This window comes from Butyricicoccus pullicaecorum DSM 23266, from assembly GCF_900167005.1.
Taxonomy (GTDB): Bacteria; Bacillota; Clostridia; order Oscillospirales; family Butyricicoccaceae; genus Butyricicoccus; species Butyricicoccus pullicaecorum.
This window is the reverse complement of the sequence record NZ_FUXW01000001.1, coordinates 687,584-745,254: the sequence shown is the minus strand read 5'-3', so window position 1 is coordinate 745,254 and position 57,671 is coordinate 687,584. Positions and strand designations below refer to the sequence as shown.

The 57,671-nt window shown below is 53.9% G+C and carries 56 protein-coding genes and 3 pseudogenes (2 of these 59 running past the window's edge); 19 read left to right on the top strand and 40 right to left on the bottom strand.

The genetic code is table 11. From position 1 onward, the window contains the following. From B5D52_RS03730 to B5D52_RS03685, 10 genes are all read left to right on the top strand, one after another. Window positions 1-370 carry the 3' end of an MATE family efflux transporter gene (locus B5D52_RS03730; protein WP_016147275.1) on the top strand. Its footprint begins 992 nt before the window's first position, so 370 of the gene's 1,362 nt are visible here — the last part of the coding sequence; its start codon lies beyond the left edge, outside the window; the stop codon is at window positions 368-370. A 182-nt stretch (window positions 371-552) separates the two neighbouring features. Next, window positions 553-936, top strand: a complete 384-nt coding sequence (locus tag B5D52_RS03725; RefSeq protein ID WP_016147276.1) for a GntR family transcriptional regulator — start codon at window positions 553-555, stop codon at window positions 934-936. After that, window positions 929-1,789, top strand: coding sequence for an ABC transporter ATP-binding protein (locus B5D52_RS03720; RefSeq protein ID WP_016147277.1), 861 nt, complete (start codon window positions 929-931; stop codon window positions 1,787-1,789). The genes B5D52_RS03725 and B5D52_RS03720 overlap by 8 nt, the downstream gene beginning before the upstream one ends. Beyond that, the gene (locus B5D52_RS03715; protein ID WP_016147278.1) at window positions 1,782-2,429 is read left to right on the top strand and encodes an ABC-2 transporter permease; all 648 of its coding nucleotides are present in this window, start codon (window positions 1,782-1,784) and stop codon (window positions 2,427-2,429) included. Before B5D52_RS03720 ends, B5D52_RS03715 begins: the two co-directional genes overlap by 8 nt. A gap of 10 nt (window positions 2,430-2,439) precedes the next feature. Continuing rightward, window positions 2,440-2,562, top strand: coding sequence for a hypothetical protein (locus tag B5D52_RS16675; protein ID WP_016147279.1), 123 nt, complete (start codon window positions 2,440-2,442; stop codon window positions 2,560-2,562). Next, a complete protein-coding gene (locus B5D52_RS03710; RefSeq protein WP_016147280.1) occupies window positions 2,559-2,756 on the top strand; it encodes a cysteine-rich KTR domain-containing protein in 198 nt (65 codons plus the stop codon). Before B5D52_RS16675 ends, B5D52_RS03710 begins: the two co-directional genes overlap by 4 nt. A 688-nt stretch (window positions 2,757-3,444) precedes the next feature. Then, the gene (locus B5D52_RS03705; protein WP_016147281.1) at window positions 3,445-3,858 is read left to right on the top strand and encodes a sigma-70 family RNA polymerase sigma factor; all 414 of its coding nucleotides are present in this window, start codon (window positions 3,445-3,447) and stop codon (window positions 3,856-3,858) included. 546 nt (window positions 3,859-4,404) lie between these two features. Further along, the gene (locus tag B5D52_RS03695; RefSeq protein WP_016147282.1) at window positions 4,405-4,590 is read left to right on the top strand and encodes a hypothetical protein; all 186 of its coding nucleotides are present in this window, start codon (window positions 4,405-4,407) and stop codon (window positions 4,588-4,590) included. A gap of 138 nt (window positions 4,591-4,728) precedes the next feature. Continuing rightward, complete coding sequence (locus tag B5D52_RS03690; RefSeq protein WP_016147283.1) at window positions 4,729-6,396, top strand: recombinase family protein; 1,668 nt, start codon at window positions 4,729-4,731, stop codon at window positions 6,394-6,396. Next, window positions 6,380-8,020: a recombinase family protein gene (locus tag B5D52_RS03685; protein ID WP_016147284.1), complete on the top strand. Its 1,641-nt coding sequence runs from the start codon at window positions 6,380-6,382 to the stop codon at window positions 8,018-8,020. The genes B5D52_RS03690 and B5D52_RS03685 overlap by 17 nt, the downstream gene beginning before the upstream one ends. Window positions 8,021-8,165: 145 nt before the next feature. Here B5D52_RS03685 and B5D52_RS16825 read toward each other — a convergent pair. The 17 genes and pseudogenes from B5D52_RS16825 to B5D52_RS03605 all read right to left on the bottom strand — a co-directional run. After that, window positions 8,166-8,573: pseudogene (locus B5D52_RS16825) on the bottom strand (recombinase family protein); the annotation flags it as partial. A gap of 60 nt (window positions 8,574-8,633) precedes the next feature. Further along, window positions 8,634-9,389 (bottom strand): annotated as a pseudogene (locus tag B5D52_RS16820) (type IV secretory system conjugative DNA transfer family protein); the annotation flags it as partial. Between the two features lie 85 nt (window positions 9,390-9,474). After that, entirely contained in the window at window positions 9,475-11,376 is a 1,902-nt protein-coding gene (locus B5D52_RS03675) for an AAA family ATPase (RefSeq protein WP_016147286.1), read from the bottom strand. Between the two features lie 15 nt (window positions 11,377-11,391). Next, window positions 11,392-12,900, bottom strand: coding sequence for a MobQ family relaxase (mobQ, locus tag B5D52_RS03670; RefSeq protein WP_040332744.1), 1,509 nt, complete (start codon window positions 12,898-12,900; stop codon window positions 11,392-11,394). Window positions 12,901-13,149: 249 nt separating this feature from the next. After that, window positions 13,150-13,446 (bottom strand): DUF3847 domain-containing protein, encoded by a 297-nt coding sequence (locus B5D52_RS03665; RefSeq protein ID WP_016147288.1) that lies wholly within the window; start codon window positions 13,444-13,446, stop codon window positions 13,150-13,152. A gap of 131 nt (window positions 13,447-13,577) precedes the next feature. Continuing rightward, window positions 13,578-14,411 carry a methyltransferase domain-containing protein gene (locus B5D52_RS03660; protein WP_016147289.1) on the bottom strand — a complete coding sequence of 278 codons (834 nt, stop codon included), beginning with the start codon at window positions 14,409-14,411 and terminating at the stop codon, window positions 13,578-13,580. A gap of 185 nt (window positions 14,412-14,596) precedes the next feature. Continuing rightward, entirely contained in the window at window positions 14,597-14,893 is a 297-nt protein-coding gene (locus B5D52_RS03655) for a hypothetical protein (RefSeq protein ID WP_016147290.1), read from the bottom strand. Window positions 14,894-15,027: 134 nt separating this feature from the next. Continuing rightward, window positions 15,028-15,243 carry a transposon-encoded TnpW family protein gene (locus B5D52_RS03650; protein ID WP_016147291.1) on the bottom strand — a complete coding sequence of 72 codons (216 nt, stop codon included), beginning with the start codon at window positions 15,241-15,243 and terminating at the stop codon, window positions 15,028-15,030. Window positions 15,244-15,323: 80 nt separating this feature from the next. Continuing rightward, complete coding sequence (locus B5D52_RS03645) at window positions 15,324-17,198, bottom strand: recombinase family protein (protein ID WP_016147292.1); 1,875 nt, start codon at window positions 17,196-17,198, stop codon at window positions 15,324-15,326. A 32-nt stretch (window positions 17,199-17,230) separates the two neighbouring features. Beyond that, window positions 17,231-17,533 (bottom strand): annotated as a pseudogene (locus B5D52_RS03640) (VirD4-like conjugal transfer protein, CD1115 family); the annotation flags it as partial. Next, window positions 17,530-18,030: a PcfB family protein gene (locus tag B5D52_RS03635; RefSeq protein WP_016147294.1), complete on the bottom strand. Its 501-nt coding sequence runs from the start codon at window positions 18,028-18,030 to the stop codon at window positions 17,530-17,532. The pseudogene B5D52_RS03640 and the gene B5D52_RS03635, both read right to left, overlap by 4 nt. A gap of 88 nt (window positions 18,031-18,118) precedes the next feature. Next, window positions 18,119-18,874: a BRO family protein gene (locus B5D52_RS03630; protein ID WP_016147295.1), complete on the bottom strand. Its 756-nt coding sequence runs from the start codon at window positions 18,872-18,874 to the stop codon at window positions 18,119-18,121. Window positions 18,875-18,908: 34 nt separating this feature from the next. Beyond that, window positions 18,909-19,787, bottom strand: a complete 879-nt coding sequence (locus tag B5D52_RS03625) for a DUF6017 domain-containing protein (protein WP_016147296.1) — start codon at window positions 19,785-19,787, stop codon at window positions 18,909-18,911. Window positions 19,788-19,856: 69 nt separating this feature from the next. Next, window positions 19,857-20,048 carry a hypothetical protein gene (locus B5D52_RS03620; RefSeq protein ID WP_016147297.1) on the bottom strand — a complete coding sequence of 64 codons (192 nt, stop codon included), beginning with the start codon at window positions 20,046-20,048 and terminating at the stop codon, window positions 19,857-19,859. Window positions 20,049-20,075: 27 nt separating this feature from the next. After that, window positions 20,076-20,351: a DUF5720 family protein gene (locus tag B5D52_RS03615; RefSeq protein ID WP_016147298.1), complete on the bottom strand. Its 276-nt coding sequence runs from the start codon at window positions 20,349-20,351 to the stop codon at window positions 20,076-20,078. Between the two features lie 12 nt (window positions 20,352-20,363). Then, a complete protein-coding gene (locus B5D52_RS03610; RefSeq protein WP_016147299.1) occupies window positions 20,364-21,299 on the bottom strand; it encodes a ParB/RepB/Spo0J family partition protein in 936 nt (311 codons plus the stop codon). Continuing rightward, entirely contained in the window at window positions 21,256-22,077 is an 822-nt protein-coding gene (locus tag B5D52_RS03605) for a ParA family protein (protein ID WP_016147300.1), read from the bottom strand. Before B5D52_RS03605 ends, B5D52_RS03610 begins: the two co-directional genes overlap by 44 nt. A gap of 213 nt (window positions 22,078-22,290) precedes the next feature. Here B5D52_RS03605 and B5D52_RS16320 point away from each other — a divergent pair, with 213 nt between their 5' ends. After that, window positions 22,291-22,497, top strand: a complete 207-nt coding sequence (locus B5D52_RS16320; RefSeq protein ID WP_207651142.1) for a hypothetical protein — start codon at window positions 22,291-22,293, stop codon at window positions 22,495-22,497. Window positions 22,498-22,530: 33 nt separating this feature from the next. On the opposite strand, the gene rpsI is transcribed toward B5D52_RS16320, so the two are convergent. Further along, window positions 22,531-22,938, bottom strand: coding sequence for a 30S ribosomal protein S9 (gene rpsI, locus B5D52_RS03595; RefSeq protein ID WP_016147301.1), 408 nt, complete (start codon window positions 22,936-22,938; stop codon window positions 22,531-22,533). 23 nt (window positions 22,939-22,961) lie between these two features. After that, the gene (gene rplM, locus B5D52_RS03590; RefSeq protein WP_016147302.1) at window positions 22,962-23,390 is read right to left on the bottom strand and encodes a 50S ribosomal protein L13; all 429 of its coding nucleotides are present in this window, start codon (window positions 23,388-23,390) and stop codon (window positions 22,962-22,964) included. A gap of 304 nt (window positions 23,391-23,694) precedes the next feature. Between rplM and B5D52_RS03585 the strand changes: the two genes are divergently transcribed. Then, complete coding sequence (locus B5D52_RS03585; RefSeq protein WP_016147303.1) at window positions 23,695-24,429, top strand: tRNA 2-thiocytidine(32) synthetase TtcA; 735 nt, start codon at window positions 23,695-23,697, stop codon at window positions 24,427-24,429. Between the two features lie 477 nt (window positions 24,430-24,906). Here B5D52_RS03585 and B5D52_RS03580 read toward each other — a convergent pair whose 3' ends face one another. The 17 genes from B5D52_RS03580 to B5D52_RS03505 form a co-directional block, all read right to left on the bottom strand. Next, the gene (locus B5D52_RS03580) at window positions 24,907-26,517 is read right to left on the bottom strand and encodes a C69 family dipeptidase (protein ID WP_016147304.1); all 1,611 of its coding nucleotides are present in this window, start codon (window positions 26,515-26,517) and stop codon (window positions 24,907-24,909) included. Window positions 26,518-26,662: 145 nt separating this feature from the next. After that, window positions 26,663-27,232: a manganese efflux pump MntP gene (locus B5D52_RS03575; protein ID WP_016147305.1), complete on the bottom strand. Its 570-nt coding sequence runs from the start codon at window positions 27,230-27,232 to the stop codon at window positions 26,663-26,665. A gap of 171 nt (window positions 27,233-27,403) precedes the next feature. Further along, window positions 27,404-28,435 carry a linear amide C-N hydrolase gene (locus B5D52_RS03570; RefSeq protein WP_016147306.1) on the bottom strand — a complete coding sequence of 344 codons (1,032 nt, stop codon included), beginning with the start codon at window positions 28,433-28,435 and terminating at the stop codon, window positions 27,404-27,406. Between the two features lie 120 nt (window positions 28,436-28,555). Continuing rightward, a complete protein-coding gene (gene licT / locus B5D52_RS03565; RefSeq protein ID WP_016147307.1) occupies window positions 28,556-29,389 on the bottom strand; it encodes a BglG family transcription antiterminator LicT in 834 nt (277 codons plus the stop codon). Window positions 29,390-29,430: 41 nt separating this feature from the next. After that, window positions 29,431-30,843, bottom strand: coding sequence for a glycoside hydrolase family 1 protein (locus B5D52_RS03560; protein ID WP_016147308.1), 1,413 nt, complete (start codon window positions 30,841-30,843; stop codon window positions 29,431-29,433). A gap of 16 nt (window positions 30,844-30,859) precedes the next feature. Further along, window positions 30,860-32,716: a beta-glucoside-specific PTS transporter subunit IIABC gene (locus B5D52_RS03555; protein ID WP_016147309.1), complete on the bottom strand. Its 1,857-nt coding sequence runs from the start codon at window positions 32,714-32,716 to the stop codon at window positions 30,860-30,862. Between the two features lie 262 nt (window positions 32,717-32,978). Then, the gene (locus B5D52_RS03550) at window positions 32,979-33,791 is read right to left on the bottom strand and encodes an anti-sigma-I factor RsgI family protein (RefSeq protein ID WP_016147310.1); all 813 of its coding nucleotides are present in this window, start codon (window positions 33,789-33,791) and stop codon (window positions 32,979-32,981) included. Beyond that, window positions 33,784-34,266, bottom strand: coding sequence for an RNA polymerase sigma factor (locus tag B5D52_RS03545; protein WP_016147311.1), 483 nt, complete (start codon window positions 34,264-34,266; stop codon window positions 33,784-33,786). Before B5D52_RS03545 ends, B5D52_RS03550 begins: the two co-directional genes overlap by 8 nt. A gap of 22 nt (window positions 34,267-34,288) precedes the next feature. After that, a complete protein-coding gene (locus B5D52_RS03540; protein ID WP_016147312.1) occupies window positions 34,289-34,666 on the bottom strand; it encodes a hypothetical protein in 378 nt (125 codons plus the stop codon). A gap of 249 nt (window positions 34,667-34,915) precedes the next feature. After that, on the bottom strand, window positions 34,916-36,391 hold the full coding sequence (locus B5D52_RS03535) for an L-fucose/L-arabinose isomerase family protein (protein WP_016147313.1): 1,476 nt from the start codon (window positions 36,389-36,391) through the stop codon (window positions 34,916-34,918). Between the two features lie 41 nt (window positions 36,392-36,432). Continuing rightward, on the bottom strand, window positions 36,433-37,071 hold the full coding sequence (locus tag B5D52_RS03530) for a DUF4867 family protein (RefSeq protein ID WP_016147314.1): 639 nt from the start codon (window positions 37,069-37,071) through the stop codon (window positions 36,433-36,435). 13 nt (window positions 37,072-37,084) lie between these two features. Then, entirely contained in the window at window positions 37,085-38,608 is a 1,524-nt protein-coding gene (xylB, locus tag B5D52_RS03525) for a xylulokinase (RefSeq protein WP_016147315.1), read from the bottom strand. A 23-nt stretch (window positions 38,609-38,631) separates the two neighbouring features. Next, the gene (gene mmsB / locus B5D52_RS03520) at window positions 38,632-39,807 is read right to left on the bottom strand and encodes a multiple monosaccharide ABC transporter permease (RefSeq protein ID WP_016147316.1); all 1,176 of its coding nucleotides are present in this window, start codon (window positions 39,805-39,807) and stop codon (window positions 38,632-38,634) included. Further along, window positions 39,800-41,350: a multiple monosaccharide ABC transporter ATP-binding protein gene (gene mmsA, locus B5D52_RS03515; protein ID WP_016147317.1), complete on the bottom strand. Its 1,551-nt coding sequence runs from the start codon at window positions 41,348-41,350 to the stop codon at window positions 39,800-39,802. The genes mmsB and mmsA overlap by 8 nt, the downstream gene beginning before the upstream one ends. A gap of 72 nt (window positions 41,351-41,422) precedes the next feature. Next, entirely contained in the window at window positions 41,423-42,538 is a 1,116-nt protein-coding gene (chvE, locus tag B5D52_RS03510; protein WP_016147318.1) for a multiple monosaccharide ABC transporter substrate-binding protein, read from the bottom strand. A 119-nt stretch (window positions 42,539-42,657) separates the two neighbouring features. Beyond that, window positions 42,658-42,813, bottom strand: coding sequence for a hypothetical protein (locus B5D52_RS16315; protein WP_207651141.1), 156 nt, complete (start codon window positions 42,811-42,813; stop codon window positions 42,658-42,660). A gap of 13 nt (window positions 42,814-42,826) precedes the next feature. After that, entirely contained in the window at window positions 42,827-43,960 is a 1,134-nt protein-coding gene (locus B5D52_RS03505; RefSeq protein WP_040332748.1) for an ROK family transcriptional regulator, read from the bottom strand. A gap of 201 nt (window positions 43,961-44,161) precedes the next feature. On the opposite strand from B5D52_RS03505, the gene B5D52_RS03500 reads away from it, so the two are divergent. Continuing rightward, complete coding sequence (locus tag B5D52_RS03500) at window positions 44,162-45,202, top strand: aldose epimerase family protein (protein ID WP_016147320.1); 1,041 nt, start codon at window positions 44,162-44,164, stop codon at window positions 45,200-45,202. A gap of 59 nt (window positions 45,203-45,261) precedes the next feature. Here B5D52_RS03500 and B5D52_RS03495 read toward each other — a convergent pair whose 3' ends face one another. From B5D52_RS03495 to B5D52_RS03480, 4 genes are all read right to left on the bottom strand, one after another. Further along, on the bottom strand, window positions 45,262-46,764 hold the full coding sequence (locus B5D52_RS03495; RefSeq protein ID WP_016147321.1) for a gluzincin family metallopeptidase: 1,503 nt from the start codon (window positions 46,762-46,764) through the stop codon (window positions 45,262-45,264). A gap of 13 nt (window positions 46,765-46,777) precedes the next feature. After that, entirely contained in the window at window positions 46,778-48,043 is a 1,266-nt protein-coding gene (locus B5D52_RS03490) for an amidohydrolase family protein (RefSeq protein ID WP_016147322.1), read from the bottom strand. 62 nt (window positions 48,044-48,105) lie between these two features. Further along, window positions 48,106-49,626, bottom strand: a complete 1,521-nt coding sequence (locus B5D52_RS03485; RefSeq protein ID WP_242951089.1) for an AbgT family transporter — start codon at window positions 49,624-49,626, stop codon at window positions 48,106-48,108. A gap of 251 nt (window positions 49,627-49,877) precedes the next feature. Beyond that, window positions 49,878-50,477, bottom strand: a complete 600-nt coding sequence (locus B5D52_RS03480; RefSeq protein ID WP_016147324.1) for a TetR/AcrR family transcriptional regulator — start codon at window positions 50,475-50,477, stop codon at window positions 49,878-49,880. Between the two features lie 348 nt (window positions 50,478-50,825). Between B5D52_RS03480 and B5D52_RS03475 the strand changes: the two genes are divergently transcribed. From B5D52_RS03475 to B5D52_RS03450, 6 genes are all read left to right on the top strand, one after another. After that, on the top strand, window positions 50,826-51,872 hold the full coding sequence (locus tag B5D52_RS03475; protein WP_016147325.1) for an ABC transporter permease: 1,047 nt from the start codon (window positions 50,826-50,828) through the stop codon (window positions 51,870-51,872). Continuing rightward, window positions 51,869-52,846 carry an iron chelate uptake ABC transporter family permease subunit gene (locus B5D52_RS03470; protein ID WP_016147326.1) on the top strand — a complete coding sequence of 326 codons (978 nt, stop codon included), beginning with the start codon at window positions 51,869-51,871 and terminating at the stop codon, window positions 52,844-52,846. The genes B5D52_RS03475 and B5D52_RS03470 overlap by 4 nt, the downstream gene beginning before the upstream one ends. A gap of 3 nt (window positions 52,847-52,849) precedes the next feature. Further along, entirely contained in the window at window positions 52,850-53,602 is a 753-nt protein-coding gene (locus tag B5D52_RS03465) for an iron ABC transporter ATP-binding protein (protein ID WP_016147327.1), read from the top strand. A gap of 48 nt (window positions 53,603-53,650) precedes the next feature. Further along, complete coding sequence (locus B5D52_RS03460; protein ID WP_016147328.1) at window positions 53,651-54,631, top strand: siderophore ABC transporter substrate-binding protein; 981 nt, start codon at window positions 53,651-53,653, stop codon at window positions 54,629-54,631. A 152-nt stretch (window positions 54,632-54,783) separates the two neighbouring features. Then, window positions 54,784-57,420 carry a magnesium-translocating P-type ATPase gene (mgtA, locus tag B5D52_RS03455; protein ID WP_016147329.1) on the top strand — a complete coding sequence of 879 codons (2,637 nt, stop codon included), beginning with the start codon at window positions 54,784-54,786 and terminating at the stop codon, window positions 57,418-57,420. Between the two features lie 18 nt (window positions 57,421-57,438). Beyond that, a protein-coding gene (locus B5D52_RS03450) for a winged helix-turn-helix domain-containing protein (RefSeq protein ID WP_016147330.1) crosses the window boundary here: on the top strand, window positions 57,439-57,671 show its 5' portion. 265 nt of this gene lie beyond the right edge of the window; 233 of the gene's 498 nt are visible here — the first part of the coding sequence; it begins with the start codon at window positions 57,439-57,441; its stop codon lies off the right edge, out of view.

Below are 57,671 nucleotides of genomic sequence, written 5' to 3'. Positions count from 1 at the left end.
AATAAGCGTACAGCTTTTTGCCGAACCATTGATTTTGCTTTTTGGTAGTACCAACCCGGAAGCAGTAAACGATGGAGTTTACTATCTGCGTGTCTGTTGCAGTATAAACAGTTTGATTTATGCCATTATGTATACTTTGGATTCCTTTGCTATTGGTGTCGGTGCGGCAAATGTCGCTATGATTAACGCTTTACTGGACGCAGTTATTGTGCGTTTGATTATGAGCTGGTTCTTGGCCTTTTCACTCAATATGGGATTTATAGGAATTTATTACGGCCAGGCACTTTCTCCGATCTTACCAGCTATTGTAGGCTTACTCTATTTTATAAATAGAAAATGGGAAAGGAAAACACTCCTTAAAAATAGATAAAATGGATTGTTTTGAATTGCCGCAGAATGATTGAGAGAATGGCTAATCGAAATGGCAAAATTATTCCGACCAGTTTTTGCTATTTGTAAATTTTCTTAAACTATATTGTCTTTTTACTCATCTCGTGTTATAGTGTTATATATAATAGCATAACAGTTAAAACAGCAAGAAGGTGAGATGGATTGAAACTAATTATTTCAAATGTATCAGGCGTACCCATCTATGAGCAAATTAAGCAGCAGGTCAAGGCGGCAATCCTATCTGGAGAACTGAAAGAGGACGAAGCCTTACCTTCCCTCAGAACGCTGGCAAAAGATTTGAAAATCAGCGTCCTAACCGTTACAAGGGCCTATACAGAATTAGAGCAAGAGGGATTTGTCAAAAATGTTCAGGGACGCGGCTGCTTTGTCATGGACCGTGGCTCTGAACTGATGAGAGAGCAGCTTATCTGCAAAGTGGAAAATGGGTTGACCGACGCAATCAAGGCGGCAAGAATCGCAAATCTTCCCAGCGAAGAACTGCACCGTCTTTTAGATATTTTATTGGAGGCGAATACAGATGACTAACTATTTAGAGGTGAAAAACCTCTCGAAATCCTTTGACAGTTTCCAGCTTCACAATATCAGCTTCACCTTGCCGAAGGGATATATTATGGGGCTGATCGGGCCAAACGGCTCCGGCAAGACAACCACCATCAAACTCATTCTGAATATGCTGGGGCGCAACGGCGGCGAAATCAAGATCATGGGGCTGGATAATATCGCTGACGAGCAGAAAGCAAAAGCGGAACTCGGTGTTGTATTTGATACCAACTATTTCAGCGATGATTGGCAGGTAACGCAGGTAGAGAAATCCATCTCCGTTTTCTATCCCAACTGGAAGTCGGAACGGTTTGCCGAGATGCTGCGGAAGTTCCACATCGCTCCCACCAAGAAAGTGAAAGAACTCTCAAAGGGTATGCAGATGAAGTTGATGCTGGCCTGTGCGTTCTCTTACGACGCAAAGCTGCTGATCCTGGACGAACCCACCAGCGGCCTCGATCCGGTTTCCAGAGATGAACTGCTGCAAATTCTCTCGGAGTATATTGAGGATGGAGAACACAGTGTACTGTTCTCTACCCATATCACCGGCGATCTGGAACGCGCTGCTGACTATATCACTTATATCAGCTATGGAGAATTGTTTTTCAGCGGCAGCAAGGATGAATTTGTCGATCTGTTCCGCATTGTCAAAGGAGGAACAGAAGAACTGTCTGCTGACCTGAAGGAAAAAGCGGTCGGTGTCCGCACATTCCCCACAGGCTTTGAGGCTCTGGTCAAGACCGAAGATACGGTCGCTTTTTCCTCTTTGAGTATTGAACCGGCGACCATTGATGAAATCGTTGTATTCACGAGCAAGAAAGGTGACGATTATGAGTAATACATTAAAAGCAACAAAATTGGACTTTTCGCTGGTAAAGCCCTATATCAAGGTGATCGGGTTTACCATGCTTCTTCCTATCGCTTTTGCAGCCATTAACCGTTCCATCCTGACCGGCGTTTCCTTTGCCATGTGCTTTATCGCCATGACCACAGGCTACACTTTCTCGGTAACGGAGAAAAACAGCATGGAGCGTTTGTATGGGATTTTACCCATCAAGAAAAGCGAAATGGTGACAGGCCGGTATCTCTTTGTTCTTGCGCTGGGCGCGATAGCTCTGGTGGTTTCTCTTATCACACAGCCGATTGTGCTGCGGGCAATGGGTGAACGTGTTGGAGCATTTGATATGATCAGCGCGGCCATCGGCGGCCTGTTCCTGTTCGCCCTTTATACCGTATTTCAAATTCCGGGCTATTACAAATATGGAGCCATTAAAGGCCGTGTGTTCATGTATATTCCTGTGGCCGGATTTTTGGCGACCTTGTTTTTCCTGCCCAAGATGCCCGCAGACAATCCCATTGTGACTACGGTTGTAAGTTCCCCGGTGCTGCTGATCGGTCTTGTGCTTGTACTCGTCGTTGTCATGTATGCTGTGTCGATCTGGTTCTCCATTCGGATCATGGAAAACAAAGAAATGTGAGGTGAGCAATATGGATTTCACAATTTTAGCGGTAGTTCTTCTGATTGGTGTCGGTATTCCCGTCCGCAACAAGCTGATCCGTAAGTATCGAGAGGAAAAGAAGCAAAAAGATAAGGATCGGGATGCAAAATGACCGATATGGAGAAAACCGAGTTCATCCGCTGTCCCATTTGTGGAAATAAAACACGGGACAAAATTCGGGAGGATACCATCCTAAAAAACTTTCCTCTCTTTTGTCCTAAATGCAAAAGCGAGTGTCTGATTGATATTGAACAATTTCATATAACTGTTATCAAAGCGCCAGACGCACAGCCGCAGAGCCGATAACTCACAAGGTCCGATTTCCTTGTGGTTATCGGCTTTTTTGAATGTTCTGTGCCATATACCTGACTATTTTGGCGCAACCATGTTCCTGCTCAAACGGGTTATTTTGCGGTCTGAAATGCAATAAATTTTGAATTGCTACAAAAGTGAAGCAATTCGGGCTGTTTTTCTGTCGAAAGAAGTGGGCGTTAGGACAATTCTGCAACAATTCAGTTTTAGAATAAAAAAATAATAGTATTTGGATCAACTGCCATGCGGCGGTAAAGAAAAAAAGCCGTTGCATAGCAGTTGTATTCATACGCCTATTTTACTTTGTGGCGGCTCTAATTTGAGCCGCCGCTTCTTTTTGCCCAAAGGGTAACGACGACCCTACACCTTGCAATCTTACACGGCGGCAATAGGAGGATGCCGCCATGCACTATAAAGTGTTTCAACACAAAACGACAAGACCCATCTTGTCAAAAAAAGCCTGAGTTTTGCCTGGATACATCATGCCCCTCCACCGGCATTATCATGGCAGTATTTTCGGCATTATCATAGTGTATTTTGCTGCGCCAATTTCCTTTTGCGGGAGACTGGCGCTTTTGTTTGCGCTTTTTTAGAAAAGCGGCCTGGACCTTACCATTGCCGTTCTCCACCTCATTTCGGCTCGCTCGTCAACTGGACCTGTGAACCGAAATGGAGGTACATAATGCAGAAAATCAATCTTCGGGATCTGTATCCCGATCTATATAAAACAGACGTTTTTTTGGAAGTGACCGATGAAGTACACGCTGTGTTTTTGGCAGACAAACGAGCTGACGCTGCCTATGAGCGCCAGATGTATCGCTATAAGGCATACTATTCTCTGGACCATGACAATGGCATTGAAAATACCGTAATAAATCGCCCACTGACCCCGGAGGAAATCTTGGAGGACAAACAACGGCGGGAACAGCTCTACGCTGCGGTGATGGCGCTGCCGGACAAGCAGGCCAAGCGGATCTATGCCCGGTTCTACCTGGGCATGACGCCAACTGAAATTGCTAAGGCTGAGGGAGTGGATGTCAGCCGTGTCCGAGATAGCATTCGCCGGGGGTTGAAACACCTTGCTAAACTTTTTTGATAAGTCCTTCTTACACGCGCCCGTTTTGCGGCTTTTTTGTCAGCGTAATTAGAAGGACAATTCTTCCCCTTCATTGGCACATTGACAACTGAATAGACGGCATTTCTGGTACATAACCCATGTATGAGCGAATCAGGCGCGCCGCCAAGAAGGACAAGCCAAGGAGGTGATGAATCGGCTGTCCTGAGCGATCAACGTAAGCTTGGAACCTGAAGGTGGCACTTCAGGGCGCGGTGACTGCATGGGGGCTTAAAGATACTTCCTCACGGCCTCCTAAAGACTTGGGAGGAACCCTGCGGCGCACGAGTAAAACGACGCTGCGGAGTTATGACAGCCGCGCCAGCGGAGACCAGAAGTGTCCCCATCGTCAGGGGTGCGTGGCAAATGTGGCGAGCAATAACCAAACTATCATACAGCAGCCGTACCGATTGACTGGTTAGCATATCCCCTCAACTTTATCGGTACGGCTGCTTTTTTATATGAATTGAGACAAAATGTTTCCTCATATCTTATGAAGAAGCAGTTTTTGACTGGAGGTGCGTCAGTATGGATCAGAAGAATCCCCCTACAACCTCCTACAAAGAGGTGAAAATTGGGAAAACCATTTACCGTGTGACCAGCTTTTTTTCGGGCGAAAAGGAGCTGGGAAAGACTTTGGAGCAGCTGGCTGTCCGGCGCGCCATGTCGGAGGTTTCCACATCTGTCGGCTGCTCCGCACACACGGCTACATAGTTACACTATCCTCCCGGCCTTGCCGCATCCTTGCGCGGCGATGGATTCTCCGCTACGATGTTCATACAGGGAGATTCCCTGTGGAGCCATCACGCCGCACGAGGTATGGAATCTGAATTGTCGGGAGGGAAAATAAAGATGACTACAAAAACATACAACGTCGGCATCTACTGCCGTTTAAGTAACGACGATGAACGCGACGGCGAATCCGTCAGTATTGAGAACCAGAAGCTGCTGCTTCAGAACTATGTACGGCAGCGGGGCTGGAATGAAATTGATACCTATATCGACGATGGCTATTCAGGTACGAATTTTGACCGTCCTGGGGTCAAGCGTTTGATTGAGGACGCCAAGGCCAAGCGGATCAATGTGATCCTGGTCAAAGACCTGTCCCGTTTTGGCCGTAACTACATCGAATTTGGACAGTACACAGACTACCTGTTTCCGTCCCTGGGCTGTCGGTTTATCGCTCTGAACAACGGCATTGACACGGAAAGCGCCAATGGCAGCACCGATGTCATGTGCTTTTTGAATTTATTTAACGAATTTTATAGCCGCGACACAAGCAAGAAGGTCAAGGCGGTCAAAAAAGCCTGTGCTGAAAGCGGCAAATTCATGGGAACCTACCCTGCCTACGGCTACAAGCGGGACCCGGCGGATAAGCACCACCTGGTGATTGATGAGGACACCGCCCCGATTGTGCGCCGTATCTTTGAGATGCGGGCAGCCGGAACAGGGTTTCACGCCATCGCCGTTATGCTGAACGAGGAAGGCATCCCGTCCCCCGGTGTATTGTACTACCAGCGCAAGGGACAGAGCGATCCGCGCCGGGTCAACCACAAATGGGCAGACCAGACGGTGAAAAACATCGTCCGCAGCGAGGTTTATATCGGCAACATGGTCCAGGGAAAGACCGGAACGCTGTCGTATAAGTCACGCAAACTCGTGGGCAAACCGGAGGAAGAATGGATTCGTGTGGAAGGGACCCATGAACCGATTATCTCACAGGAGCTGTGGGATACCGTGGTCAGCATTGACAAAAAGAAGGTACGGAAATCTTCTTCCGCTGATGGCTATAAGAGTATCTTCACCGGCCTTGTGTACTGTGCGGACTGCGGTTTCAAAATGCGGAATCAGGTGGAGCGATTCACCTATAAGGACGGGACACCGGGGCGGTACAGCTCCTTTATTTGCGGGAACTACTCCCGCAGCGGAAAGGGAGCCTGCACAATTCACACCATCTATGAAAATGTGCTGACCCAGCTGGTGTTGGAGGACATTCGGGAAAAGGCCCGTTTTGCGGAATATGACCCAGAACAACTGGTGCAGCAGATTATCCGCCTGAAGGATAAGGAAGCCAAAAGCCGCCTTTCCTCCTGCGAGCAGGAGCTGAAAACATATACGGCGCGGCTTTCCGAACTGGAACGGCTGATGCAGAATCTCTACGAGGATAAATGTGCCGGAACCATTCCGCAGACCGTTTTTCAGACCTTAATGCACAAATACGAAGCGGAACGGGCGGAAAAGTCCGAAGCCATCCCGGAACTGGAGCGCAAGGTCAAAAGCTACCTGGAGAACCGCACGGACGCAAATCGCTGGCTGACCGTTATCCGCCGGTACACAGAGATTACGGAGCTGGACGAATCCATCCTCTTTGAACTGGTGGACCGCATTGAGGTTGGAGAAACTCGAAAACTGGGCGGACAGCGGATTTGTGACCTCCGTGTTTACTACCGCTATGTGGGCAATGTGGACGCGGCGCTGTCACAGGAGGAAAGGAGGCAGCCACTTGAAGAAGCAATATAAGGTCGGCATCTACTGCCGCCTGAGCGTGGACGATGCCTCCAATTCCGCAAAGGCAAAGAACTATATCCCCGGCGATGAATCGGCCAGCATAGAAAATCAGTACGAAATTCTCTCCAAATTTGTCATGCTCAACGGCTGGATCGAGGTCAAGACCTATCGGGACGATGGGTACAGCGGCGGGAATTTTCAGCGGCCCGGATTTTTGGAAATGCTGGAGGACGCCCGCCACGGCCTGATTAACCTGATTCTGGTTAAAGACCTGTCCCGCCTGGGGCGTGACTTTGTGAAGGTGGGCCGCTATACGGATGTGATTTTCCCGTCCCTGGGCTGCCGGTTTGTATCTGTGCTGGACTGTCTGGACAGCGAGGGCGACAACACCGATATGCTGCACTTCCGCAGTTTGATGAACGACTACCATCTGAAAGACCTGTCGGGAAAAATCAAATCGGTGCTGTACGCCAAAAAGAAAAGCGGCCAATACTTGACCGCCTACGCTCCTTACGGATACCGCAAGAGCGATGAGGACAAACACCGGCTGGTGGTGGATGAAGAAGCCGCCGCTGTGGTGCGGGAAATCTACCGGATGCGCTGCTCCGGCATGGCCTACGGCAAGATTGCGGCGGCACTGAACGAGAAAAGCATCCTTTCTCCCCGCTGGCATTGGGAACTGCACTACGGAAAAAAGGGCAGCTGCAAATACTCCAAACTTTGGACCTATGCCACGGTAAAAAACATCCTGAACGATACTGTTTATCTCGGCATAGTCACACAGAACCGCACCGGCTCCCATTCCTACAAGGACAAAACCATGATACAGAAGCCGGAAACGGAATGGATTTGCCACGAGGATGCCCACGAAGCAATCGTTGACCGGGAACTGTGGGAGGCGGTTCAGGAAAAGAACCGGGCAGTCAAACAGCAGGTGGCAAATCATGCCGCCCCTCTGCCCGCCCTGTTCACCGGCAAACTGGTCTGTGCCGATTGTGGGCATCCTCTGGCAGCCACCCGCGAGACCCAGCGCAGAAAAAATGGGACATCCAAGCGATATGTTTCCTATATCTGCTCCCACTTTGCCACCACCGGACGCAGCGCCTGTTCCTGGCATCGGATTTATGAAATCTCGCTGAAAACGCTGGTGCTGAATGAAATCAGGGCGCACAGCCGGGCGGTAGCACAGGATGAAAATGCCGTGCTGGACAAGCTGAAACAGCAGATACTTTCCGAAAGCGCAGCCAGACAGGAGGATTCCAAACTGGAAATCAGCCGGTTGCGGCGGCGTATCGGAGAGCTGGAACACATGACCGCTAAACTTTATGAAGATAAGGTCAGCGGCATAATCAACAACGACACCTTTGCTGTCCTGATTCAAAAAAGTGAACAGGAACGCATCCAAAAGGCAGAGCGTCTGGAGGTTCTTCTGGCAGAGGAACGAAAAGCCCGGCAGGAGGTTGAAAATATCCGACAGTGGGCAGGCATCGTCCGCCGCTACCTGAATGTGCAGGAGCTTGACCGGGAAATCGTTGAGGAACTGATTGACCACATCGAGATCGGAGAACGCTCCGTTATAGACGGTCAGCGCCGTCAGGACATTAAAATCTTTTACCGCTTTGTTGGTGTGGTATAATGGGAAAAAGAAAAGACCCGGCTGCATCCGCAGTCCGGGCATACACCTGACAACATTCTATGAAAACGGTTTGCGATTGAACCGCATCGTTTTGTCGAAAAAGAGTGATTCAGCAGAACACCCTTCCCAAACAGCTTATGTTCTTCATAATGTTGCGGAAAGGGGTAAAATCATCGTCACCTCTGGCGCTGTCCACGCCGTCATTGATGGCGATGAGGCGAACGCCACGCTGACGCAGGATTTCCATAATCTGACCGACTTTCAGATAGTCACGACCCATGCGGCTCATGTCCTTGATACACAGATACTCCACATTCCCGGCTTCAACCTCTTTCATCATTGCCAAAAATCCGGGACGGTCAAAGCAAGTACCACTAATGCCATCGTCCGTGAAATGGACAATGTTTGTAAAGCCCTGCCGTGCGGCGAACTCCTCCAACATTGCTTTTTGATTGGATATGGAATTGCTCTCACGCTGCTGGTCATCATCTTTGCCAAAGTCATCACGGCTCAGTCGCTCGTACAAAGCTGTGATTTTCTCGTTTTTTCTCATAACTTGCGCTCCTTTCTTCGGTTTTAGGTTGTGTGTTCTAAGAGACTTCCCAACCGCTTGATTAAGAAGTCTTTTAGAGCATACAACACCCGCCGCCAGCTTGTATTTTTTATACTGGCGGACGGCAAAGTGGTTTGGCTTTTCCGCTTCCAATGCGTCAAACATCAGGTCCACGGGGTTTTTGAACTCCTCGTCATCCTCCCGGACCTCCATGGCGTTGATGAACTCGATGAGGGTGGAGAAGTTTTGTTCCTCCACCGGGGCCTCATAGTGGATGTACCCGATGAGGGCGCAGTACAAAAGCGTTTCCGCCTTGACCCAGAAATCGTCCCCGGCCTTGCCCTCACCCTTGGTGTTTGCAATTAGGGTCGTGACCAACTTCAAGATGTCCTTTTCGGAGTGGATGTAGGCAAAGGGGTTATAGTGCATGGACTTCTTGAAGTTGATGGTATTGAGGACTTTGATCCGATACGGCTCATAAATGACCTTGCCGTGCTTATCCTTCATGGGCTTGCCGTCCTTGCCCAGCTTGGGTGTGCCGCGCTGGAGCATCTTGCCGCACTCCACCAGGATGGTGCCTTTGGGGTCTGTGACCACATAAGAGCTGTGCATCTGCATCAGGTTCGGTTTCAGCCAGAACCGGGTCTTACCGGAACCTGAGCCGCCGATTACCAGAACATTTTTATTTCGCGCCGTTTTGGGGTCCTTGGGGCGGCTGTTCATGGTCAGGCTCTCGGTTTTGGTCAGAATCACATTGTTCTGGAATACCGGGTCGATATAAGGCGCAATATCCTCATGGGTTCCCCATGAAGCGTTTTGTCAAGTGCTTTTTTGAGTTATTGACGCAAATTCTTGTGAAAGTGCGAAAGTGCAAAGTGCAAAGGGTCTGCGTTTTGCACTTTCAGCTTGCGGGTTCGGGTGGCTGCTTCTTCTTGATGAAGTTATACCATTGACCGCCGACACGCCTTGCGCCTAAAATACCGCCCATGTTGCGCTTGGCGTTCTGTACCGTCCTCTCGGATATTCCGGCTTCGGCTGCGGCCTTTACAATGTCCTCGCTGGCAAGTTCTTTCCCGTCTGCAAGCAGGTCAAGTATCAGCTTCTCGGCTTGCTCGGTCTTGGTGGCGGTGTTCCCGCCCGCGCCGGATAGCAGCTCGTCGGCGGTTATGTCATATTCGCCTATCCATGAAAAGCCTGTTTCCGGGTCAAGGCAAAAGGCAACGGGCTTGCCCTCCGGCGCAAGGGAAGATTTGTCATGGACGATAACGCGCACATTCGGCTCCCGCTTCACGCGCCCGATCAGCAGGACGCTCCTTGCTGCGGCGCGGAAGTCAATAGAACCTAAGCCCCGGTATGCGCTCTGTCCTCCGGCGGCTTTGTTCAAGTGTCCGATAAGGATAACGGCGCACCCGGTACGCTCGGCAACATCGGCAAGGCGGCGGAACATGGGGCGCACTTCGTTTGCCCTGTTCATGTCGGTCTTTTCGCCCATGTACGCCTGTATGGGGTCAAGGATAATCAACCGCGCCCCGTTCTGCGTGATTGCCTTTTCTATGCGCTCGTCGGAGAGGGTAAGCTCCCGTTTGGCTTCATCAATCACAAGCACGCGGTCAAGGTCGGCTTCGGCTTCTATCAAGCGGGGCTTGACGGTATCGCCCAGCCCGTCCTCGGCGGTCTGGTAAATCACTTGGAATGGCGGCAAGGGCTTCATTCCCGGCAGCGTTCCCCCGGTGGTGCAGGCGGCGGCAAGGCGTAGGGCAAAGGTGGTCTTGCCCTCGCCGGGGTTGCCTTGCACAATGGTTACTTTCCCAAAAGGGATATACGGCTCCCATAGCCATTCAACGGTCTGTGTGTCAACCTCGCTCATGCGGATAATCTCGACGGTTTCTTCCTGCGGCGGTTCTTTCAATCCGTAAACCGCTTCCCGGATATACTTCCCGTCTGTGATTTCTGCCCGGTGCTGCAATACCTCGTTCCAGTCCTTGTAAAGCGGCACAAGGCGGTGGACGGTCAAGCCCTCCGGCACAAGCTCCGCAAGGCGGCTGCAAGCGTCGTTTCCGGCTTGGTCGCTGTCAAGGCAGAGGTAAACGGTCTTGATGTTCGGGCGGTCAGAGAGGAAACGCAACAGGGCTTTTTCTCCCACGCCGCCCAATGACAAATAGCTCTGCTTCTGCCACGCCTTTTTGAACAGGCAGAGGAAAGAGAGCAGGTCAACGGGGGCTTCAAAGACAAAAAGCCTGTCACCCTCGCCTCGGTAGCAGAAATTAAAGGCTTTGTCGCTGCCTTTCACATCAAACCGGAAGTTTCCCGCCGTTCCCTTGCTGTGGGCGTAGCGCGGTATTCCGTCCTCGTCCCGCCCCACAAATACGGCGTTGTGGTGGGCTGCGTCCTCGTAAATATCGCCGCGGGCAAAGAAAAAGCCCGTCACATCATCATCAATGCGGCGGGCTGCTGTGAGGTAGTTCCTCGCTATTCTGTTGTCGTTGTTTGGGGGCGGTAGCCGGAAGTCGGAAAGGGACGCGTGGCAAGGTCTGTCCGGCGGCGGTGCGGCTCCCTTTTCTCCTGTGAGAAGTTCCACGGCTTCGGTGAAGCTCTTGCCGAAAAACTCCATGACAAAATCAACGGGGCCGCCGCCCTTGCTCTGGCTGTGCCTGTACCATTTGTTTCCCCGGACGGTCAAGCTGTCGTGCCGTTTCCAGCGGTATTCATTCCCGGCGCGGGTAAGCTGCTCGCCCTGTGATTGCAGGAAAGAAACAAGGTCGGCTTGGTTCGCCCGGTTTATCTGTTCTTGGGTGTAGTACAAAAATCTCAACTCCTTTCATCGTTCTAAGTCGTGCTGCTTGGTGCGGGTCTGCTCCGGCTGGTCGGCTTTCAGCGCAATATCAACGCACTTGCGGATATTGTGCAGCTCGGCAACCTCGGCGCGGGTTTCTTTCAGCTTGGTATATTCCGCTGTTCTCTGCCCGCTGAGGGTGGCGTACTCTTTTTCCCATTCAGCGATAGGCAAGCTCTTTGTCCCTTTCGGCAGATTTGCATGGAGATAGCGGCTCGCTGCGTTCCATAGCGTAAGCTCGGCGCGGTGGGCTTCCTCGTACTTGTCGCGCTTGCTCGTCCAGCCATTTTTCAGCTTTTTCAGCTCGTCGTGAATGGGCTTGTACTCGGTGTAGTTCTTCCCGTATTCAATCAGCTTTTGTAATTCTTTCATGCGCTTCTCGGCGGTTTTCATGCCCGCCCGGATAGCGTCGGCTTGGTCGCTGACAGAGGAAAGGGTAGCGTCCAGCTCCGCAAGGGTGGAAATGCCATGCTCGGAAAGATAGCCTACTGCCTTTGCAACGGTTTTCAGTTCATCGGCGGCGTGCTGCCTTTGCCAACTTTGCGAATACTTCCGGCTCTTTTCTCTCTGAACGCTTAAATACTTCATCAGCAGATTTGCAAGGCCGGGGGATTGCGGGGGCTGCTCCGGGGCGTTTTCCCGCGCCTTGAACAGTTCGCCAATCCATTCTTTGAGCTTTCCAATCTGCGCCCGGATTTCCCGGATAAGGCGGTTTGCCTTTTGGATATTCCGGTTCAGCTCGCCTTTCTCGGTGGCTATGCCTTTCTTCTCCATTTGACAAGCCGCTACGCCCATGTGGACGGTAGGCAGCTCGTCAATGCCGCGCTCGGCGTTGCTGCGGTGGTCGATACGCGACCGGCTTCCGGCGCGTTCAAGGTAGGCATTTGAAATATCCGCCCATGCCTTGCGCCATAAAAGCGCGTTGCCCTTGTCGTTCCAGCCTGTGAGGTCAACTTTGTGTGTCTTGTATCTGCCGCTTGGTAAGCGTATGCGCTCGCCGTTCTCGTCAATGTCATATTCCTTTTTGGACTTCGCCGCCCATGCGCCGCGCTCGTCAAGGGGGCGCATAGTAAGCATGATATGACAATGGGGGTTGCCGCTGTCGGTGTCGTGAATGGCAAAATCAACGCACATTCCTCTGGAAACAAATTGAGAGGAACAGTATTCCCGGACAAGCCGGATCTGTTCCTCTCTGGATAATTCTATGGGGAGTGCTGCGTCAATCTCTCTGGCAAGCTGGGCGTTCCCGGTTTTCTCGTAAAGCTCCACACTGTTCCATAGGGTAGCGCGGTCAGAGAAAGAGGGCGGGGCATGGGGCGGCAATAGGATTTCCGTATGGACAACGCCGCGCTTGCGGGTGTAGTCATGGGTCATTCCGTCCCACTCGTTTGTGATTTTCTCGCCGCTTCGGTAGGTGGCTGCGGCAACGGCTGACTTGCCTTTTCCTCGGCTCACAATGCCGATGTTACAGTGGTAAATGGCTATGGGTATCACCTCCCGGATAAGATAATAAAACCCGCAAAAATAGTACAGACGCCGGGGCGGGTGTACTGTTTTTGTGGGTGTGCAGGGATAGCCGCGTAAGCGGCGCAAGGGGTGCAGCCCCTTGTTGCGGCAAAGCTGCCAATGTCGGTCAGAGAGGGAAGCAAGCGGCTTTCTCTCTGTGCCGACAAGCCCTCGGCAGAGCGCACGCACCCGTAAGGGTGTATAAGTGCGCCCTTTGTGCCCTTTGTGCCAAAGGGATTATTCGCTTTTCCCGCCCTTGGTGCGTTTTTTCAGATAAGCCCGCGCTTCCTCGCTCGTCAAGGCAAGCCGGAGAAAGGCGGCGGCTTCCTCGTCGGTCATGGTCTTGGCTTCTGGCACAATGCTCTCAAAGACCGCACCCCGGACGATCAGCCGATGGCTACGCGTCCTGCGTTCCTCTTGGGATAACTTTTGCCGCAACACCTTTTCCCGATTTTCAAGCTGCCGGATTTTCTTCTTCCCGTCCTCAATCTCGGCTTGCAATTCCTCGCGGTTTTTTTCTCTCGGTTTCGTCATGGGTGGTCACTCCTTTCTACCTGTCGGCATAGAAAAAGGACAGTCGATTTCCTCGGCTGTCCTTTTGATTAGGGTGTTTGGTTTACTCCGTTCTGCTCAATAAATGGGAATATTAAATATCAATACGCCCTTTAATACATTCCTATTAAAACATCAGCTTCGATTGTCAAATGTGTGAGAGTACACCAATCAACGCAATCTTTTTCAACGCAAAAGAGAAGCGGCGTCATTTCAATAAACGACATTCTTTGTTCTGATGACAACTGTACGGTGGCTGAAACCGTTTCTCTTGAAATGGTTTTAAGATATTTCTCAAAATATTCAACGACAGACTCATTTGAATAATCTGGATTTTTCAAGTGTGCTTGCACTTTAGTCCTGATTTCCCTCAAATGATTTTTCGTAGGAATTACTTTCACAACATATCCGTTAGGAGATAGCAATCGCTGAAATTCTTTGTAGTGTGCAGGCGAAAATATGTCTAAAATACAATCCATACTTCCGTCTTTCAAAGGGATTTTTGATAAGTCAGTAACAAACCACTTCACTGCTTTGCGCTTGTCTTTTTTTGATGCAATCTGTATTGCCTCCCTTGACAAGTCAAAAGCAAAGATGTTTCGTTCTGTTCTTTGCTGTATCTGCCTTGCATAGAAACCCTCGCCGCAACCAACATCTAAAATGTTTCTTATAGATGGCGTATCAGAAATAAACTGTATGATTTTCTCCAACACAACATCATACATGCCATACTCCAAAATTTGGTGCCGGTTGTCAAAAGACCGCTTGCTGTAGTTGGTTTTGGGCGATGATTTTAACAACAAATTTACATACCCATATCTTGAAATATCAAAGCAATGTCCATGTCTACAAATTAGGCTATTGCCTTGTATATCCATTGATTTTGTGCAAATTGGGCATTGAAAATAAACCTTGCTGTCTGCAAAGCGTGATAAATTATTATTCATTTGTTTTTCCTCCGTAATTACATCTCTGCTTCAATAAGCGAGTTATGCAGTACGGATAACCGCAACATAACTCGCGGTTTTATCTTAATCTCATAAATGTAACCATTGTGTTGTCCTCCAATCAATTCCGCAGTATTACTCTGCTTTTAGAAAAAGTATAGCACAAAACTATGAACATTTCCACTCTATTTCAGCCTGTCGGCGGCGTTGCTCTCTCTGGCAAACCGCCGCGCTGCTTCCCGGCGTTCCTCACTGTATGGGGCGGTCAGACGGAAAGAGAAGCGGCCTTTCTCAATATCAAACTCCATGCAGCCCGTTTCCGGGTCTGCGTCGGTCTGCTGGCAGATCGCCGGATAACGGCGGCTGTATGCAAGCAGACGCTTTTTCAAGGCGGTGTTGTGGGTGCGGATATGGATAAGGGGGTCTTTCTCGTCAAACCAAATATCAGTGGTCTTTTCCTGCTTGGTAAGCCCTGTTCTCATGCAAGCTCCTTTCTGCGCCCCTGTTACGCAACAGGGGCATTTTTCGGGTGTTTTCTCCGGCTCTTGACTTGGAGAAAACGGCGTTTTTGACGATAAAAACCGCCCGGACGGGGAATGGTTCGTCGGGGCGGCTGTTATCGCAAGATTTCTGTTTTTTCCGGCTCTTGACCGTCAGACGCGGATAAACGCGAACTGTCGGCAAGTATCGTCTTGAGCAGCTTGTCGCGGAATGTTTCTGTGCTGCTGTGATTGAAAAATAACTCCGCAACAATGGTCTGCCCGTTCCTCTGCGTCGTGATGATACTGTCGGGGTTCCGGGGTTCGGTGGGCGTCCCGTTCTGTTCTGCCATAGTCGGCTCCTTTCTCCGGGCGCGAAAAAGGGGATTCCCCGTAGTTGGAAAATCCCCTCTCGGCTGTCGGTTATTCTGTTTTACTGTGCGGGCTGTGCGGCGGCGGTCTGCGCCTTTCTCCTTGCCCGGTATTCCCGCGCCTTGATACGGTCATACTCCCGCTGCTTTTCAAGGTTTCGCGCCCGGTACTCCCTTGAATACTGCCGGTGGTAGGCGCGGCTCTTTTTCTTTTTGGCTTCTTCGATTTCCTCCCGCATTTGCCGGATTTCCTGCTCGGTCGGCTCTGCAAGCTGCGTTACTTCGTTCTCAAACCTGCCGATATAGTTGAAATATATGCTGATGTGCTGGATTGCGTATCTCGCCCTTTTCTGGTCGCGCTCATGCACTTCAATCCTGCTGATAAACTCGTTGAGAATGGCGGGGGTGAGGTCGGTAAAGGCGGCATGGCGTTCCGTCAGCTTCAAAAACTTCTGCGCCCGCCCTCCCGCGTTCTCATAAGCGGATAGCTGCTCTTGGAGTCCCGCAAGCTCCGTTTTCAGTGTGTAGTATTCTTCCGAATACTTCTGCGACATTTGCTCATAGCGGTCTTGCGGGATAGTGCCGAGGGCGTTGTCCTCATAGAGCTTATTCAGCACCTTGTCAATCTGTTCAAGGCGTGTCGTGATTTGCGGGATACGTTTCTGCTGTTTCTTGGTCTGGTCGGTCTGCTGCATGGCAAGGCTCTTTTTCACTAAGGCTTCAAACTCCGCCCGGTTGCTGATAGAGTAGTCCTCGATTTTCTTCAGCACTTCCGCGACGGTCTGCATAAGCAAGTCAGCGTCAATGATGTGTGGGGAATGGCACTTGGGGTTTTTGGCTTTCCCCTTGTGGTACTCGCTGCAATAGGCAACGTGCCGCTTGCCGCCGTTTCTGTAATCTATGCGGATGTGCATTTTTGCGCCGCAATCCTTACAGAAAAGCAAGCCCGACAAAGGGTGGATTTCCCCGTCCCCGTTGGGGCGTCTGACGGGCGCGTTTTCCAAAATCCGCTGTGCGGTTTCAAAGTCGGCGCGGTCAATAATCGGCTCATGCACATTTTCGGTTATCTGCCATTGGCTCCGGTCTACATAGTGGTTCCGCTTGTCCCGGAAATGCTTTGTAGTCTTGAAGTTGACTACATCGCCGCAATACTCCTGCCGCGTAAGGATATGGGTCAAGGTGGCTTTGTTCCACTTGTAGCGGTTATCCTCATTGAGCGCCTTGTTTTTACACGTTCCCCGTCCCCGGTCTTTCATGTAGAAAGTGGGGGTAGGGATTTGCTCGTTTTTCAGATATACGGCGATTTGGTTGCGGTTCTTCCCGCCGATAAACAAACGGAAAATAAGGCGCACAACCTCGGCGGCTTCCTCGTCGATTATCCAAAAATCCTTGTTGTCCGGGTCTTTGACATAGCCGTAGGGGGCTTCGGTGGCAATCGGCTTTCCGCTCATGCCTTTGGTCTTAATGCCCGTTTTCACTTTCTTGCTGATGTCCTTTGCGTACCACTCCGACATGATGTTGATAAAGGGCGCAAACTCCAATGTGTCGGGCTTCTCGCTGTCAATGCCGTTGTTGACCGCGATAAAACGCACGTTGTTCCGTCTGAATATCTCCATAGCGTTGCCGACTTGGAGATAGTCGCGCCCCCAGCGGGTAAGGTCTTTCATAATGCAAACGCCGATTTTCCCGTTTTCAACGTCCTCCATCATGCGGGAGTAGGCAGAACGGTCAAAAAATCTGCCGCTTTCATCGTCGTCGATGTAGTGCCGGATATTCGTCAGCCGCTGCCCTCTGGCGTAGTTCTCCAAAAAGATTTTCTGGTTCTGTATGCTGTTGCTCTCGCCGCCGTCCCTGTCCTCGTCCCCTACGGAAAGACGGGAGTAAAGGGCTGTGATTTTGTTGTAATCATTCATGTGCATATCCTCCTGTGCGTCCATGTAGAGTTCCTTTACACTTAAGATTATGCACTCCAGCGGGCGGAGCCGTACTCCATGCCATGCCGGTACTTCTTGGCGTTCTTGCTCTTGAGATAGACCGCCAGCCGCAGGCCACCGCCGCAGCACAGGCCCACCAGCAGGTCCAACGGGTGCAGGCTGGGCCACCAGCTGGCAAGCGCCTCCGGCAGTGTGGAGAAGAACGAGAGCATTTTTGCCGAAGCGTCCGCGCCCACGGCCATCCGCCATCCTTCACCGAAGTTGGTGGCAAACAAGCCCATCAGAATATACGGCAGGTTCAAAACAAGGAGCTTTTTGATGTCAAGCTGCTTTTTCATCGTTCCAGCTCCTTTCGCTTGTTCCGATCCACGACGGCGTGCTTCACCAACTCTTTGAACTGGCTCAGCTTTGCCAGCACGGACGGGCGCTCGGATTTCTCTGCCTTTCTTACCTTTTTGCCGGTATATTCGGTAAAGGCAGCTGTCAGGGCGTCCGCATCCCGCCCCTTGAAAAAGATCAGATACTTGGGCGGGGAGCTGCTGCGATCCTTCTTCACCGCATAGTCCACACCATATTTCCGGGCGATCTTTTCAAACTCCTTGATGGAGGGGTCGGTGATCTCGATGTTGGAAACACCCTGGTTCTGACCGATCAGCTGTTTTACCGTCTGCTTGCCCTGGGGCTTCACAGGCGCGTCACGGCTTCTCTGCTTTTGCAGCTTCTTTTCCTTGCGGTGGGCAAGGTACTTGGTGATGGCGGCTTTCAACAACCGCCCGGTAAACTTTGTTCCGCTGACTACCAGCGTCAAAGTCCTGTTTTCCACTTCCTCCTGCATAGGTCATCGCCTCCTTTCCACGGATTTTGCAGGGGTGGCGCTTCAAACTAAGGCGGGACCACCAGCCGCCGCAAAAGATAACGGGCCATTATATCATCAGCAGGATACTGTCCCGCAGCTGGGCAAAATACAGCTTGCCCTGGGGCGTCACCAGCGTGTAGGAACCGATGTGTCCGTGGTTACAGTAGTCTTTGACACAGAACAGGCCATTGTTGGAGGGCTTTGCATAGGGAAGTACATTCCCGGATGCTGTGCGATAGACAAACCGCTGCTCCAGCAGGAACCGGACAAACCGGCGCTCCGGCACAACCAGCTCTTTGGCGGTGGTGCGGAGATTGGTGCTGTGATTGAGGTCGATGAACAGGTCATAAAAGGCGGCCTTGCTTTCCAGCAGAGCGTTTTTCTCCCGCAGCACCGCATTTGCTTCCCGCTCAGCCAGCAGATCGGAGCAGAGTTTCAGCAGCGCCTCCGGGGAAGTGGCAACCTCCCACAACTTTTCCCTGGTCATGTAGGCTCCGTGCTTGCGGATAGTGGGAAGTACTTCAGACGTGACCCACCGGCGGAACTGCTTTGCCTTGGGCAGCTTACTGGACAGCACCAGGGAATAGAAACCAGATTCGTTGATGATGGTGATTCCACGGTTCGGGATGTCAAAGGTCGTGTTTTCCGACCTTTGGATAATCCGCTTGTCCTCAGCATCGACGTGGGTAGCCAGTGCATCCTTGGCATTTTTGTACCCCAACGCCAGAGCTATGTCCTTGCCCACCAGCCAGGGTTCGCCATCAATTTCTACGGCGCGGATGGCTCCAAACTCCGGGTTTTTGAAAATTTCTATCTGATTCATGTCGTGCCTCCTTTGGTATGAGAAAAGGCGGCTCTTACCAGCCGCCTGCATTCATATCGTGATTGACTTGTACGGTGTAGTGATTACTGATGGTGGTGGGCGCGTTGAACAGCACTGCAAGCAAATACTGTTTCATATTGCGGACCTCGGTGGTGTTTTTCTGCATACCGTCCATGACAAACCGGATATGCTCGCTATCCAGCTTCAAAAATCGGGAGCGCACGACTTCATGGGGAAAGTCGCTGCCAGCGATCCGAGTTGTCTTACGCTTGGCACAAACGGTCTCCACAATCAGCTCCACAATCTCGTCCAGGTCCTCACGGTAGGTCGAAAACTCTCTGCACAGATAGTCATACTCGATGTTCTCCAGAATCAAATCCCGATAGCTTTCCATCTCTGAGACAGACATCGCATCCCTTCCTTTCCGTTCCGGCGGTCTTACCGCCGCTGTCTCCCGGAAGGGAATGGAATCGGTACTTGCTCTATGAGTATTTTGTTTTTGGGTATTTGGTTTCTCTATATTTAATTCTGCGGGCTTTTCCGTATCCGGTTTCTCCATATCCGGGTTTTCCGTATCTGGTGAAGCCGTATCTGGCTGGGGCGTATCCGGGTTCTTCGGCTGTGGCTGCTCGTAGATGACATACTCAGTGTCGCTGATCCGGCCTTGTCGGTCCCGCAGCTGGTTCCGCACGATGTAACCGGCGGTTTCCAATTCCCGCAGCGCATTACCAATGGCGTCAACACCCTCCTTGCAGATTTTTGCAAGGCCACGGGTGGTATAGTTCCAGTCATCCGGCAGGGATAGCATCATGGAAAGCAGTCCCTTGGCCTTGAGGGACAGTTCATGGTTTCGCAGGTGATGATTGCTCATCACGGTATAATCTCTGGTCCGTTCAATGCGAAAAACGGCCATTGACTTCACTCCTTTCTAATTTCAGGGCATGAAAAAAGCCACAATCTTTCGTGAAAAAGACTGTGGCTTTCAGCTGTTTTTGTTGTTCTGCCAGGGCCGGTAGGGACGCTTGTACTTCGGCGGATGACTGAACATCGGTTCATGCTCCGAAAACGGGAGGGTCTGCAAAACCCGGTCAATGTCGGTGGATTCCATATCATACTGGGACTGACAATTTTCCCGGATGGCATCTTTGATGCTCTGGACAGTACACATATTCATTCCTTTCCTTTCGTAGTGATGATGAATTTACGGGTGGCGGCGGCGCTTGTCCGGTTTGAAGTCGAGAACATGGCCCTCAATGACACGGGCATACCGCTTGATTTTGATTTCCCGGCGCTTCTGGCTGTGAAGGGCGGCCTGATACCCGTCCTCCGTGAGAAACAGCCGCATTTCATCGCCGGGGCTGCCGTAGGAACAGGGACGCTGAACGGAAAACTCGATCATCCAGCGGGTGTTATCTTGAAAACGCTCTACGGCCAAAATATTGTGTCCTTTCAGCTCACGGGCTGAAATATCCCTCATAGGCGGCTCCTTTCATCGTTCCTGGTCTCTCTGGCGCTTCTTCTGCCATGCCTCCAGCAGTTTGATAATTGTTTCCTGCATCCGCTGGGGCGTGTAGCTCTTGGGAAAATACTTTCGCAGGGTGTCAGAAGTGAAAGTTACCCGGTCCAAATCGCTTTTCTTTTCTTCGCCCATGATGACGCGCATCATATCGAGGGTCAGATGTCCCTCCTGGCTGTATTTCTTGAGCCGCTGGGCCTGGGAGAGAGAGGGGGTAGCCTGTTCACTTTCCATCGCGTCCAGCAAATCCCTCTGTTCCTCTTTTTTGAGGAAAGACAGCTCATAAGCCGGATTGAGAGCGATTTTCCGTTCATCGACCATATCCAGCAGTTCGGGAATCAGCTCCGTCAGGCGGATAAATCGTTGAATCTGATTTTTACTTTGCCCGACTTGTTCAGCCAAAATGTCTCTTGATTTCTTCCCATCTGACTTGTGCCCAAGTTGGGCACAAGTTAAATCTCTGCGCTCACCCTGATGTTTCATGGCTTCCAATTTCAGTTTGTAGGCAAATGCTCTCTCGCTGGGGAGCAGACTTTCACGCTGTAAGTTGCTGTCCACCATGATGATGGTGGCGGCATCATCGTCCAGGTCTCGGATAATAACCGGCATAGTCTCTTTCTCAGCCAGTTCACTGGCTCTGTGCCGTCTATGTCCAGCTACCAGCTCATAGCCGCCCTCTGGGTCCGGGCGGGCAATCGCCGGAACCAGAACACCATACTGCCGCACACTATCTGCGGTCTCCAGCATGGCCTCGTCATCCTTGACTTTGAAGGGGTGGTTCTTGAACGGATGCAGCTCAGACAGCGGGATTTCCTGTATCTTCTCCAGCTTGGCATCCTGACGGCCTTCTTCGGTGGAGAACAGATCATCTACCGAGGCCAGCTCTACTTTTTTCGCGCTGCTTTTCAAGTTTCATCACCTCCTGGGTCAGATTTTTGTACCCCTCGGCCACCTTGCCGTTGGGGTCATGGGCAAAGATGCTCTTGCCCTCGGCGCTGATTTCCTTTGCCCGGACGGAATGGGGAATCTCGGTGCCGAACACCTTGATTTTGCTTCCGTAGGTCTCCCGCAGCAGGGCGGCGATCTCCTTGGCAAAGTTGGTGCGGTTGTCCACCATCGTCAGCAGTATGCCGTCGATCTGGAGTTTGGGATTGATTTGCCGCTTCACCTTATTGACCGTCTGGAGCAGCTGTTCCAGGCCCTTGGCGGGTAGATATTCCGCCTGGACGGGGATTATGATCCTGTTGGCGGCTGCCAGTGCGTTGACCGTAAGCATACCCAGGGAAGGCTGGCAGTCAATCAGGATATGGGAATACTGTCCCTTGAGCGTGTCCAGGTATTGCCGCAAGATGGTCTCACGGCTCATGGCATTCACCAGGGAGACCTCCATGCCGGAGAGCTGAATGTCAGCAGGCATCAGGTCAACGCCTTCCGGGTGGTGCAGGATACCCTCACCGGGCTTGATTGGCTCATCCATCAGAATACGGCCCATAGCGTCGGACAGGGTAAAAGGCAGCTTGTCCGGCTGGGGATGGCCCAGGCTGATGGTCAGGCTGCCTTGCGGGTCCCCGTCAATCAGCAGCACTTTCTTCCCGGCCTGCGCCAGCCCGATCCCCAAGTTCGCGCAGGTGGTTGTCTTGCCAACGCCGCCTTTCTGGTTGGCGATGGCGATGATTTGCGTGTTCAATGACTTCACCTCATTTCTGAATTGTTCTATGGCTTCTGGAAATAGAAAAAGCCGCCACTTCAAAAATTAAAAGTGACGGCCTTTTCTTATCCCGGAATGAAATTCCCCGGAAACGCAAAAAGCGCCCAGTAGAAAAATACTGAGCGCTTGGCGATTAGATTTATTCTGTTGTATTCAAATTAGGTCAAATTATCTCAAACTAATCAGATGAAAATGGTCGATGAAGGAGAAGAAAAAGTCACCTCTCCAAAGGGCAAAAAACGGCCTTCGGTTATCCTATTTGGTAACCACTTGGCCCTCTTTTTGGCCTGTTTTTTGCCGGTTATCCACTTGGTAACCACTAAAAATTGGGTGAAAATGGGTCTTGTTACATCAAACTTTATCAAACCATGCCAAAAGGAAAAGCCCGGAAAACCTTGATTTTCCGGGCTTTTTGATACATTTTGAAAAAGTTTAGCGCTTGCTGAACTGGGGAGCGCGACGGGCTGCCTTGAGGCCGTACTTCTTTCTCTCCTTCATTCTGGGGTCGCGGGTCAGGAAACCAGCAGCCTTCAGAGTAGGACGGTACTCCTCGGTGTTAGCCTGCAGCAGAGCGCGAGCGATGCCGTGACGGATTGCACCAGCCTGGCCGGTGAAGCCGCCGCCGACAACGGTGCACTCGATGTCGAACTTATCGGTGGTGTTGGTAGCCTCCAGCGGCTGACGAACGATCAGCTTCAGGGTCTCGAGGCCGAAGTAGTTGTCGATGGTGCGGTTGTTGATCTTGATCTCACCGGTACCGCCCGGGAACAGACGAACTCTTGCAACAGAGGACTTTCTTCTGCCGGTACCGTAGAAATATGCTTTCTTAGGCGTATACATTGTTCATTATCCTCCTTACAAGATTACTTTTCCCATGCTTCGGGCTTCTGAGCTGCATGACCGTGCTCAGCACCCTTGTAGATCTTCAGACGGGTCGCGGACTGGCGGCCGATCGAGTTCTTAGGCAGCATACCCTTAACAGCCAGCTGCATAGCCTTCTCCGGATTTTCAGCCATCAGGGTCTTGTACTGAACTTCCTTCAGGTGGCCAACCCAGCCAGTGTGATGACGGTAATACTTCTGCTCGAGCTTCTTGCCAGTCAGAATTGCCTTGTCAGCGTTGATGATGATGACGAAGTCACCGCAGTCAACGTGAGGGGTGAAAGTAGCCTTGTGCTTGCCGCGCAGCAGCATAGCAGCGGTAGCAGCGGTACGGCCGAGGGGCTTGCCTGCAGCGTCCAGTACATACCACTTGCGCTCAACGGTCTCTGCCTTTGCCATGAAAGTGGACATGATGCTTTCCTCCATATATTTTAAAATAATTTACAGCGAATATTGTGGTTCAGCTGATTTGTTTTTGCAATCAAAAGCGGCTTTTGAGGAGCCTTATTTATTAAACCATACCGAAATCGGAAAGTCAACAGCTTTTTTTCGTTTTTTAATTTATCTTCGGACAATCTCGCTCAATCTCTTTTATTCTCACTTATACTCCCGTTTTCTCACAACTCAATTTATTTTTTACCCTCTTGCCCTGTCGGTGGATTTCTGCTATATTTCCTTTAGACCAAAATCCGGACGCATATAGAAAGGAAAACCTATGCTGCAAAAACTATTATCTTTCACCCGCCGTGCGGTAGACCATTATCACATGATCGAGGAAGGCGACCGCATTGCGGTCGGTGTATCGGGCGGCAAGGACTCTCTGACGCTGCTGACTGCACTGGCCGGCCTGCGCCGGTTTTATCCCAAAAAGTTTGAAGTCGTGGCAATTACCTTGGAGATGGGTTATGATGACATGGACTTCTCCCCTGTTCAGGCGTTGTGCGATGAACTCGAAGTAGAATACATCCGTATTCCCACGCAAATCAAGCAGATCGTATTCGACATCCGTAAAGAAGAGAATCCCTGCTCGCTGTGCGCCAAGCTGCGCCGCGGCGCACTGCACGAGGCAGCCCTGCAGGCTGGATGCAAGAAGGTCGCGCTCGGTCATCACTTCGATGACGTTGTCGAGACCTATATGCTGTCTCTGATGTATGAGGGCCGTATTTCGTGCTTTAAGCCGGCCACCTACCTTGACCGCGTCGGTGTCACGCTCATTCGTCCCCTGATCTATACCCCGGAACATTATATTCGCTCGTTTGCAACCCGTAATAACCTGCCGATTGTGCATAACCCCTGCCCTGCTGATGGCAATACCAAGCGTCAGGAGGTCAAAGACCTGCTCAAGATGTTGGAAAAGCAGAATCATGGCCTGCGCGAGCGTATCTTCGGCGCAATTCAGCGCTATCCGCTGGACGGTTGGGACGCGGATACCACACGCTATAAACTCTAAGCACCGCCCAAATCCCGCCCGCAGGCGAAATAAAGCTTTCGCCGGCCTTTCTCGAAAGGCCGCGGGTTCTTAGGGCAGAGCCCTGAGACGCCGTCCGCAGACGGCGGAATCCCCTTTTGAAACCCGGTGTCTGCCCCGGGTTTCAATGAAACTTTCGTTCAAAAGCGCGCTCCGCAGAGCGCAAGACACCCCGATTGATTTCCGCTATCGAATCCAGAAATCCGCAAAAACGGATATAATAGGAAAGACCACCCGTTTGGGTGGTCTTTTCCATGAGCGGCCAATGGCCGCGGGGTATTTCGCTCGCTGCGAGTCGCGCTTTTTTTATTTATTTTGGTTGATTCCGGTCGTTGACCGGAATCAAAAGGAGATTTCGCCATCTGCGGATGGCGACTCAGGGCTCTGCCCTGAGGACCCGCAAGCCTTTCGAGAAAGGCTTGAGCGAAAGCTTCATTTCGCCCACGGGGCGGGTTTTCCTTACTTTGCAGCTGCCTCGGCTGCCGGAGCTGCCTCAGTGGTAGCCTCTGCAGCGGTCTCGGTCGTTGCGGTCGTCTCAGCAGCAGTCTCAGCCGGAGCGACTTCGGTTGCCGGAACGGTCTCAGTCGTCTCTTCCTTTGCCTCGAACTCAGCCATAACCGACGGTACAAACGCATCAGTGGTCTTATTCTTTGCAATGTAGCCCATCAGCTCGCTGAACATGAGATCAGCCTTGCTCATTGCATCATTTGCGATGGTCTCAGCCAGCTCGGTGGTGTAAGCTGCTGCCTTATCCTCGCTCTTTGCCATCAGTGCAACAACGGTGTCGTCGGTCTGCTCCTGCTGTGCGATCAGTGCATCCTCGTAAGCATCCCAGTATGCGCGTACGCCTGCACCGTACATCTCACGGTTGAGCTCAGCAACCGCGGACAGGCTGCGGAACTTCCAGTAAGCAGAATCTGCATTGTAATCAATTGCCTCGATCTGGTATGCGTCTGCGGTATCATTGATGTTGCCGAAGGACGGCAGGTAAACCGAATGCTCGGGGTTGCCCATGGTCATCCACAGCAGGCCGCCCAGCTCCTTGGGATACTCATCCTTAAACTGTACGATGTGTGCCTCTGCGCTGCGCTCGGTGCCGATGGTGCGGACAGTGCTGTCCTTCTCGGGGGTCTTTTCCGTGCCCTCGTTGCGGTAACGCTGCAGCTCCATAACGTCCTTGACCGAAATCTTCTCGCCGTCGTCCGGGGTGAAGAACAGATCAAATACCGGTGCGTCGTAGTCTACTGCATGGCCGAGGAAGTTCTGACCAGCCCAGACACGGTCACGGTTGCCGCCGGAAATCGGCTCAGAGTAAGACAGAGCAGCATGGAACTTGCCGTTATACTCCTGATAGAAGCCGTTCTGCTTTGCAAACTCGATCAGATCCTTGGAAGCAACATAGCTCTCTGCGTTGTTGAGGTCAACATAGCCCAGCATGAAGCAGTTCGGGAATACAGCAACCACGTTGTCCGGTACCTTATATGCTGCGAAGCGGTGACCGGTGTAGATCTCAATGTACCAAACCTCGTCCTTGTCCGAGATGGTGAATACGTTGCCCTCTGCTGCGCCCTTCTCGTTCAGGATATCGACAACCAGGTTGACACCCTCTCTTGCGCTCTTGACGCGGGGCAGGATGACATCGACAATGTCAGCCTCACGCAGGCCATCCTCAACGTACGGATCGGCAGCCTGTGCCTTCTCATTCGCGCTTGCAGAGACGGTTGCATCGACGCTCACGCCGTACTCGTTGAAACCGATCTCACCATAGTAGCCGTCGTCCTGAATGTCGGTATCCGGCACAGAGGTGTATTGATATGCAACGCTGGGCTGCGGATAGGTAAAGCCGGTGGTCACATCCTTGAACATCTCGCCGGCCTTATAGGTCGTACGGGGATGAACGATGTAGTTCTTGGCATGGTTGCCCGAAATATCCTCGGTACGTGCAACAATCGTGCTGCCGTCGTCGGTCCAATCACTTCCTACAATGGTGCCAGTGCATGCAAAGGCCGAGGTGATGGAAGTCAGCGCCATCAGCGAGGCCATAACCATTGCTGTCGTCTTCTTTTTCATAAATCATTCCCCTTACTTTCGCCGTTTGACGCGATACCCCAAGCGGTGAATATTTAATCATTACATTTACATATTTAATCACAACTGGAAAGAAAATGCAAGAGGAATTTTACCTGTCACGAAAATTTATTTTATGGAACTGGTTTCAAGCACCCAGGAAACCTAAATGCTCCAGCAGAATCTTGACACCCAGCAAAACAAGCACGATACCGCCTGCAGCTTCGGCATGGGACTGGAAACGCTCACCAACCACGCGGCCAAGATAGATGCCGCCCGCCGAAATCGCGCAGGTGATGCAGCCGATCAGGATAACAGCCGGCACGATGGACACATCCAGAAAAGCAAAAGTCACGCCGATGGCTAAAGCATCGATGCTGGTCGCCACCGCAAGCGGCACCATGGCACGCGGGCCGAATGCAGCGTCCATCGGTGCGTCCTCGTCGTCGCTTCGGGACTCACGAATCATATTCACGCCGATCAGTGCCAGCAGAATGAAGGCAATCCAGTGGTCAAACGCGCTGATGAGTGTCTGGAAGCGGATGCCCAGCAGGTAGCCGATGAGCGGCATGAGTGCCTGAAAGCCGCCGAAATACAATCCGACTGCAAGCGCATGTTTGGGCTGCACGCGGCTGACCGACAGGCCTTTGCAGATGGACACGGCAAGCGCGTCCATGGAAAGACCGATCGCAACCAGAATCAGTTCCAAAATTTGCATACAATGTTCTCCTTTTTCTCGGTTCCTCCCCGGCTGATGCGCCGGGTGCTCAAAAAAATCCCCCGGCTGTTATTCCGGGGAATTTTCCCGTCCCATTTGTCTCACACACCACAGGACGTACCTATTATATTACTATTTTTTGCCATCGATTGCAAGCGTGAACCACGCGCCTCACTCGCACCGCAGCTGGAAATCGGGCTCGGTTTTGAGGTCAAACTGTACCGGCGTATCCCGCTCGCACAGGGTTTTCAAATCCACATACTGAATGTTCTGGTTTTCGTAAGTCGTCCAGTAGAACCGACCGGACTCCGCGCACGCGACCGAGGTGTAAAGCGTCGCGTCAAACGCGCTGTCGTCCTCCCGTTCATCATTCACACGCACCATGCCGAGCGGGAAGGTTGCACTCTCCATCAGGCGGAAGATACGCGCAACGCCGCTTTGCTCATCCTTGCCCTTTCTGCCATACTCGCGCAGCATACACAGGCGCACAAAGCGCGACGGCGACGACCAGTCTCCGGGGAGTCCCTGCGCACCGCTTCCCGAAAAACAAGGTTCCAAATGGTTACCGCACAGCGTACGTTCTCCGTAATCCAGATCGCGTATTCCGGCATAGTTGAGCAGATTGAGTCGGTGCCATGCGTAACTCGGGCTATTGGTCATCACGCCAACCGCATCTCGATAAATATGCAGACCATCCGCATCGGACTCGACCACCATACTCTCCCCGGTTCGGTCGCTGAACATCCAGTGCAGCGTCGGTACCGCTCCCATCATGGGTACAGACACCAGCGTCAGGTCGTGTTCGAGCATCTCGGCTGCCTCGTGTAGGCTCTGACACTGGGCAAGCAGATGATAGACCAGCATGGGCGGCTGGATTGGTTTGGTGTCCGGCTGCGCCACATCGGGATAGTGCGCAAAGCAGCGATAATACAGCTGTGCACCCGTGAGCCCGTGCTCGTTGACGCCCTCGTACAGGATCGGCTGACCGGCCATCAAGCCAATGCCCACCGCGGCATACTGCGCACGGTATCCCGACGGCTGTCCGCTGCAAAGCTCATACGCCGACCCGCGCGGCGCAAAGGTCACGCTGGTGCCGGGTGCCATTCCGGTAAAATCCATATTGCGCGCAAGCAGGTGCTTGCCGTCCTGCGTGCTCCAACTCAGTGCGCTGCATCCGGCTTCCCACATGGGATGTTCTTTCATACGACTGCCTCCTTATTTATATATGGCATGTGTCTTCAGTCTATGCATTTTTCGATTATTCCAACCAATATCAATGCACAAAAGCGAGCGATGCCCTCCCGGTGCACCGCTCGCTTCTCTTTATTGCATCATAATACGGGTCATGTGGATGGTCAGATAGATCAGTTCCTCCCGCGGAATCTCCACACCCAGGTTCTTCTGCACATATCCAACAATTCTGCGCGCACAGGCGTACGCCTCGGGATTTTGTTCGAGTACCGGCTCCAGTACCGCGATATCCTCACTGCCCAGCATCTTTCGATCGAGTACACGCTCGATAAAATACTGCATGTGGGTCAAAAATCGCGCATAATGCACCGAATTCTCGTCAATCTTCCTGCCGAAGGACAGCTGAATGATGCCGTAGATGTCCTTGAGCATGCGCATGGCCTGCATGGTGCGCTCCATGTCGGGATTTTCGGTCTGTGCGTTGACCAGATGGAAGGCGATGTTGCCCGCTTCCTCCTCGGGCAGCTCAATCTGAAGCCGCTCGTTCAGAAAATCCCGTACCTGCTGTCCGACGGCGTACTCCTGCGGATAAAAACGCCGTACTTCCCAGAGCAGACGATTGGGCAGGACGATGTGCTTTTGACAGCGCTCGATGGCGTAGACCAGATGGTCGAACAGGGTCACAAAAATCTGATCGTTGAGCCGTCCGGGGAACTGCTCATGAGCCAGCTGCAATGCTTCCTCAATCACCTCGGCCGACTCGGCCGGAACATCGCGCAAAAGCTGCATATAGCGCTGTGCAGCGCCCTCGTCGCGCAGCACGAACACCTTCTGCACATGCTCACGGCTCAGTTCCTGTCCCACCTGATTGAAAAAACGCAGACCCTTACCCATGACGATCTGTTCCTGTCCGTTCTCATCGCAGACCAAGATCAAATTGTTGTTCAAGATCTTTTGTACGATCATGCCCTTACCCCTTCTATGCGGAAAATTCTCCTTTCCTTATTTTACAGGTTTTTTCCGTTTTCAGCAATGGTCTTTTGATACCAGTAGAAACTATCTTTGGGCAGGCGGCGCATGCTGCGGCAGTCCTGTTCGTCACGGTCGACATAAATGAAGCCGTAACGCTTGGCATAGCCCTGATGGGTGCTCACCACGTCGAGTGCAGACCACGGGCAGTATCCCATCATCTCCACGCCGTCGGTGATGGCCTCACGCATGGCGTGCAGGTGCTGCTCGTAAAACTCGATGCGGTACGGGTCATGGATGCTGCCATCGTCCTCGAGCACGTCGGGTGCACCGATGCCGTTTTCGGTAATCAGAATAGGCAGATGGTAGCGCTCGCACACCTTGCGCAGGGTGTAGCGGAAACCGGTCGGGTCGATGACCCAGCCATACTTGGTCTTGCCGACATAGGGATTCTCGGCTGCACGGTATACGCCTTCCTCACCGAGCATAATCTGCTGGTCACCGGCACGCGCGGACACGTCGGACGCATCGCCGCGGCTGGCAGCAATGGTGGCAGTCGAGTAGTAGTTCATGGCGATGAAGTCGGGATGTGCACCCGAGAGCGTCTCTCGGTCACCCGGCTGCACGTCGGGCATCAGGCCGCGGTCTTCCAGATAGCGCACGGCGAGCGGATGATACCACCCAAAGACCGGCACATCGGCAAAGTTCCAGCAGCGCAGCACTTCCCAGTTATGTGCCGCAATGGCATCCTCCGGGCGGCAAGTCTCGGGATACATGGCGGTCAGATTGAGCGCCGGGCCGATTTTAGCCTGCGAGCACATCGCATGACACAGCTTCATGACCCGTGCCTGTGCGAGCATCATGTGATGGTTCATCTGATACAGCTCGCGGCGGCTGGGCAGCACACCGCCCTTGGGCAGACCGATGGCACCCGGATGCAGAATCATGGTGTTCTGCTCGTTGATGGTCAGCCAATACTTAACCGCATCGCCGTATTCCTCAAGCAGTACCCGGCAGTACGCCTCAAACGCGTCGATGGTCGCGCGATTGAGCCAGCCGCCCTGCTGTTCCAAGCACCACGGCAGGTCAAAGTGGTACATGGTCACGATGGGCTCGATATTGTATTTGCGGCAGGCACGAATGACCGCACGGTAATGCTCAACACCGGCTCGGTTGACTTCTCCGGTGCCGTTCGGCAGAATGCGCGTCCAAGCAATAGAAAAGCGGTATGCTTTGAGTCCCATCTGGGCAAACAGCGCAATGTCTTCCTCAAAGCGGTGATAATGGTCGCTTGCGACCGTAAAATCGGCATAGCCTGCCGGATGCTCATACATATCAATAATAGACGGGCTCTTGCCGTCGGCATCCCATCCACCCTCGACCTGATAGGCCGAGGTGGACGCGCCCCACAGGAAATCCTGCGGAAAATCGAGCAGTTTCTGATAGATCATAAATGGACTTCCTTTCTTACTTCACGGTCAGAACGGTCTGACCGGGCTTGACATCCCGACCGGTGACCGTCTCGATGGACGAATAATCGTCGGTATTGGTCAGGATGACCGGGGTAACGGTCTCGTATCCGGCCTGTTCAATGGCGTCCTTGTCAAACGAGATCAGCAGATCGCCCTTGTGTACGCGATCACCCGCCTTAACGTGTGCCTCGTAGTACTGGCCCTGCAAGTTGACCGTATCGATACCGATATGAATGAGAACTTCCATACCGTTGTCAGCGTTCAAGCCAATGGCGTGCTTGGTGTCAAAGATCGAAGCGACTTCACCGTCGAACGGCGCGTAAACCTTGCCCTCGGTCGGCTGGATGGCCAGACCGTCGCCCATGACCTTCTGGGAGAATACGGCGTCGCTGACTTCCTCGAGCGGGATGGCGTGGCCTGCGAGCGGAGCGACTGCCTGTGCAGCCTCTGCCTGTACCTTGGGCTGGGACGGTGCTGCCTTGTCTTCCTCGTTTGCCGGATCGTCAAAGCCCATAATCCAAGTTGCGACGAAGGCTGCGACAAAGGAGATCACGCAGGTGATGACTGCATGGACGATGTTCATGGGATTTTCACCGATGAATGCAGGCAGCGCTGCCAGACCGGGCGATACGAACGCATAGCGCACCAGACCGGACAGGCCTGCATAAATACCGCCGATACCGCCGCCGATCATGGACGCGATGAGCGGCTTCTTGAGCTTGAGGATGACGCCGTACAGGCAGGGCTCGGTGATGCCCATGACAGCGGTGAAACCAGAGGAGAATGCCAGCTGACGCAGCTGATGGTTCTTGGACTTGCAGGCAACGGCCAGCGTTGCGCCGCCCTGTGCGATGTTGGAGGCCAGCATACCGGGGCCGTTGACGATCTCATAGCCCAGAGAGGAAATCTGCACGGTTGCAATCGGGGTCATTGCCCAGGCCGTACCGGTCAGGACAAGGAAGGGCTGGAGCGCACCCATGAGCATGGGCAGCAGCCAGCTTGCAGTTGCGTTGATGGCGTTTGCAGCGTTCTCGATGAGCGTATTGAGGAAGGCACCGAAGGGGCCGACGATCAGCAGCGCGATGGGTGCCGAAATGAACAGAATGATCAGCGGTTTGAGGAAAAACTTAATGATAGATGGCGTGTATTTTTCTGCCAGACGCTCGACGTAAGACATAATCCAGATGCTCAAAATGATCGGGATGACCGAATACGAGTAGTCAACCAGACGCACCGGGATGCTGAAAAAATCGACGGCTTCGCCTGCACTGACCATGCCGCTCCACGACGGATGCAGCAATGCACAGGCCAGCGTCATTGCCAGCACCGGATTGCATGCGAACTTGATCGCCGCACCGTAAGCCAGCAGAACGGGCATGAAGTAGAAGGCTGCGTCCGAAATAAAGTTCAGAATCTGGTAGGTCGAGCTGCTATCGCTCAGGCCGCACAGAACCAGAATGGACAGAACCGCCTTAATCATACCACCACCGATCAGCGCCGGGATGACCGGTGTGAAGGTGGTCGAGATGACACTGACGATGCGGTTGATGATCGAGGGCTTTTTCTCAGGTGTGGTGTCCTGTGCGGTGTTGCCGCCGGTCGCCGTGCCGCCCATCTCATCGATCAGGGCACGGTAGGTCACCGGTACGTCGTTGCCGACAACGACCTGGAACTGTCCGCCCTTCTCCACGACACTGATGACGCCTGCGGTTTTTTCGATCGCCGCTGCGTCTACCTTGCTGCGGTCATGGAACTCAAAGCGCAGACGGGTTGCGCAATGGGTCAGTTTGCTGATGTTCTGTACGCCGCCGACCAGCGGAATCAGATCGTACGCGAGTTTTTTGTAATCCATAAAAATCCCCTTTCTTTGGCTGTCTGCGGTTTAGGACTCGCACCGGCGCCTTGCGCAAAACCTCTCTGCGGGCACAAAAAAAGACCACAACAAAAGCACCATCGAATCCGATGATTTTTTGTGTGGTCTTGCCTGCATTACCAGTAACAGCCATTGTCTTCAATTGCTGTAATTACTCTATCAAACTCACAGGACAAAGTCAACGAGCAAGTCTGACAAATAATTTGTGCAGAACTTGTGCAGTCTGGCGAAGGCCGTGCATTCAACCTCCGGTCTGGCCGTGTCTTGCACCGTTGCCCTGTCCATTGCCTTTTCCGTTTCCGTAGCCGTTCCCAGCACCATTTCCAGCGCCATTCTGGCCGTTTCCATTGCCATTTTGACCATTTCTGCCATTCTGTGCCCCCCGTCCGCTCGTCTGACCGGTCGAATCGGTTTCCGACAGTGTTTGCTCCAGTTGCCGCAGCTCCGGCATGGACAGTCCGCGCACGTCATCGGCTGTCAGGCTGGGGTCAAGTGCCTGCAAGGTCAGCAGCATGCGGTATTTGCCGAGCGGCAGATCGCTCTCTCTGGCCGCGTCCAGCGTATCAGCATCGGTCATATAGCACTGCACCTGCTTTTGCGCAGCGGTGCAGTTCTGCACAGCTTGCAGCATGCTCTCGCACTGGCCAGAATCCTTCCCAGCAACGCCAATGGACACCCCTTCCCCGTCCGCCTGTGCGTCCAGCACGACTTGCAGGGCACTTAAATAAGGCATGTGATCGACTTGCAGCGACTGCGCCAGCGCACAGCCTGCCTCGTCGGTACCGCGCACGGCGATGACGCGGTCAAAGCGGTTGACGCTGAGCTCGAGCGCTGCGGACGATTCAATACTGATGGCCGAAGTCGGGGTCAAATACGCCCAGCCGCCCACACCCAGCATCAGACACATCAGACAGACCAGAACGACCGCCATGCGCCGAACCGGTCTGCGCGCAGGTGCTTGCCTGCACTTTTGTACCAGAAACATCTTGGTCTGTTCCTTTAATTTTTCATCCGCGGTAATCTGGTCAAACGCATCCCGCACGCGCTCACGCATCGTCATCCCCTCCCAACTTTTCTTTCAGCAGTCCACGCGCCCGGGTCAGGCGCGTATAAATGGTGTTTTCGTTCTTTCCCAGGATTTTCCCGATCTCCGGTGCGGTATATCCCTCATAATAGTGCAGATACACGACATCCCGGTACTGTGCAGGCAGGGACAGAACGGCTTCGAGCACTTCACTGTGCGCAGGTGCGAGGTCGGCAGGTTGGTCGAGCAGGGTGTCCAGCGACACCGTTCTGCTGCGAAAAAAGCTGCGCAGCAGGTCACGGCAGGCATTAAGCGTCACGCGGATAATCCAGGCTTTCTCGTGTTCCTGACTCTCAAACACGGTCGTACTGGTCAGATATTTCAGAAATACAGTTTGGAAGATATCCTCGGTGTCGGCATGATTTTTCAGATGAATCATGCACAGTCGACGCACCAGATCGGCGTATCGCTCGACCGCCTCGTTGGTCTCCTGCTCACTTCTCATACCTTCACCCCCATCCAAAGTATTACCGCATGCAGCCGCCTCCTGCACCTCGACCCATGCCGCGCCCCTGACCGCGCATCATACCGCCGCCAGCCGCACGATTGTCACACACACCGTCGCCGTCTGCATCCACATAGCCCGCGCCCTGTCCATTTGTTCCTCGATTGTCACAGATGCCGTCTCCATCGGCGTCCACAAATCCAATGCACTGGCCATTACCCGCACAGTTGTCACAAACACCGTCACCGTTGGTATCAACCCAATTCACCGTGCGGTTGTCGCACACGCCGTCGCCATTTGCATCGACATACCGGCTCTGTCCGCCCCAAGCCACTGCACTAGTCGCACCAATCATCAGCACCATTGCCGCTGCCGCAGCGCTCATCCATCTCTTTTTCATCGTATTGACCTCCTTTGTATGAGTGGTTTCACTTCTCATACGATTGAGGCAGACAAATCCGTTCAAACTTTTTCAAAAAATTTTTGCGTTTTCTTTCATTATACACGCCGCGCACTTGACGCGCAAATCGACTCCTTATTATATAAATATCAAAACGCCCGAACGCCGCCTGCATAATACAGACGGCGTCCGGGCGTTCGAAAAGGGTAAGAAGAGTAGAAGATCAGTTTCGCAATGAAGCGTGTTTAATTAGTGAAAGGGGTTCTCGGTCGGATACGGCAGGGATGCGGGCTGATTGTAGGCGATATCAGTCACACCGAGGTACTTAAAGACCTCGAACAGCGCCTTGCCGTAGTGACCGAAGGCAACCGCACCGTGATGCGGGTACTGCTTTTCGATGAGCACATGACGGTAGAAGCGATCCATCTGGGGGATTGCAAAGATACCGATGGAACCGAAGGACTGAGTCGGAACATCCAGTACCTCGCCCTGTGCAACGTATGCACGCAGCTGGGTGGATGCAGTGGACTGGAGACGGAAGAAGGTGATGTCACCGGCCTTGATGTCGCCTTCCATGGTGCCACGGGTGATGTCGGGCTCGGGCAGATCGGGCTCGAGGTCGCGCTTCATAATCAGCTGGTAGCCCATGTGCGGGTTGCGCAGCAGGCTCGGGCAGGTGTTGCCGCAGTGGAAGCCCATAAAGGTCTCGCGATGACGGTACGGAACCTTGCCCGCGATGGACTCTTCATACATGGAAGCCGGTACCGAGTTGTTGATATCCAGTAGCGTGACTGCCGAACCGGATACGCAGATACCGATGTACTCGCTCAGTGCGCCGTAAATATCAACCTCGCACGAAACCGGAATACCACGGCCGGTCAGTCGGGAATTGACGTAGCAGGGCACGAAGCCGAACTCGGTCTGGAATGCAGGCCAGCATTTGTTTGCAAAGGCTGCATACTTGCTGGTGCCCAGATGCTCAGCCATCCAGTCCTCGAGGGTCAGCTCATACTGTGCCAGACGGGGCAGGATGCCGGCGAACTTGCTCTCGCCGTTGCCAGCCTCAGCAGCCATTTCAGCCATCTTGGCCGGGATGCGCGGGTCGTCCTTGTGCTTGTTATAGGCAACCAGCAGGTCAAGCTCGGAGTGCTCTTCGACTGCTACACCCAGGTCGTACAGTGCCTTGATGGGCGCATTGCAGGCCAGGAAATCGTTCGGACGCGGGCCGAATGCGAAGATCTTGAGACCCTTCAGGCCGATCAGCGCGGTGGCAATCGGTGCAAACTCGCGAATCTGCTGTGCAGCTTCCTCTGCGGTTGCGCACGGATAATCCGGGATGTACACGCGCTTGCCGCGCAGACCCAAGTTGTAGGATGCGTTGAGCATGCCGCAGTATGCGTCGCCGCGGCCGTCGTGCAAGTCACCGTCGCCCTCGGCAGCCGAGGTGTACATGATCGGACCGTCGAACCAGTCGGCAATCATGGTCTCGGGGGTCTCAGGACCGAAGTTGCCCAGGAATACGCACAGTGCGTTGACACCGTGTGCGACAACATCGTCAACCGCCTTGCGTGCATCAACTTCGTTCTCGACGCAGATCGGGCACTCGTACAGGCCCTCGCCGAACGCACGGGCAACGTTGGAGCGGCGCTTTTCGGACAGTGTAATCGGGAAGCAGCTGCGGCTTACCGAGATGATACCAAGTTTGAGTTCAGGAATGTTGGTCATTTTATGTTCCTCCGTTCTCATCTCTTTGCGGATGAAAAAATTCAGATCAGCGGTGCAATGTCGGGATTTTCACCTTCAAGGCCGACAAATGCGCCCTGCTTTGCCTCGTTCGTGTCAGGATGTGCAATCAGCCACTTGTTGCGTGCCCAGAGCAGCTTGTCCTCGCCCAGTGCACCGGTGCCGTCGGGCTTTTCGGTGTTGGTACCGCGTGGCAGAACGACTGCAACCCGGAAACCTGCGCCCTTGGCTGCGTCACAGGGTGCATAGTGCAGCGTGGTAGCGTACAGCTCGACCGCCGTGCCAGCCGGTGCACGGAATGCACGGATGGACGCGGTATCCAGCTTGCCGTCTGTGATATCGCTCTCCAAACCGACCAGAAAGACCATGTCGTCGGCCACAATGTTGATCTCACTGTCTCTGTGGTACTCCACACAGTTGAGCTTGGTGTTGGAGCCGTTGCAGTAGCCGATCTGGATGGGCATACCGCCGTACACGCTGTCGCGCAGGGTGTCAAACACGGGCAGCGCCTCGAGCTGCTCGGCCGACGGAACGTAGACAACTGCATCCTCCGGCTTGTCGGTGGTCTTGCGCAGCGTGTCCAGCAGCTCGGTGCAGTCTAGGTCTGCAATCACACGGCCATAGGGTGCAAACGTCGTATCGAAAACGCTCATGATTTGCATGATGAATTCTCCTTTACAGCTTAGCCAGCGCGGCATAGCTGTCACGCAGGGCGGGATACAAAGTCTGATACAGGGTGTAGTACTTGTTGTACTGTGCAGCGTCGGTCTCGTTCGGCAACTGGGGCTTGCTCGTGCGGATGACCGCCTCGCAGGCCGCCGGGACGCTCTCATACAGGCCAGCGCCCACGCCTGCCAGCAGGGCAACACCCAGCGCCGGGCCTTCGCGGCTGACTGCGGTCGAGACACCGCAGCCCAGCACATCGGCCAGCATCTGCCGCCACAGCGGACTGCTTCCGCCACCGCCGCAGGCAACGATCTCTTCGCTGGTTACGTTCATGCCGCGCAGAATTTCCATGCAGTCGCGCAGCGAGAAAGTGACACCCTCCATGACCGCACGAATCATCTCGGCACGGGTGTGGATGGCCGACAGACCAACGAATGCACCGCGGCAATCGGGGTCAAGATGCGGGGTGCGCTCGCCCATCAGATAGGGTAAAAACAGCAGACGTTCGGAACCCACCGGCACTTTTTCTGCCATCTGGGTCATCAAAACATAGGGATCGATGCCGCGCTTGTCGGCCTCCTCCATGATATCCCGGCACAGATTGTTGCGGAACCACTGGAGCGATGCGCCGGCTGCCAAGGTAACACCCATGACATGCCATGCACCGGGCACGGCGCAGCAGAAGGTATGCACGCGGCCCTTGGGGTCGATGGACAGCGAGTCGGTATGTGCGAAAACCACGCCCGATGTGCCGATAGTCGCGAATGCACGTCCGTTGACCACGACACCGGTGCCGACTGCGGCTGCGGCATTGTCGCCCGCGCCGCCGACCACGATGGTACCCTCGGACAGACCGGTCTCGGCTGCCGCCTGTGCGGTCACACGACCAGTGACTTCCGGGCTCTCGTAAACCTTGGCGAGCAGGGATTTATCAATCTCGAGCTTTTCCAGCACCTCGTCCGACCAGCAGCGGTGGGGTACGTCCAGCAGACCCATACCCGACGCGTCAGATACCTCGGTGGCGTACTCACCGGTCAGCATCAGACGGATATAGTCCTTGGGCAGCAGGATATGACGGCACTTTGCGTAAATTTCCGGCTCGTGCTTGCGCACCCACAGAATCTTACCGGCGGTAAAGCCGGTCAGTGCCGGGTTGGCAGTCAGCTCGATCAGGCGTTCCTTGCCGACCCGCTCGTGAATCTCCTCGCACTCTTTGGCTGTACGTCCGTCGCACCACAGGATAGCCGGACGCAAGACCTGATTGTTCTCATCCAGCATTACAAGCGAGTGCATCTGACCGGAAATGCCGATGCCCTTGATGTCCGAGGGCTGGATGGCGCTGTCGCGCAGTACCTGGGAAACGCCGTGGCGTACGGCGTCCCACCAGTCATTCGGGTCCTGCTCTGCCCAGCCGTTCTGCGGCTGCTGCATGGGATATTCATAAGTTGCACTTGCGATCACACCGCCCGCGGTGTCAAACAGCGCGGTCTTGGTGCCCGAAGTGCCGACGTCAATGCCAAGTAAGTAATTCATGCGTTACGCCTCTTCTCTTAAAATCAGCGGGACTTGTTCTGCTTCTTGCTGACGACATCGAATACAACTGCGCCCAGCAGTACCAGGCCCTTAACGACCTTCTGCCAGTTTGCGTCGATGCCCAGGATGGACATACCGTTGTTCAGAACGCCCATGAAGATTGCGCCGATGACTGCGCCGCCGACCGTACCAACACCGCCGTATGCCGAAGCGCCGCCGATGAAGCACGAACCGATTGCGTCCATCTCATAGTTGGTACCAGCAGAGGGCGCTGCCGAGTTGAAACGACCGACGCAGACCAGTGCTGCGACAGCGGACAGGAATGCCATGTTGACGTACACGCCGAACATAACCTTCTTGGTGTCGATACCGGACAGCTGAGTAGCCTTCATGTTGCCGCCGAGTGCATAGATATGACGGCCGGATACCGTACGGGTGGTGAAATACTGATAGATGAATACAACGACTGCCAGAAGAACCAGAACGGTCGGGATACCCTTGCTCTGGCCGAGCAGGTAGAAGACTGCCATGATGACTGCACAAATCACAACCAGGCGACCGATCATCAGGCCGGCAGCTTCGGTTGCATAGCCCTTACGCTTTTTCTGCATCTGGCCGAACAGGGTGACAGCGACCAGTGCTGCGCAGCACAGTGCGCCAACAATGAGCGAGACGCTCATAATGACTGTCTTGCTGGCATCCGCGCCGGGCAGATAAGAGGTAAAGTACTTGAGGTATTCTTCCGGGAAGGGCGAAATGGTGGTGCCGTCCAGAATAATGGTTGCCAGACCGCGCCAGATCAGCATACCGCACAGGGTGCAGATGAAAGGCGGAATGTTGACGTAAGCAATCCAGAAGCCCTGCCAAACACCGACCAGCAGGCCGATGACCAGGCACAGAACGATAGCGAGGTAAATGTTCATCTCCCATTTGACGATGAACGTACCGGCGACCGCACCGATCAGGGCAACGATCGAGCCGACCGACAGGTCGATGTTACCGCCGGTCAGGATGCAAAGCAGCATGCCGGTCGCGAGAATGACGACGTAGCTGTTCTGCATGATGAGGTTTGCAACGTTAGTCGGTGCGAACAGCGAGCCCTTGCCCGCGCTCATAATCAGCACCTGGAACAAAGCCATGACGATGATCAGTGCCACCAACATGGTATTTTTCTTCAGTGTATCCTTCAGTTTAGTCATTGTTTGACACGCCCTTTCCGCTTGTTTGCAGGATACGAGCCATAATGGCTTCGCTCGTTGCCTCTTCGATCGGGAATTCACCGACCATGCGTCCCTCATTCATGACATAGACGCGGTCGGACATACCCAGAACCTCGGGCAGTTCGGAAGAAATCATAACGACGCTCTTGCCCTCGGCGACGAGCTGGTTGATGATCGTGTAAATCTCGTATTTTGCGCCGACGTCGATACCACGGGTCGGCTCATCCAGAATCAGGATATCCGGATCGGCAAACATCCACTTTGCCAGCAGAACCTTCTGCTGATTGCCGCCCGACAGGTTGCCGACGTTCTGCTCGACGCTCGGGCACTTGGTGCGCAGCTTGCTGCGGTAGTCCTCCGCAACCTGTACTTCTTTATCCCGGTCGATAACGCCATGGTTGGACACCTTATCCAGCTTTGCCAGCGTGGTGTTGACGCGAATGGGGTTGGTCAGTACCAGACCGTTGCCCTTTCGATCCTCGGTGACGTACGCGAGCTTTGCATTGATGGCTTCCTTGACCGTCTTGAGGTGGACTTCCTTGCCGCCGATGGTCAGCGTGCCGGTAATGTGCGAGCCGTAGCTGCGGCCAAAGATGGACATGGCAAGCTCGGTGCGTCCTGCGCCCATCAGACCGGAAATACCTACAACCTCGCCCTTGCGGACGTTGAAATTGACGTTGTCTACCACCTTGCGACCCTCGTAGATCGGATGGTACACCGTCCAGTCCTTGACTTCCATCGCGATCTCACCGATATGCGGCGTGCGCTTTGGGAAGCGGTCGGACAAATCACGGCCAACCATGCCCTTGATGATACGCGCCTCGGAAAAGTCATCGACACCCTTGGTCAGCGTCTCAATCGTAGAACCGTCACGAATGACCGTAATCTTATCTGCTACGTAAGAAATTTCGTTGAGCTTATGCGAGATGATGATACTCGTCATGCCCTGCTTTTTGAATTCCAGCATCAGATCGAGCAGCTTCTGGCTGTCCGACTCGTTGAGTGATGCCGTAGGCTCATCCAAGATGAGCAATTTTACATTCTTGGCCAGCGCTTTCGCGATCTCGACCAGCTGCTGTTTGCCTACGCCGATATCCTTAATCAGCGTATGGCTGGACTCGGTCAGGCCAACCTGCCGCAGCAGTTCATCTGCACGGTGGTAAGTTTCGTCCCAGTCAATTCGTGCCTTGCTTCCTCGTTCATTTCCGAGGAACATATTCTCTCCGATACTCAGATAGGGTACCAGTGCCAATTCCTGATGAATGATTACAATGCCCTTGGCCTCGCTGTCCTTAATGGTCTTAAACTGACAAACCTCACCATTGTACAGGATATCGCCTTCATAGCTGCCATAGGGATAAATGCCGCTCAAAACATTCATCAGCGTGCTTTTTCCCGCTCCGTTCTCACCAACCAGCGCATGAACTTCGCCCTCCTCAACTTTGAGGTTTACGTTGTCCAGCGCGCGAACGCCGGGAAACAGCTTTACAATGTTCTTCATTTCGAGAAGAGTCTTTGCCATTTGCTTCACTCCCGTTTTTACATAAAATTCGGGCGGGGCAGCGTTACACCGCCCGCCCGAATCTATTAAAGGTTACGCAACATCCTCTGCGGTGTAGTAGCCGCTGTCAATCAGGATCTCTTCGTAATTGTCCTTGGTTACGATGACCGGATCACACAGGTAGGACGGAATGATACCGGTGCCGTTGTCGTAAGTCTCGGTGTCGTTGATCTCAGGCTCGGTGCCCTTAACGATGGCGTCTACCATCTTGACCGTTGCATCTGCCAGGGTACGAGTGTCCTTAAAGACGGACATGGACTGCAGACCGGAAACCAGATTCTTGACGTTGGGCTTATCGCAGTCCTGACCGGTGATGATCGGCATGTTGTCTGCGGTGTAGCCTGCTGCCTGGAGGGCATTCTGTACGCCGTAAGAAGTGGAGTCGTTCGAGCACAGAACTGCGTCGAGCTTGACACCGTCGGGGCCGTAGCCAACAGAAGTGATGATGTTCTCGAAACGCTTCTGTGCTTCCTCAGTCGACCAGTTTGCGGTCGCGCACTGTGCCTTCTCGGTCTGACCAGAGGGAACAACCAGCTTGCCGCTGTCGATGTACGGCTGGAGCACGTCCATTGCGCCGCCGAAGAAGAAGTTTACGTTGTTATCATCCGGCGCACCGGTGGTCAGCTCGATGTTGAACGGACCTGCTGCATTGTCGAGATCCAGTGCATCGCGGATGTACTCGCCCTGCATCTGACCAACCTTGTAGTTATCGAAGGTTGCGTAGTAGGAAACTGCATCCGAGTTCATAATCAGACGGTCGTAAGAGATGACCGGAATGTTGTTCTCGGAAGCACCCTTGAGCGCCTCGGTCAGTGCCGAGCCGTCGATTGCTGCGATAACCAGTGCGTCGCAGCCGCCTGCGATCATGTTCTCGATCTGGGATACCTGGGTCGGAATGTCGTTGTCGCCAGCGTACTGAAGGTCAACCGTATAGCCCGCAGCTTCCAGCTGTTCCTTCATGTTTGTACCATCCTGATTCCAGCGCTGCAGCGACTGGGTCGGCATGGAAACACCGATCTTTGCTGCGCCTTCGGCAGCCTCGCCGCCGTCAGCTGCTTCGCCGCCATCGGAAGCACCGCCGCCTCCGCATGCCGTCATGCTCAGCGCCATGGTACCTGCCATCAACATTGCCAGTAACCGTTTTTTCATTTTACCGCACTCTCCTTTTTCAATTTCCCGGTTTTAAGTAAAAGGAATTTGTTAAATCACTTTTGTAAATATCCTTTACTTAACTTATGGTGATATCATACATCTGCGTTTTTAGATAGTCAATAGTTTTTATCCATTTTACACATTTTCAGTAGATTGCCAAAAAACTCTTTTCCGTATTTGTAAACTTTTACCGCTCCATCTCCACCGAATTTGCCATTGTGCACAAAAAAGAGGGCGTTCTCTTGTGAGAACGTCCTCTTTGCTTCTGTCAAATTTCGACTTTTGTTAAATACTTTTCATAAAGTCTGCGATGAAGTGGAGTGCGACACCGACGCAGTTCGCCCGGTCACCGCAGCGTCCCAGATGCAGATAGCTGCCGTCATCGTCAAAACTGCTGCGCATACTCAGACGCGCGACCAGATCGGGCAAATACTCCTCGAGATAGGGTGTGATCGTACCACCCACCACGACCGGGCAGTCCATCATCATGCGAATGTTGTTGATGCCGACCGAAAGCGCGTCCAGATAGTTCTTCCAGACGGCAAAATACTGCTCATTTCCCTCGTGCAGACCGCGGAAAAAGTCCTCGACCGAAATGTCCAGATCATCGCTCAAACGTGCAGTCGAGCAGTATGCTTCCAGACAGTCATGCCGTCCGCAGCTGCACACCTTACCGTTTGACGCGATGCACATGTGACCAAACTCAGCGCTGCGGCGCTGGACACCGACGTAAGGCTTGCCGTCAATGAGCAGTGCCCCGCCGACACCCTTGCCGATAAACAGATAGGCCATGGTCTCAAACGACGCATGATTCCACCACTCGGCAAAACCGCCTGCGTTGGCATCGTTTTCCACGAAAACCGGATAAGGCAGCAGCTCGGTCAGCAGAGACAAACGCATTTTGCGCAGTCCGAAAACCGGAACGACTTCGATCATGCCGTTTTCCTCGTCGATGATGCCGGGCAGCGTGATGCCCACACCCAGCAGTCGGCCGCGGTCGAGCGAGAAACGATCCAGAAATTCTTCCAGTGCACGCGCCATGCGCTGCCGGTAGCTCACATCATTGCTGAACGGACAGGCAATCTTCTCGTATGCGATCACGTCCGCCCGCAAATTGACCGCCGCCAGACGGATGTGCTTGGGCGACAGCTCGATGCCGACGGCAAACTGTACGTCAGCACACATCTGCATGCTGCGCGCACGCCGTCCGCCGTTCGAGTCGATGAGTCCTGCATATTCGATCAATCCCGCGTCCATCAGCTCGCGCAGATTCTGCGTTACGGTCGGCAGCGAGAGCGAAAGGTCATTTGCAATATCCTGCTTGGTTTTCGGGGTCTGTGCATCGTAAAAATATCGGTAAATGTTATTTCTATTTTGTCTGCGCAGTTCGGCAGTTGATATTTTACGGCTTTGTGCCATAGGAACACCCCATACTTTTGTAAAAGTCTTTTCGTTTATGAGATTATACCATTCCCACGGACAGAACACAAGCACTTTGTTAATTTTTTCACTTTTTTCAGCCTTTTTCTGCATCCTATACTTTTTGAGCCATAGGTGTCTTTTCTTTTCGCGCATAAAGTGTTATGATACCATCAGAATCATCTGTAAGGAGGCATTTGTATGGCAGGCATCAGACAGGAACCCTTCGGCAAGACAGCGGACGGCCATGAGATCATGCGATATTGGCTTTCAGACGGCGTGATCTCGGTCGGTATTTTGAACCTCGGCGGCACCATCCAGTCGGTTCTGGTACCCGATCGCAGCGGAAAGATGGTTGATGTTGCACTGGGCTATGACGATGTGCACAGCTATGAAGTGCAGGACAAGTTCATCGGCGCACTCATCGGCCGCTTTGGCAACCGCATCGCACGCGGTAAATTCTCGCTCGACGGCAAGGACTACACCCTGCGCACAAATGACGGACGCAACCACCTGCACGGCGGACAGGGCTTTGACAAACGGCTGTGGAATGTTCAAACGGACGGCGACAGCCTAGTGCTGACCCTGACCAGTCCGGACGGTGACGAGGGTTACCCCGGCACGTTACAGGTCTGCGTGCGCTACACCGTGGCAAACCGTGCGCTCATCATCGACTATCAGGCACAGACCGACGCACCCACCCTGTGCAATCTGACAAACCATGCTTACTGGAACCTGTCCGGTCACGACGCAGGCTCGGTCGGCGATCAGAAAATCACCCTAAATGCGGACTATTTCACACCGGTTGATAACGAGGCCATCCCACTGGGTACGCTCGCACCGGTCACCGGCACCGCACTCGATCTGCGCACCCCGACCGCCATCGGCGCACACTGGGACGACCCGGAAGAGCAGCTTCAAAACGTCGGCGGCTACGATCATAACTTTGCCCTGCGCGGCTCGATTGGTTTCCTCTCCCCCACGGCAGAGGTCACTTCTCCCGCAACCGGCATCACCATGCAGGTGGAAACCACCCTGCCCGGTGTGCAGTTCTACACCGGAAACGCGCTGGAAGGCGCTCCCACGGGTAAAAACGGTGCGGTTTACGGAAGACGTGCCGGCTTCTGTCTGGAAACCCAGTTCTACCCCGATAATATCCACCACCCCGACTGGCCGCAGGCCATCCTGCGCCCGGGTACGCTGTTTAAGCACCAGACCATCTACCGCTTCCCGGCAATCTAAATTTTATCCATACACAAAGAGGACAGTGCAAGCGCACTGCCCTCTTTTTATCTCTGGTTTTATGAAATGCCATAAAGTGCACCATAGGTGCGCTCCAGATAAGTAAGGAACGGCTGCGCATCCAGACCAGTTCCGGTCAATCGGTGCATCAGCTCGCCCGCCGTGTAACAGCAGCCGTACTGCCAGATTTTATCCTGCATCCATGCGTAAATCGGCTGCAAGTCGCCGCGCGCCATGCGTGCATCCATGTCCGGAATGTCCCCCTGCATGGCTTGCAGGATCTGTCCGGTGTAGATGTTGCCCAGCGCATAGCTCTGGAAATAGCCGATGTAATCACCCGCCCAGTGCATATCCTGCAAGACACCCTCTGTGTCGTTCTGCGGACGGATGCCCAGATAGCGCTCATACTTATCATTCCACGCCTGCGCCATGTCATCTGCCGACAGTTCTCCGGCGAAATAGTCGCGCTCAAGCTCAAACCGCAAAATGGCGTGCAGGCTGTATGTGACCTCGTCGGACGAGATGCGGCGCGGTGTGGGTCGTACCTGATGGGTCGCGGCATAGAACGCATCGAGTGAAATGTCGCGGAAGGGCGCAAGCTTCGCTTGCAGCTGCGGATAATAATGTGACCAGTACGCACGGCTGTGACCGACCATATTCTCGAAAAATCGTGCATTTGCCTCGTGGAAACCGCCCTCAACACCGCCCCACAGACCGGCATCGATGATTTCCTGACTGCTGCCGCTGGCGTACATCGCGTGACCGGCCTCGTGCAGATAGGTGAAAATCAGGTTGTAGCTGCCGTTTCGATAGGTGGAAACACGCGCGTCACGCGGCCCCATGAAGGAGGTAAATGCGTGCACGACACGGTTGTTGAAGCTGCCGCGTTCGGGTGAATAGCCCAGTTCACGCGCCAGACGCTGGGCAAAGCGCTCCATCTGTTTGGGGTCACAGTCCGAGATGGGTGCAGCCTCGGGTGCGTGACCGGTTTGCAGTCGATCGAGCAGACTGCGCAGACCGGTTTTCAGGCGGTCGAACTGTTCGGACACCTCGCGCACCTGCAAGCCCTCGTCGGTCATGCCCACCAGCGTCTCAAATGCAGGTGCATCCGGGTTGATCGACAGGGCAATCTGCTTTTTGAGATCGAATGCGCGTGCCAGATACGGACGGAAAATCCCATAATCCTGCGCCTGACGCGCCTGCTTCCAAGCGTTCATGCATTCGGCTTTCATCAAATTGTATTCGCGCAGCAGATCGACCGGCGTATGCACGGCGTTGCGATAGCGTGCGCGAAAGATGCGAACCAGTGCGCGGTCGATGTCGTTGTCCAGCTCTTCGAGCTTGACACCCGACAGAAAATCAGCTACTCGACGAGCTTGGTCTCCGCAGTACAGCGCATTTTTCTGTTCCCCGATGAACGCCGCGGTCTGCTGGCGATAGGCCGCACCCTCGGCGGGCAGCATCGACCACTGGTCAAGCTCAAACAGCGACTCAATGCTCTTATAATGGCGAAATTGTTCATTTAACTGCCGGATACTGTGCAGACAGTCCTGATATCGCATGGTTCAGCCTCCCTCAACGGTAATTGTCCAAAATGCAGGTGTGCGCATGCACCCGGCCTTCCTTCATGACAAACGCACAGTCTAAAAGTGCCTTGTCATCGGTCAGCAGATCGCGTCCCCAAGCCGAAATGTCGGCCAGCTTACCCGGTTCAATGGTGCCGATCTTGTCGGAAAGTCCCAGAATTCGAGCATTTTCCGCCGTTGCAGCGCGCAGCGCACGGTAGGGCGATACACCGTTGCGCAGCCATGCCGAGTATTCGCGTCCGCACTCATAGTTCTGATAGCCGACCACAAGGTCGGTGCCGTAGCCAAGACGCAGATTGCTGTCAATGAGTGCCTTACGACCTTCGACCAGCGCTTCGCGATAATAGCGCAGTTTGCGCTGGAATTCGGGCGATTTTTGCGCCAGTTTTTCCTCATCCAGCAGAATAATCTCGTCATACGGGCAGAAGGTCGGCACGACGTAAATATCCCGTTTTTCCAGCAAGCGGATGGTATTGCGGTCAACCATGGACGCATGCTCAATGCCATCAATGCCCATCTGTGCCAGGGTGGTGACCAGCTCGGCCGTGTAGGCATGGGCAGTCACCGTGGTGTGCAGCGAGTGCGCGGTATCGATGATCGCACGCAGCTCGTCATCGGCCAGCTGCTTATCCTCTGGCGAGTCATTGGGCGTAAAAAACCCGCCAGTTGCCATGATCTTAATAAAATCCGCACCGATCTTGACCTCGTGGCGCACGGCATCGCGGAAAAACTCGGCGCCGCTGCCCATGGTCGGGTATTGCTGTTCCATAAAGCGGGACAGTGCGGGATTGGTCGCGATGCTCTGGGTGCTGTCACCGTGGCTGCCGGGTGCGCACAGGAAGTGCGGTGCAACGACCATGCGTGCACCGTCGATGAATCCGGCATCAATGGCGCGGCGCACGTCAAGCGAGTAATCTTCACGGAACCAGCCGACGTGGCGAATGGTGGTAAAACCACCGGCCAATGCACGGCGGGCGCATTCGGCGGTTGCCAGCGCGCGCATGCCGTCCGAGTAGTACACTGCGTCCTTGGGAATCTCGCGCCAGTCAAAGAAGGCCGCGTGCACGTGCGCGTCGATCATACCGGGCGTGACCGTCAGTGCGGTCAGGTCGATGACTTCGCAGCCCTGCGGGGTCGCGGTATGCGCACCGACCTCCAGAATGGTCTTATCCTCGATCAAAATTTCTCGATTTTCTTGCATTTCGTCTCGGATACCGTCGTACAGCCGTCCGCAGAGCAATTTTTTATAACCCATATTTCTCTCCTCTTTCGATGGGAAAAGGGCCGCGCATCACGATACGCAGCCCTTGTATGTTTTTATGCCAGGAATACCGATGCGCCCGGGCCCAGCGGCAGATTGAAGGCCATCCACACGATGACCTGCGCAATCCAGACGATGAGGAAGGCGATGGAGTACGGCAGCGTCATGGAAATGATGGTGCCGATACCGGTATTTTTTTCGTACTTCTGCGCCATACCGATGACGATGGGCAGATAGGGATAGATCGGCGTGAGCGGGTTTGCGATCGAGTCACCGATACGGTAGATGACCTGTGCAAACTCGGGCGAATAGCCGAGCAGCATGAACATCGGCACGAAAATCGGTGCAAAGATGTACCACTTTGCCGTACCGCTGGTCATAACAAAGTTGACCAAGATGGTCAGCAGGATGACGCCGATGACAAGCGGGATGCCGGTAAAGCCGACCTTCTGCAGGGCATCGGACGCATTGACCGCAATGATCGTACCGAGATTGGTGTAGCTGAACATGTTGATGAACTGCGCGATGACAAAGACCAGAACGATATAGCCGGTCAGCGACTGGAGCGAATTGGCCATCATCTTGGGAATATCACCGCTGTCTTTGATCGTGCCCACGGTCTTGCCGTACACGACACCAGCCAGTACAAAATAGACAATCAGGATAGGAACCAGACCGGTGATGAACGGAGATTCCAGAATGCTGCCGTTTTCACCGCGCAGCAGGCCGTTCTGCGGAACCAGGCAGATCAGCAGCAGGATTGCATAAATCAGCGTGAAAATACCTGCATTGCGCAGACCCTTCTTTTCCAGATCGGTTGCCGTGCGCTCGTCTGCCTTTTCGCTGCCCTTGTACTCACCCAGACGGGGCACAATGATGCGGTCATTGACGAAAACGCCCACGACGGTCAGCACCAGACAGGATACAATCATAAAATACCAGTTGATGGCCGGGGTCAGCGTGACCGACGGGTCGATCATCTGCGCTGCGTCCTCGGTGACACCGTACAGCAGTGCATCGGTGCCGGTGATGAGGATATTCGCGGTAAAACCGGCGTTGGTGGCGGCGTAGCCTGCAATCAGACCGGCAATCGGGTGCTTGCCCACCGCCTGAAACGCGGTTGCAGCCAGTGCCGGAATGACGATGATGGATGCCTCAGACGCGATACTGCCGTTGATGCCCAAAAACAGGACGGTCGCACTCAGCGCCCACAGCGGAACACCCAGAATGGCGCGGCGCATGAAGGTATCAAGCAGACCACTACCCTCTGCAAGGCCGATCGCCATCTGCATGGCGAGCACCAATCCAAGCGGTGCAAAGCCCGAGAAGTTGAGCAGCATGTTCTCCACGATCCACACCAGACCGTCTCGGCTGATGATATTCTGTACCGTAACGGTTTCGCCGGTTGTCGGATTGACCGCAGATACCCCCATCAGCGACAGGACAGCCGACAATACAGCCAAACCGGCTGTGATATACAAGAATAATATGAACGGATGCGGCAAGGTATTGCCCGCACGTTCGATGGCGCCCAGGACACCACCCGTCTTGCGCTCTTTTCCCATACTGATTTTCAAACCCTTTCTTTTGTGATCGATAAAATATGACCATAGTCATATTTTTCCTTTCTTATACTATAATGCCTATTTATGAGCTTCGTCAAGTAATTTTTCGTTTTTTTACCAATTTAGCGTGAGATTGTATCCCCTTTTGTCCGTGACCGGCGGACAACAGAACCGCTCTGATCGCTAAACTTTACAAGGCGCATGGCACGCAATCGCGGAACAGACACAAAAAATCCGAACGGACGCACCGTTCGGATTTTTATTCATTTCGCCGTATGATAAATTCCGCGGCAGAAGGTATGCAGAAAATACAGACATTCCTGAGTCAGATCGAACTGTCCCCGACTGGAACACCACTCGAAAAAGCTCGCACGGATGCCGTGCAGAATGAGACGGGTGGTGTCGGGCACATCCAGAGCCGGGTCATAGATTCCGGCACGCTGTCCCGCGGTGAGCAGCTCGGACAGGATGCGAAACAGGGCTCGATCCTCGTTGAGCAGTCCCGGATGTTCCTGCCCTTCGGTCAGCTGCTTGACATACAGCACACGGATGAGGTCCAGACCGATGACCTCCTCGGTAAACCGGCACGCACCCTTTACAATCTCTTCCATCTGCTCATCGATGGACAGGTCGTCCGGCAAACCGGCCATAATCTGATCGTAATAGGTATCGTACTGCCGCAGCATCTCCAAAATAATGTCCGATTTGGTATTGAAATAGATGTAGAACGTCCCTTTGGCCATGCCGGCTTCGCGAACGATCTCGTCCACCGAGACCCGGTCAAAGCCGCGCTCGCGGAACAACTTCATCGCACACTGGTATAGCTGTCGCTTGGTGCGCACGCCCTTTGTCTCTTTTTCCATAGTTTTCTCCTCGTCTTCCGACATTTCCCCTGCGGCTCTCTGTCAGGTGCATCCATTATATCAAAAAATGAACGAAAATGGAACGCATGGCGCAAAACCCGGATATCCGCCCGCAAATTTTCCATATTTTCCTTCTTGCTTTGCCAATCGCCTCGTGAAATCCGTCAAAAGCGCAAGGATTCTGTCTCAAAATTCCTGTGATTTTCACAAGTTGCATATAACTAACTTTTCGTGCTATAATACACACCGGCATGCAGTGTGTGACAAGCAAGAAACGCACTGTGTCTTTTTTTGTGTTATGGTTAGTTTAAACTAACCTCCGTTCCTGTTTTGAGAAAGGGAGTCGATATGCTCAAATCCAATCGTTCCACCATCCTTCTGTCGCTCGCCCTTATCGTGCTTGCGATCTGTTCGCTCTTTGTCGGCGTCATCGACCTGACACCCCGTGATTTATTATCCGGTGATCTGCACCAGCTGGAGGTCTTTGTGGTCTCCCGCCTGCCCCGACTGCTCGCCATCCTGTGCACCGGCGTGGGCATGAGCGTCGCCGGACTCATTATGCAGCAGCTTTGCAGCAATAAATTCGTCTCGCCCACCACCGGCGCGACCATCTCCTCGGCACAGTTCGGCATTCTGCTTGCCCTGCTGTTCTTCCCGACTTCGACACTCTGGAGCCGTGCACTCTTCGCCTTTGGCGCTGCCATCCTCGGCACCTGGGTCTTTGTTTGGTTCATTCAGCGCATCCAGTTCAAGGACGCGGTCATGGTCCCGCTCGTGGGCATCATGTTCGGCAACGTCATCGGCGGTCTGACCAGCTATCTCGCCTATCAGCACGACATGACACAGGCGCTGTCCACCTGGCTGGTCGGTCACTTCTCGCTTGTCCTCAAGGGACGTTATGAGATCGTCTGGCTGGCCGTTCCGCTGGTCATTCTGGCCTTTGTCTTTGCAAACCACTTCAACATCGTCGGTCTGGGTCGGGATTTCTCCAAAAACCTTGGCGTTCCCTATAATCTCGTCCTGTTCGCCGGTCTGACCATCTCGGCCATGATTACCGCGTCCATCGTGGTCGTCGTCGGCTCGATCTCCTACATCGGTCTGATCGTCCCCAACGTTGTCGCCATGTTCAAGGGCGATAAGATTCGCGGTGCACTGGTCGACACCGCGCTGTTCGGTGCGCTCTTCGTGCTGGTCTGCGATATGATCGGTCGTGTAGTCATCTTCCCCTACGAACTGCCCATCGAACTCATCGTCGGCATTCTTGGCAGTCTCATCTTCATCGGTCTGCTGTTCTATCGCCTGAAAAACGGACGCAAAGCCGTCCGACTCGGCAAAAACCCCGGGACAAGCTGCTGTTCGCCGCTCCCCGATCTGAAAGGAGGCGAAATGTCGTGAATCTGTCCGCAGTCCGCGCAAATCGCACCAAATTGCTTATCATGCTGGCTCTAGTCGTGCTCTGTGCCGCCGGCTACATGCTCATTGAGGTAAACTTTGCAAATCCCAAGCTGTTCCAGTACGCCATGAAGCTGCGTACCCCCAAGCTTGTCGTCATGCTCATTACCGCCTTCGCCATCGGCGGCGCGTCCATTGTCTTTCAGTCGGTCATCAACAACACCATCGTGACCCCCTGTCTGCTGGGCATGAACTCGTTGTACACCCTCATCCACACGGCAGTCGTCTTTTTCCTGGGCTCGGGCAGCCTGATTGCCACCAATGCCAATCTGTCATTCGCCGTGGACGTGGTGCTCATGGGCATCTCGGCCACCCTCATTTACAGCTGGATTTTCAAAAAGACCCGGCACAATGTACTCTATGTCCTGCTGGTGGGCACCGTGCTGACCTCCTTTTTCGGCAGCATCCAGTCCACTCTCACCCGCGTCATGGACCCCAACGAGTACGACACCCTGCTGACCACGCTGGTTGCAAGCTTCAACAACATCAACTCAGAGATCATCGTCTTTTCGCTTATCCTATTGGCCGTGATCGTCTTTGCCCTGCGCCGTGAGCTTGCACTGCTCGACGTGCTCACCCTCGGCAAGGCACAGGCCATCAATCTGGGCGTCGACTATGACCGCTGCATCCGCCGTCTGCTTCTGGGCGTGACCCTGTGCATCGCGGTTGCAACCGCCATGGTCGGCCCGATCTCCTTCCTCGGCCTCATCATCGCAAACCTGTCCCGCCAGCTGCTCAAAACCTACCGTCACAGCCAGCTCATTCTAGGCTCTGCCCTGTTCGGTATGATCGTTCTGGTTGGCGGTCAGCTCATCGTCGAGCACGTCTACACCTACTCAGTACCGGTCAGCGTCTTCATCACGGTCGGCGGCGGCCTGTACTTCCTCTATCTCCTCCTGTCACGAAAGAAGGTCTGATTTATGCACATCCAGTCGTTAACCAAGCAGTATGGCGACAAGACGGTCGTCGACGGCGTCAGCTTTTCCATCCCCAAAGGCAAGGTCATCTCGCTCATCGGCCCCAACGGTGCGGGCAAGTCTACTGTGATGGGCATGATCTCCCGCCTGATCGCCCACGACAGCGGTCTGGTCGAATTTGAGGGCAAGGCGATGCACAAGTGGAAGAGCCGCGAGTTGTCCAAGCGTCTGGCCATCCTGACCCAGCAGAACAACATTCAGATGAAGCTGACCGTGCGCGAGCTGGTCTGCTTCGGACGCTTCCCCTATTCAGGCAACCGTCTGACCCCGGAAGACCACGAAATTGTCGACCGTGCGCTGGATTATATGGAGCTGCACGACTTTGCCGACCGTTTCATCGATGAACTGTCGGGCGGTCAGCGTCAGCGTGCGCTGATTGCAATGGTCATCGCGCAGGATACCGACTACGTCCTGCTTGACGAGCCGACCAATAACCTCGACATCTATCACGCGACCAACATGATGAAAATTGTGCGCCGTCTGTGTGATGAGCTGGGCAAGACGGTCATTTTGGTATTGCACGAGATCAATTACGCCGCCTTTTACTCGGATTATATCTGTGCGTTCAAGGATGGCAAGATCGCAAAATTCGGCACCGCAGAGGAGGTGATGACCAAGGAAAATCTGTCCGAGATCTACCAGGTAGACTTCGAGATTCTGAACATCAAGGGAAAACCGCTGTCTATCTACTATTAAGCACACACACATTTTTTCGGTACTTTTTGAAAAAAGGAGCATGTAATGATGAAAAAGATTGTTTCTCTGGCACTGGCTGCCGCTGCTGTTCTGAGTCTGACCGCCTGCGGCGCAGACAAGACCGCATCCACCTCCGACGCTTCCGCAAATGCTGCTGCGGAAACCATGACCATCACCTCGCTCAACGGCAGCAAGGAAGAGATTTCGCTCGAGGTGCCGTCCGACCCGCAGCGCATCGCCATTTTGGACATGGCTTCGCTGGACATTCTGGACGCACTGGGCGTCGGTGACCGCGTGGTCGGCACGGCGGATACCAGTCTGGAGTACTTACAGAGTTATATTGGCGGCGATGTCGCAAATCTCGGCACCATCAAGGAAGCCGACCTCGAAGCTGTCATGGCTTCCGAACCTGACGTGATCTTTATCGGCGGCCGTCTGGCATCGAGCTATGACGCGCTCAGCGAGATCGCGCCGGTCGTCTATCTGTCGGTCGACACCGAGGTCGGTGTGGTCGAGAGCGTGCGCAAGAACGCCACCACCATCGCTTCCCTGTTTGGCATGGAAAGCAAGGTCGACGAACTGATGGCAGACTTTGACGGCCGCATCGAGGCGCTGTCCGCCTTTGCCAAGGACAAGACCGCCATCATCGGCATGACCACCAGCGGCAGCTATAATGTACTGGGCAACGATGGCCGCTGCTCGATCATTGGCCGCGAGATCGGCTTCCAAAACATCGGCATCGACGCAAACCTCGACACCTCCACCCACGGCAACGAAGCATCCTTCGAGTTCATTGTAGACAAGAACCCGGATTACATCTTTGTCATGGATCGTGACGCGGCAGTCGGCACCGACGGCGCAAAGCTGGCACAGGAAATTATGGAAAACCAGCTGGTCATGGGCACCGACGCGTACAAGAATGGTCATATCGTGTACCTGTCGCACCCCGCAGTCTGGTACACGGCTGAGGGCGGCATCACCGCACTCGACCTGATGCTCTCCGATCTGGAAAGCACCCTGCTCGCTTAAACTTTCTCTCCCTCTGGAATCGGAATCCCCCGGTTTCAGAGGGATTTTTTGTCTCAATCAAGATAAGCAAGGAAAAAACAAGATTTTAGGGGCAGGCAGCGCGCAGATTGTATGGTATGATAAGAGAAACGTGTTTTTTCGGAGGTGAATCTATGGACAGTTCGGTTCATCCGCGCATTCGCCAGTGCGCCGTGCTGGAAGCCGACGCGGTCTGTGACCATCTACATGTTCCGTCGGACGGTCTGAGCACCGAACAGGCAGAAAAAAGCCGTGCACAGTTTGGCAGCAATGCAGTTTCGAGCGGAACGGCGGACACGGTCGGTTTCCGTCTGCGCCGTGCGCTCATCAACCCCTTTACGGTCATTCTGTTCCTTTTGGCTGTCATCTCTCTGGTGACCGATGTCGTTCTGGCTTCCAATTTCAGCCGCAACGCCACGACGGTCATCATTATATGCTGCATGCTGCTGCTCAGCGGCACGGTGCGCTTTGTGCAGGAGCTGCGCGCAAAGCGCATCTCCGACCACCTCTCTGACCTGACACACACCGAGGTCACGGTCTGTCGGGATGGTCAGTGGATCGGTCTGCCTGCGTCCGCTCTGGTTGTGGGCGATCTTGTGCGCCTGTCTGCCGGTGACCGTGTCCCGGCCGATCTGCGTCTGATACAGGCAAATGACCTATTCGTCTCTCAGTCCATCATCACCGGCGAGAGTGCCGTGCTGGAAAAAACCGCACAAGCGCTCTCCCATCTGCCCCGTGACTATGCATCCTACCAGAACACGGTCTTTCAGGGCTGTTCGGTCATCGGCGGCAGCGGTCAGGGCATCGTGTTGGCCGTCGGTCAGGACACCATTTCGGGCGGTACCATGCAGGCACCGCTCTGGCGCAAGAACGGCTTCGACCGTGGTGCAAACTCGATCGCCTGGGTGCTCATCCGCTTTATGGCCGTACTCGTCCCCATCGTCTTTGTCGCGGTCGGTCTGACCAAGGGCGACTGGTTCGCCGCCTTTCTGTTCGCCCTGTCGGTCGCAGTCGGTCTGACACCCGAAATGCTGCCCATGGTCATCAACGCCTGTCTGGCCAAGGGCAGCGCCGCGATGGAAGGCAAACAGACCATCGTCAAAAACATCAACGCCATGCAGGGCTTTGGCAGCATGGATGTCTTATGTGTGGACAAGACCGGCACGCTAACCGGAGATACCGTACTGCTCGAATACTATCTGGACGTTCTGGGCAACGAGAGCGAGCGAGTGCTGGAACTCGCCTATCTGAGCAGCCGGTACGCCACCGGTGTGGAAAATCATTTGGATCGCGCAATTTTGCGATATGGTAGCTTCCCCGGCTGGGACGCACGGCTGGGCGAATTTCAGGTGCAGCATCCCAAGCTGGACGAGCTGCCGTTTGACTACAATCGCCGCTGTTCGAGTGTCTTGGTCGGAGACGAGGCGTGCAATCTGCTCATTGTCAAGGGCAGCGTCGACGAAGTCTGCCGCCGGTGCAGTCAGGTCGTGCACCGCGGTGCGCTCCACCCCTTTGGCGCAGATGGTCTAAACAGTGTGCATGCGGTCGTGGACGAAATGCTGGAAGACGGCATGAAGGTGCTGGCTGTTGCCTATCGTCCGGTCACGCTGCAAGCCCTGACCGCGAACGACGAGCGCGATCTGATCTTGCTCGGCTATCTGGTCTTTTTCGATGCGCCCAAGGCCAGCGCTGCCAGCGCGATTGACAAACTAAACGCACTACACGTACACAGCAAGGTGCTGACCGGCGACCAGAAGAGCGTCGCGGTGTCCATCTGCCGCCGTCTGGGGATTGACACCGCGTCGGTTCTGACCGGTGAAGCCCTCGATCAGCTGACCGACAACGAACTTCCGGTCTGTGTTGAGCGCTGCACGGTCTTTGCCGAGCTATCCCCCAAACAGAAAATGCGCATCGTGCAGGTCTTGCAGGACAACGGGCATACGGTCGGTTTCTTAGGCGACGGCATGAACGATCTGCCCGCCATCACAGCCGCAGACGTGGGTATCTCGGTCGATACCGCTGCCGAATCGGTGCGCGAGTGTGCCGACGTATTGCTGCTCAAAAAAGACCTGAACGTGCTGGAAGCAGGCATTTTGGAAGGTCGAAACGCCTTTGCCAACATGACAAAGTACATCAAGATCACCGCGTCGTCCAACTTTGGCAATATCTTTTCCATCGTCATCGCGAGCGTCTTCCTGCCCTTCTTCCCCATGACCTCGGTGCAGCTCTTGCTGCTCAATCTGCTCTACGACATGCTGTGTCTAGTACTACCGTGGGACAAGGTCGACGGCGAAGCCTGCGCCCGTCCGCTCGAGTGGTCGGGTCGGACGCTCGGACGATTTATGCGCTTTTTTGGCCCCATCAGCTCGTTTTTCGATATCCTGACCTTCGGATTTCTGTTTTTCTGGCTGTGTCCCCAGATTTGCGGCGGAAGTTTCTCGGCTCTCTCCCCCGAAGCGCAGCGGCAATTCGTCTCTCTGTTCCAGACCGGTTGGTTTTTGGAGTCCATGTGGACACAAATTTTGATTTTACACCTGCTGCGCACCCAAAAAGTTCCGCTGAGCCGTCCTTCCCGTCCGGTCATGCTGGTCACTCTGTCCGGCATCGTGCTGTTCACCGCGCTGGTCTTTACCCCGCTCGGTGCGCTCATCGGACTGACCGCACTTCCCCTGCGCTATTTCGCATTTTTGACCGCCGTGGTCGTGCTCTATCTGCTGCTCGTCACGGTCGCAAAGACCTGGTATCTGCGCCGATACTACACCCTGCTGTGAGAAAGGAGGCATCCATCTATGAAAAAGAACATCGGTTTTGTCAATTTGGATTCCTCGCTGGCACAGTGGCTGTGTGATGCACTGCGCACCGCAGCGCCCGCGACGGTCAGCGCTCAGGACTTGCTGGACGGCGTGCGCAGTCTCATGGAGGGCGAAGCCTCCTCGCTGTTGCTCGAACTGACCGACGATGCAGCCATGCCCGCACCGGCCGACACCATTGTCTGCGGTGCGCTCACCATCTCGCCCAAGGC

Coding starts and splice junctions, on each gene's coding strand:
- B5D52_RS03540 (WP_016147312.1), bottom strand. CDS start 34,666: ATGAAAAAGAGATGGATGAGCGCTGCGGCAGCGGCAATGGTGCTGATG.
- rpsI (WP_016147301.1), bottom strand. CDS start 22,938: ATGTATACGCCTAAGAAAGCATATTTCTACGGTACCGGCAGAAGAAAG.
- xylB (WP_016147315.1), bottom strand. CDS start 38,608: ATGAATTACTTACTTGGCATTGACGTCGGCACTTCGGGCACCAAGACC.
- B5D52_RS03530 (WP_016147314.1), bottom strand. CDS start 37,071: ATGCAAATCATGAGCGTTTTCGATACGACGTTTGCACCCTATGGCCGT.
- B5D52_RS03655 (WP_016147290.1), bottom strand. CDS start 14,893: ATGAGAACAGGGCTTACCAAGCAGGAAAAGACCACTGATATTTGGTTT.
- B5D52_RS03660 (WP_016147289.1), bottom strand. CDS start 14,411: ATGAATAATAATTTATCACGCTTTGCAGACAGCAAGGTTTATTTTCAA.
- B5D52_RS03690 (WP_016147283.1), top strand. CDS start 4,729: ATGACTACAAAAACATACAACGTCGGCATCTACTGCCGTTTAAGTAAC.
- B5D52_RS16675 (WP_016147279.1), top strand. CDS start 2,440: ATGGATTTCACAATTTTAGCGGTAGTTCTTCTGATTGGTGTCGGTATT.
- B5D52_RS03560 (WP_016147308.1), bottom strand. CDS start 30,843: ATGATCTATCAGAAACTGCTCGATTTTCCGCAGGATTTCCTGTGGGGC.
- B5D52_RS03615 (WP_016147298.1), bottom strand. CDS start 20,351: ATGAGGGATATTTCAGCCCGTGAGCTGAAAGGACACAATATTTTGGCC.
- B5D52_RS03480 (WP_016147324.1), bottom strand. CDS start 50,477: ATGGAAAAAGAGACAAAGGGCGTGCGCACCAAGCGACAGCTATACCAG.
- B5D52_RS03460 (WP_016147328.1), top strand. CDS start 53,651: ATGAAAAAGATTGTTTCTCTGGCACTGGCTGCCGCTGCTGTTCTGAGT.
- B5D52_RS03705 (WP_016147281.1), top strand. CDS start 3,445: ATGCAGAAAATCAATCTTCGGGATCTGTATCCCGATCTATATAAAACA.
- B5D52_RS03545 (WP_016147311.1), bottom strand. CDS start 34,266: ATGAGAAGTGAGCAGGAGACCAACGAGGCGGTCGAGCGATACGCCGAT.
- B5D52_RS03490 (WP_016147322.1), bottom strand. CDS start 48,043: ATGGGTTATAAAAAATTGCTCTGCGGACGGCTGTACGACGGTATCCGA.
- B5D52_RS03575 (WP_016147305.1), bottom strand. CDS start 27,232: ATGCAAATTTTGGAACTGATTCTGGTTGCGATCGGTCTTTCCATGGAC.
- B5D52_RS03555 (WP_016147309.1), bottom strand. CDS start 32,716: ATGGATTACAAAAAACTCGCGTACGATCTGATTCCGCTGGTCGGCGGC.
- B5D52_RS03570 (WP_016147306.1), bottom strand. CDS start 28,435: ATGAAAGAACATCCCATGTGGGAAGCCGGATGCAGCGCACTGAGTTGG.
- B5D52_RS03495 (WP_016147321.1), bottom strand. CDS start 46,764: ATGCGATATCAGGACTGTCTGCACAGTATCCGGCAGTTAAATGAACAA.
- mmsA (WP_016147317.1), bottom strand. CDS start 41,350: ATGGCAAAGACTCTTCTCGAAATGAAGAACATTGTAAAGCTGTTTCCC.
- B5D52_RS03630 (WP_016147295.1), bottom strand. CDS start 18,874: ATGAATCAGATAGAAATTTTCAAAAACCCGGAGTTTGGAGCCATCCGC.
- B5D52_RS03580 (WP_016147304.1), bottom strand. CDS start 26,517: ATGAAAAAGAAGACGACAGCAATGGTTATGGCCTCGCTGATGGCGCTG.
- B5D52_RS03650 (WP_016147291.1), bottom strand. CDS start 15,243: ATGGCAGAACAGAACGGGACGCCCACCGAACCCCGGAACCCCGACAGT.
- B5D52_RS03645 (WP_016147292.1), bottom strand. CDS start 17,198: ATGGACGCACAGGAGGATATGCACATGAATGATTACAACAAAATCACA.
- B5D52_RS16320 (WP_207651142.1), top strand. CDS start 22,291: ATGGTCGATGAAGGAGAAGAAAAAGTCACCTCTCCAAAGGGCAAAAAA.
- B5D52_RS03710 (WP_016147280.1), top strand. CDS start 2,559: ATGACCGATATGGAGAAAACCGAGTTCATCCGCTGTCCCATTTGTGGA.
- B5D52_RS03695 (WP_016147282.1), top strand. CDS start 4,405: ATGGATCAGAAGAATCCCCCTACAACCTCCTACAAAGAGGTGAAAATT.
- B5D52_RS03635 (WP_016147294.1), bottom strand. CDS start 18,030: ATGCAGGAGGAAGTGGAAAACAGGACTTTGACGCTGGTAGTCAGCGGA.
- B5D52_RS03500 (WP_016147320.1), top strand. CDS start 44,162: ATGGCAGGCATCAGACAGGAACCCTTCGGCAAGACAGCGGACGGCCAT.
- chvE (WP_016147318.1), bottom strand. CDS start 42,538: ATGAAAAAACGGTTACTGGCAATGTTGATGGCAGGTACCATGGCGCTG.
- licT (WP_016147307.1), bottom strand. CDS start 29,389: ATGATCGTACAAAAGATCTTGAACAACAATTTGATCTTGGTCTGCGAT.
- mgtA (WP_016147329.1), top strand. CDS start 54,784: ATGGACAGTTCGGTTCATCCGCGCATTCGCCAGTGCGCCGTGCTGGAA.
- mmsB (WP_016147316.1), bottom strand. CDS start 39,807: ATGACTAAACTGAAGGATACACTGAAGAAAAATACCATGTTGGTGGCA.
- B5D52_RS03620 (WP_016147297.1), bottom strand. CDS start 20,048: ATGAATATGTGTACTGTCCAGAGCATCAAAGATGCCATCCGGGAAAAT.
- rplM (WP_016147302.1), bottom strand. CDS start 23,390: ATGTCCACTTTCATGGCAAAGGCAGAGACCGTTGAGCGCAAGTGGTAT.
- B5D52_RS03720 (WP_016147277.1), top strand. CDS start 929: ATGACTAACTATTTAGAGGTGAAAAACCTCTCGAAATCCTTTGACAGT.
- B5D52_RS03625 (WP_016147296.1), bottom strand. CDS start 19,787: ATGGCCGTTTTTCGCATTGAACGGACCAGAGATTATACCGTGATGAGC.
- B5D52_RS03535 (WP_016147313.1), bottom strand. CDS start 36,391: ATGACCAACATTCCTGAACTCAAACTTGGTATCATCTCGGTAAGCCGC.
- B5D52_RS03505 (WP_040332748.1), bottom strand. CDS start 43,960: ATGGCACAAAGCCGTAAAATATCAACTGCCGAACTGCGCAGACAAAAT.
- B5D52_RS03475 (WP_016147325.1), top strand. CDS start 50,826: ATGCTCAAATCCAATCGTTCCACCATCCTTCTGTCGCTCGCCCTTATC.
- B5D52_RS03465 (WP_016147327.1), top strand. CDS start 52,850: ATGCACATCCAGTCGTTAACCAAGCAGTATGGCGACAAGACGGTCGTC.
- B5D52_RS03665 (WP_016147288.1), bottom strand. CDS start 13,446: ATGACGAAACCGAGAGAAAAAAACCGCGAGGAATTGCAAGCCGAGATT.
- B5D52_RS03585 (WP_016147303.1), top strand. CDS start 23,695: ATGCTGCAAAAACTATTATCTTTCACCCGCCGTGCGGTAGACCATTAT.
- B5D52_RS03550 (WP_016147310.1), bottom strand. CDS start 33,791: ATGCGTGAGCGCGTGCGGGATGCGTTTGACCAGATTACCGCGGATGAA.
- B5D52_RS03715 (WP_016147278.1), top strand. CDS start 1,782: ATGAGTAATACATTAAAAGCAACAAAATTGGACTTTTCGCTGGTAAAG.